85 protein-coding genes and 1 other RNA gene (2 of these 86 only partly in view) are annotated in these 52,957 nt (G+C 34.9%); 83 read left to right on the plus strand and 3 right to left on the minus strand.

The window, feature by feature from the left end:
* The 3 genes in view from PGU50_RS04980 to PGU50_RS04990 are tightly spaced (at most 4 nt apart) and all read right to left on the minus strand, a layout consistent with a single transcriptional unit that may run on beyond the window.
* A protein-coding gene (locus PGU50_RS04980) for an RNA dependent RNA polymerase (RefSeq protein ID WP_270246263.1) crosses the window boundary here: on the minus strand, window positions 1-635 show its start. The gene continues 2,185 nt to the left of window position 1, outside the view; only the first 635 of its 2,820 coding nucleotides appear in the window; its start codon is at window positions 633-635; its stop codon lies beyond the left edge, outside the window.
* On the minus strand, window positions 632-883 hold the full coding sequence (locus tag PGU50_RS04985) for a hypothetical protein (protein WP_118174551.1): 252 nt from the start codon (window positions 881-883) through the stop codon (window positions 632-634). Before PGU50_RS04985 ends, PGU50_RS04980 begins: the two co-directional genes overlap by 4 nt.
* A gap of 4 nt (window positions 884-887) precedes the next feature.
* Window positions 888-1,358 carry a hypothetical protein gene (locus tag PGU50_RS04990; RefSeq protein WP_270246264.1) on the minus strand — a complete coding sequence of 157 codons (471 nt, stop codon included), beginning with the start codon at window positions 1,356-1,358 and terminating at the stop codon, window positions 888-890.
* 1,405 nt (window positions 1,359-2,763) lie between these two features.
* Between PGU50_RS04990 and PGU50_RS04995 the strand changes: the two genes are divergently transcribed.
* The 83 genes from PGU50_RS04995 to PGU50_RS05405 form a co-directional block, all read left to right on the plus strand.
* A complete protein-coding gene (locus tag PGU50_RS04995; RefSeq protein WP_270246265.1) occupies window positions 2,764-3,090 on the plus strand; it encodes a hypothetical protein in 327 nt (108 codons plus the stop codon).
* A gap of 98 nt (window positions 3,091-3,188) precedes the next feature.
* The gene (locus PGU50_RS05000) at window positions 3,189-3,431 is read left to right on the plus strand and encodes a hypothetical protein (protein WP_270246266.1); all 243 of its coding nucleotides are present in this window, start codon (window positions 3,189-3,191) and stop codon (window positions 3,429-3,431) included.
* A gap of 169 nt (window positions 3,432-3,600) precedes the next feature.
* The gene (locus PGU50_RS05005; protein ID WP_270246267.1) at window positions 3,601-4,074 is read left to right on the plus strand and encodes a hypothetical protein; all 474 of its coding nucleotides are present in this window, start codon (window positions 3,601-3,603) and stop codon (window positions 4,072-4,074) included.
* 167 nt (window positions 4,075-4,241) lie between these two features.
* Window positions 4,242-4,595 (plus strand): hypothetical protein, encoded by a 354-nt coding sequence (locus PGU50_RS05010; RefSeq protein WP_270246268.1) that lies wholly within the window; start codon window positions 4,242-4,244, stop codon window positions 4,593-4,595.
* 169 nt (window positions 4,596-4,764) lie between these two features.
* On the plus strand, window positions 4,765-5,064 hold the full coding sequence (locus PGU50_RS05015) for a hypothetical protein (protein ID WP_270246269.1): 300 nt from the start codon (window positions 4,765-4,767) through the stop codon (window positions 5,062-5,064).
* A 100-nt stretch (window positions 5,065-5,164) separates the two neighbouring features.
* Window positions 5,165-5,551 (plus strand): hypothetical protein, encoded by a 387-nt coding sequence (locus PGU50_RS05020; protein ID WP_118174569.1) that lies wholly within the window; start codon window positions 5,165-5,167, stop codon window positions 5,549-5,551.
* A gap of 17 nt (window positions 5,552-5,568) precedes the next feature.
* Window positions 5,569-5,985: a hypothetical protein gene (locus tag PGU50_RS05025; protein WP_270246270.1), complete on the plus strand. Its 417-nt coding sequence runs from the start codon at window positions 5,569-5,571 to the stop codon at window positions 5,983-5,985.
* Between the two features lie 2 nt (window positions 5,986-5,987).
* Window positions 5,988-6,149, plus strand: coding sequence for a hypothetical protein (locus tag PGU50_RS05030; RefSeq protein WP_181988443.1), 162 nt, complete (start codon window positions 5,988-5,990; stop codon window positions 6,147-6,149).
* 13 nt (window positions 6,150-6,162) lie between these two features.
* The gene (locus PGU50_RS05035) at window positions 6,163-6,660 is read left to right on the plus strand and encodes a hypothetical protein (RefSeq protein ID WP_270246271.1); all 498 of its coding nucleotides are present in this window, start codon (window positions 6,163-6,165) and stop codon (window positions 6,658-6,660) included.
* A 151-nt stretch (window positions 6,661-6,811) separates the two neighbouring features.
* Window positions 6,812-7,060 (plus strand): hypothetical protein, encoded by a 249-nt coding sequence (locus tag PGU50_RS05040; protein ID WP_270246272.1) that lies wholly within the window; start codon window positions 6,812-6,814, stop codon window positions 7,058-7,060.
* Window positions 7,061-7,073: 13 nt separating this feature from the next.
* A complete protein-coding gene (locus PGU50_RS05045) occupies window positions 7,074-7,466 on the plus strand; it encodes a hypothetical protein (protein WP_270246273.1) in 393 nt (130 codons plus the stop codon).
* A 29-nt stretch (window positions 7,467-7,495) separates the two neighbouring features.
* Window positions 7,496-7,951 (plus strand): LPD11 domain-containing protein, encoded by a 456-nt coding sequence (locus tag PGU50_RS05050; RefSeq protein WP_270246274.1) that lies wholly within the window; start codon window positions 7,496-7,498, stop codon window positions 7,949-7,951.
* The gene (locus tag PGU50_RS05055; RefSeq protein WP_270246276.1) at window positions 7,929-8,381 is read left to right on the plus strand and encodes a hypothetical protein; all 453 of its coding nucleotides are present in this window, start codon (window positions 7,929-7,931) and stop codon (window positions 8,379-8,381) included. The genes PGU50_RS05050 and PGU50_RS05055 overlap by 23 nt, the downstream gene beginning before the upstream one ends.
* Before the next feature lie 12 nt (window positions 8,382-8,393).
* Entirely contained in the window at window positions 8,394-8,741 is a 348-nt protein-coding gene (locus tag PGU50_RS05060) for a hypothetical protein (protein ID WP_270246277.1), read from the plus strand.
* Between the two features lie 13 nt (window positions 8,742-8,754).
* Window positions 8,755-9,471: a hypothetical protein gene (locus tag PGU50_RS05065; protein WP_270246278.1), complete on the plus strand. Its 717-nt coding sequence runs from the start codon at window positions 8,755-8,757 to the stop codon at window positions 9,469-9,471.
* A 13-nt stretch (window positions 9,472-9,484) separates the two neighbouring features.
* Window positions 9,485-9,727: a hypothetical protein gene (locus PGU50_RS05070; protein WP_270246280.1), complete on the plus strand. Its 243-nt coding sequence runs from the start codon at window positions 9,485-9,487 to the stop codon at window positions 9,725-9,727.
* A gap of 1 nt (window position 9,728) precedes the next feature.
* The gene (locus PGU50_RS05075) at window positions 9,729-10,157 is read left to right on the plus strand and encodes a hypothetical protein (protein ID WP_118174587.1); all 429 of its coding nucleotides are present in this window, start codon (window positions 9,729-9,731) and stop codon (window positions 10,155-10,157) included.
* A gap of 81 nt (window positions 10,158-10,238) precedes the next feature.
* A complete protein-coding gene (locus tag PGU50_RS05080) occupies window positions 10,239-10,466 on the plus strand; it encodes a hypothetical protein (RefSeq protein WP_118174589.1) in 228 nt (75 codons plus the stop codon).
* Window positions 10,467-10,475: 9 nt separating this feature from the next.
* Window positions 10,476-10,778: a hypothetical protein gene (locus PGU50_RS05085; RefSeq protein ID WP_270246281.1), complete on the plus strand. Its 303-nt coding sequence runs from the start codon at window positions 10,476-10,478 to the stop codon at window positions 10,776-10,778.
* Window positions 10,779-10,788: 10 nt separating this feature from the next.
* Window positions 10,789-11,070, plus strand: a complete 282-nt coding sequence (locus PGU50_RS05090) for a hypothetical protein (protein ID WP_147343920.1) — start codon at window positions 10,789-10,791, stop codon at window positions 11,068-11,070.
* Between the two features lie 88 nt (window positions 11,071-11,158).
* Window positions 11,159-12,217, plus strand: a complete 1,059-nt coding sequence (locus PGU50_RS05095) for a hypothetical protein (RefSeq protein ID WP_270246282.1) — start codon at window positions 11,159-11,161, stop codon at window positions 12,215-12,217.
* 65 nt (window positions 12,218-12,282) lie between these two features.
* Complete coding sequence (locus PGU50_RS05100; RefSeq protein WP_270246283.1) at window positions 12,283-12,816, plus strand: hypothetical protein; 534 nt, start codon at window positions 12,283-12,285, stop codon at window positions 12,814-12,816.
* A 13-nt stretch (window positions 12,817-12,829) separates the two neighbouring features.
* Window positions 12,830-13,018 (plus strand): hypothetical protein, encoded by a 189-nt coding sequence (locus PGU50_RS05105; protein WP_118174599.1) that lies wholly within the window; start codon window positions 12,830-12,832, stop codon window positions 13,016-13,018.
* Window positions 13,019-13,027: 9 nt separating this feature from the next.
* The gene (locus PGU50_RS05110) at window positions 13,028-13,618 is read left to right on the plus strand and encodes a hypothetical protein (protein WP_270246286.1); all 591 of its coding nucleotides are present in this window, start codon (window positions 13,028-13,030) and stop codon (window positions 13,616-13,618) included.
* Between the two features lie 26 nt (window positions 13,619-13,644).
* Entirely contained in the window at window positions 13,645-13,809 is a 165-nt protein-coding gene (locus PGU50_RS05115; protein ID WP_270246288.1) for a hypothetical protein, read from the plus strand.
* A 66-nt stretch (window positions 13,810-13,875) separates the two neighbouring features.
* Complete coding sequence (locus PGU50_RS05120) at window positions 13,876-14,958, plus strand: hypothetical protein (RefSeq protein WP_270246289.1); 1,083 nt, start codon at window positions 13,876-13,878, stop codon at window positions 14,956-14,958.
* Window positions 14,959-14,977: 19 nt separating this feature from the next.
* On the plus strand, window positions 14,978-15,844 hold the full coding sequence (locus tag PGU50_RS05125) for a hypothetical protein (protein ID WP_270246290.1): 867 nt from the start codon (window positions 14,978-14,980) through the stop codon (window positions 15,842-15,844).
* 10 nt (window positions 15,845-15,854) lie between these two features.
* On the plus strand, window positions 15,855-16,061 hold the full coding sequence (locus tag PGU50_RS05130; RefSeq protein WP_270246291.1) for a hypothetical protein: 207 nt from the start codon (window positions 15,855-15,857) through the stop codon (window positions 16,059-16,061).
* Entirely contained in the window at window positions 16,051-19,014 is a 2,964-nt protein-coding gene (locus PGU50_RS05135) for an N-6 DNA methylase (RefSeq protein WP_270246292.1), read from the plus strand. The genes PGU50_RS05130 and PGU50_RS05135 overlap by 11 nt, the downstream gene beginning before the upstream one ends.
* On the plus strand, window positions 18,990-19,400 hold the full coding sequence (locus PGU50_RS05140) for an HNH endonuclease (RefSeq protein WP_270246293.1): 411 nt from the start codon (window positions 18,990-18,992) through the stop codon (window positions 19,398-19,400). The genes PGU50_RS05135 and PGU50_RS05140 overlap by 25 nt, the downstream gene beginning before the upstream one ends.
* Entirely contained in the window at window positions 19,397-19,813 is a 417-nt protein-coding gene (locus PGU50_RS05145) for a hypothetical protein (protein WP_270246295.1), read from the plus strand. Before PGU50_RS05140 ends, PGU50_RS05145 begins: the two co-directional genes overlap by 4 nt.
* Before the next feature lie 94 nt (window positions 19,814-19,907).
* Window positions 19,908-21,071, plus strand: coding sequence for a DUF262 domain-containing protein (locus tag PGU50_RS05150; RefSeq protein ID WP_270246296.1), 1,164 nt, complete (start codon window positions 19,908-19,910; stop codon window positions 21,069-21,071).
* Between the two features lie 85 nt (window positions 21,072-21,156).
* Window positions 21,157-21,921, plus strand: coding sequence for a DUF6273 domain-containing protein (locus PGU50_RS05155; RefSeq protein ID WP_270246297.1), 765 nt, complete (start codon window positions 21,157-21,159; stop codon window positions 21,919-21,921).
* A 273-nt stretch (window positions 21,922-22,194) separates the two neighbouring features.
* Complete coding sequence (locus PGU50_RS05160) at window positions 22,195-22,461, plus strand: hypothetical protein (RefSeq protein WP_118174617.1); 267 nt, start codon at window positions 22,195-22,197, stop codon at window positions 22,459-22,461.
* Window positions 22,462-22,475: 14 nt separating this feature from the next.
* Window positions 22,476-23,036, plus strand: a complete 561-nt coding sequence (locus tag PGU50_RS05165; protein ID WP_270246298.1) for a hypothetical protein — start codon at window positions 22,476-22,478, stop codon at window positions 23,034-23,036.
* 12 nt (window positions 23,037-23,048) lie between these two features.
* Window positions 23,049-24,365, plus strand: a complete 1,317-nt coding sequence (gene pncB / locus PGU50_RS05170) for a nicotinate phosphoribosyltransferase (RefSeq protein ID WP_270246299.1) — start codon at window positions 23,049-23,051, stop codon at window positions 24,363-24,365.
* 18 nt (window positions 24,366-24,383) lie between these two features.
* Window positions 24,384-25,127: an NAD(+) synthase gene (gene nadE, locus PGU50_RS05175; RefSeq protein WP_270246300.1), complete on the plus strand. Its 744-nt coding sequence runs from the start codon at window positions 24,384-24,386 to the stop codon at window positions 25,125-25,127.
* 3 nt (window positions 25,128-25,130) lie between these two features.
* Window positions 25,131-25,532 carry a hypothetical protein gene (locus PGU50_RS05180; protein ID WP_118174623.1) on the plus strand — a complete coding sequence of 134 codons (402 nt, stop codon included), beginning with the start codon at window positions 25,131-25,133 and terminating at the stop codon, window positions 25,530-25,532.
* Window positions 25,450-26,022: an NUDIX hydrolase gene (locus PGU50_RS05185; RefSeq protein WP_270246302.1), complete on the plus strand. Its 573-nt coding sequence runs from the start codon at window positions 25,450-25,452 to the stop codon at window positions 26,020-26,022. The genes PGU50_RS05180 and PGU50_RS05185 overlap by 83 nt, the downstream gene beginning before the upstream one ends.
* Before the next feature lie 9 nt (window positions 26,023-26,031).
* A complete protein-coding gene (locus PGU50_RS05190) occupies window positions 26,032-26,583 on the plus strand; it encodes a hypothetical protein (RefSeq protein WP_270246303.1) in 552 nt (183 codons plus the stop codon).
* A gap of 67 nt (window positions 26,584-26,650) precedes the next feature.
* Complete coding sequence (locus tag PGU50_RS05195; RefSeq protein WP_118174629.1) at window positions 26,651-26,902, plus strand: AP2 domain-containing protein; 252 nt, start codon at window positions 26,651-26,653, stop codon at window positions 26,900-26,902.
* A gap of 12 nt (window positions 26,903-26,914) precedes the next feature.
* Window positions 26,915-27,736, plus strand: a complete 822-nt coding sequence (locus tag PGU50_RS05200) for a hypothetical protein (RefSeq protein ID WP_270246304.1) — start codon at window positions 26,915-26,917, stop codon at window positions 27,734-27,736.
* 26 nt (window positions 27,737-27,762) lie between these two features.
* Complete coding sequence (locus PGU50_RS05205) at window positions 27,763-28,239, plus strand: macro domain-containing protein (RefSeq protein ID WP_270246305.1); 477 nt, start codon at window positions 27,763-27,765, stop codon at window positions 28,237-28,239.
* A complete protein-coding gene (locus PGU50_RS05210) occupies window positions 28,233-28,508 on the plus strand; it encodes an HU family DNA-binding protein (protein WP_270246306.1) in 276 nt (91 codons plus the stop codon). The genes PGU50_RS05205 and PGU50_RS05210 overlap by 7 nt, the downstream gene beginning before the upstream one ends.
* A gap of 34 nt (window positions 28,509-28,542) precedes the next feature.
* Window positions 28,543-29,646: a hypothetical protein gene (locus PGU50_RS05215; RefSeq protein WP_270246307.1), complete on the plus strand. Its 1,104-nt coding sequence runs from the start codon at window positions 28,543-28,545 to the stop codon at window positions 29,644-29,646.
* Window positions 29,647-30,028: a transfer-messenger RNA gene (gene ssrA / locus PGU50_RS05220) on the plus strand.
* Between the two features lie 188 nt (window positions 30,029-30,216).
* Window positions 30,217-30,477, plus strand: a complete 261-nt coding sequence (locus tag PGU50_RS05225) for a hypothetical protein (RefSeq protein ID WP_270246308.1) — start codon at window positions 30,217-30,219, stop codon at window positions 30,475-30,477.
* Between the two features lie 11 nt (window positions 30,478-30,488).
* On the plus strand, window positions 30,489-30,914 hold the full coding sequence (locus tag PGU50_RS05230) for a hypothetical protein (protein ID WP_270246309.1): 426 nt from the start codon (window positions 30,489-30,491) through the stop codon (window positions 30,912-30,914).
* A gap of 27 nt (window positions 30,915-30,941) precedes the next feature.
* Complete coding sequence (locus PGU50_RS05235; protein WP_270246311.1) at window positions 30,942-31,661, plus strand: tyrosine-type recombinase/integrase; 720 nt, start codon at window positions 30,942-30,944, stop codon at window positions 31,659-31,661.
* A gap of 29 nt (window positions 31,662-31,690) precedes the next feature.
* Window positions 31,691-32,665 carry a bifunctional 5,10-methylenetetrahydrofolate dehydrogenase/5,10-methenyltetrahydrofolate cyclohydrolase gene (locus PGU50_RS05240; protein ID WP_270246312.1) on the plus strand — a complete coding sequence of 325 codons (975 nt, stop codon included), beginning with the start codon at window positions 31,691-31,693 and terminating at the stop codon, window positions 32,663-32,665.
* Complete coding sequence (locus PGU50_RS05245) at window positions 32,658-32,930, plus strand: hypothetical protein (RefSeq protein ID WP_270246313.1); 273 nt, start codon at window positions 32,658-32,660, stop codon at window positions 32,928-32,930. Before PGU50_RS05240 ends, PGU50_RS05245 begins: the two co-directional genes overlap by 8 nt.
* 10 nt (window positions 32,931-32,940) lie before the next feature.
* On the plus strand, window positions 32,941-33,714 hold the full coding sequence (locus tag PGU50_RS05250; protein WP_270246314.1) for a hypothetical protein: 774 nt from the start codon (window positions 32,941-32,943) through the stop codon (window positions 33,712-33,714).
* On the plus strand, window positions 33,693-34,091 hold the full coding sequence (locus PGU50_RS05255) for a hypothetical protein (RefSeq protein WP_270246315.1): 399 nt from the start codon (window positions 33,693-33,695) through the stop codon (window positions 34,089-34,091). Before PGU50_RS05250 ends, PGU50_RS05255 begins: the two co-directional genes overlap by 22 nt.
* Before the next feature lie 22 nt (window positions 34,092-34,113).
* A complete protein-coding gene (locus PGU50_RS05260) occupies window positions 34,114-34,326 on the plus strand; it encodes a hypothetical protein (RefSeq protein ID WP_270246317.1) in 213 nt (70 codons plus the stop codon).
* 12 nt (window positions 34,327-34,338) lie between these two features.
* Window positions 34,339-34,602 carry a hypothetical protein gene (locus PGU50_RS05265; protein WP_270246318.1) on the plus strand — a complete coding sequence of 88 codons (264 nt, stop codon included), beginning with the start codon at window positions 34,339-34,341 and terminating at the stop codon, window positions 34,600-34,602.
* 8 nt (window positions 34,603-34,610) lie between these two features.
* On the plus strand, window positions 34,611-34,871 hold the full coding sequence (locus PGU50_RS05270; RefSeq protein WP_270246319.1) for a hypothetical protein: 261 nt from the start codon (window positions 34,611-34,613) through the stop codon (window positions 34,869-34,871).
* A gap of 11 nt (window positions 34,872-34,882) precedes the next feature.
* A complete protein-coding gene (locus PGU50_RS05275; protein WP_270246320.1) occupies window positions 34,883-35,338 on the plus strand; it encodes a DUF1653 domain-containing protein in 456 nt (151 codons plus the stop codon).
* 2 nt (window positions 35,339-35,340) lie between these two features.
* Window positions 35,341-35,691, plus strand: coding sequence for a hypothetical protein (locus PGU50_RS05280; RefSeq protein WP_270246321.1), 351 nt, complete (start codon window positions 35,341-35,343; stop codon window positions 35,689-35,691).
* 318 nt (window positions 35,692-36,009) lie between these two features.
* A complete protein-coding gene (locus PGU50_RS05285; protein ID WP_270246322.1) occupies window positions 36,010-36,456 on the plus strand; it encodes a GatB/YqeY domain-containing protein in 447 nt (148 codons plus the stop codon).
* A 5-nt stretch (window positions 36,457-36,461) separates the two neighbouring features.
* Window positions 36,462-36,932, plus strand: coding sequence for a hypothetical protein (locus tag PGU50_RS05290; protein WP_270246323.1), 471 nt, complete (start codon window positions 36,462-36,464; stop codon window positions 36,930-36,932).
* 7 nt (window positions 36,933-36,939) lie between these two features.
* A complete protein-coding gene (locus PGU50_RS05295) occupies window positions 36,940-37,479 on the plus strand; it encodes a hypothetical protein (RefSeq protein ID WP_270246324.1) in 540 nt (179 codons plus the stop codon).
* Window positions 37,476-38,234: a metallophosphoesterase family protein gene (locus PGU50_RS05300; RefSeq protein WP_270246325.1), complete on the plus strand. Its 759-nt coding sequence runs from the start codon at window positions 37,476-37,478 to the stop codon at window positions 38,232-38,234. The genes PGU50_RS05295 and PGU50_RS05300 overlap by 4 nt, the downstream gene beginning before the upstream one ends.
* A 90-nt stretch (window positions 38,235-38,324) precedes the next feature.
* Entirely contained in the window at window positions 38,325-38,609 is a 285-nt protein-coding gene (locus PGU50_RS05305) for a hypothetical protein (protein ID WP_270246326.1), read from the plus strand.
* A 27-nt stretch (window positions 38,610-38,636) separates the two neighbouring features.
* Window positions 38,637-41,270: a calcium-translocating P-type ATPase, PMCA-type gene (locus PGU50_RS05310; RefSeq protein WP_270246327.1), complete on the plus strand. Its 2,634-nt coding sequence runs from the start codon at window positions 38,637-38,639 to the stop codon at window positions 41,268-41,270.
* Between the two features lie 232 nt (window positions 41,271-41,502).
* Window positions 41,503-42,069 carry a TerD family protein gene (locus PGU50_RS05315; protein ID WP_330672454.1) on the plus strand — a complete coding sequence of 189 codons (567 nt, stop codon included), beginning with the start codon at window positions 41,503-41,505 and terminating at the stop codon, window positions 42,067-42,069.
* Between the two features lie 15 nt (window positions 42,070-42,084).
* Window positions 42,085-42,696: a TerD family protein gene (locus PGU50_RS05320; RefSeq protein WP_118174651.1), complete on the plus strand. Its 612-nt coding sequence runs from the start codon at window positions 42,085-42,087 to the stop codon at window positions 42,694-42,696.
* Between the two features lie 16 nt (window positions 42,697-42,712).
* Complete coding sequence (locus PGU50_RS05325) at window positions 42,713-43,291, plus strand: TerD family protein (RefSeq protein WP_270246328.1); 579 nt, start codon at window positions 42,713-42,715, stop codon at window positions 43,289-43,291.
* Window position 43,292: 1 nt separating this feature from the next.
* Window positions 43,293-44,060, plus strand: coding sequence for a PspA/IM30 family protein (locus PGU50_RS05330; protein WP_270246329.1), 768 nt, complete (start codon window positions 43,293-43,295; stop codon window positions 44,058-44,060).
* A gap of 145 nt (window positions 44,061-44,205) precedes the next feature.
* A complete protein-coding gene (locus tag PGU50_RS05335; protein WP_270246330.1) occupies window positions 44,206-44,685 on the plus strand; it encodes a hypothetical protein in 480 nt (159 codons plus the stop codon).
* Window positions 44,682-45,506, plus strand: a complete 825-nt coding sequence (locus tag PGU50_RS05340) for an SH3 domain-containing protein (protein WP_270246331.1) — start codon at window positions 44,682-44,684, stop codon at window positions 45,504-45,506. Before PGU50_RS05335 ends, PGU50_RS05340 begins: the two co-directional genes overlap by 4 nt.
* A 10-nt stretch (window positions 45,507-45,516) precedes the next feature.
* On the plus strand, window positions 45,517-45,885 hold the full coding sequence (locus PGU50_RS05345) for a hypothetical protein (protein WP_270246332.1): 369 nt from the start codon (window positions 45,517-45,519) through the stop codon (window positions 45,883-45,885).
* A 15-nt stretch (window positions 45,886-45,900) separates the two neighbouring features.
* Complete coding sequence (locus tag PGU50_RS05350) at window positions 45,901-47,064, plus strand: nucleotidyltransferase domain-containing protein (protein ID WP_270246333.1); 1,164 nt, start codon at window positions 45,901-45,903, stop codon at window positions 47,062-47,064.
* The gene (locus PGU50_RS05355) at window positions 47,045-47,452 is read left to right on the plus strand and encodes a hypothetical protein (protein ID WP_270246334.1); all 408 of its coding nucleotides are present in this window, start codon (window positions 47,045-47,047) and stop codon (window positions 47,450-47,452) included. Before PGU50_RS05350 ends, PGU50_RS05355 begins: the two co-directional genes overlap by 20 nt.
* 10 nt (window positions 47,453-47,462) lie before the next feature.
* On the plus strand, window positions 47,463-47,813 hold the full coding sequence (locus PGU50_RS05360) for a hypothetical protein (protein ID WP_118174668.1): 351 nt from the start codon (window positions 47,463-47,465) through the stop codon (window positions 47,811-47,813).
* Window positions 47,814-47,910: 97 nt separating this feature from the next.
* Entirely contained in the window at window positions 47,911-48,825 is a 915-nt protein-coding gene (locus PGU50_RS05365) for a hypothetical protein (RefSeq protein ID WP_270246335.1), read from the plus strand.
* A gap of 7 nt (window positions 48,826-48,832) precedes the next feature.
* Window positions 48,833-49,072 carry a hypothetical protein gene (locus PGU50_RS05370; protein ID WP_270246337.1) on the plus strand — a complete coding sequence of 80 codons (240 nt, stop codon included), beginning with the start codon at window positions 48,833-48,835 and terminating at the stop codon, window positions 49,070-49,072.
* Between the two features lie 16 nt (window positions 49,073-49,088).
* Complete coding sequence (locus PGU50_RS05375) at window positions 49,089-49,658, plus strand: adenylyltransferase/cytidyltransferase family protein (RefSeq protein WP_270246338.1); 570 nt, start codon at window positions 49,089-49,091, stop codon at window positions 49,656-49,658.
* Window positions 49,659-49,660: 2 nt separating this feature from the next.
* On the plus strand, window positions 49,661-50,068 hold the full coding sequence (locus PGU50_RS05380) for a hypothetical protein (RefSeq protein WP_270246339.1): 408 nt from the start codon (window positions 49,661-49,663) through the stop codon (window positions 50,066-50,068).
* Between the two features lie 29 nt (window positions 50,069-50,097).
* Window positions 50,098-50,469, plus strand: coding sequence for a hypothetical protein (locus PGU50_RS05385; RefSeq protein WP_270246341.1), 372 nt, complete (start codon window positions 50,098-50,100; stop codon window positions 50,467-50,469).
* A gap of 1 nt (window position 50,470) precedes the next feature.
* Window positions 50,471-50,650: a hypothetical protein gene (locus PGU50_RS05390; protein WP_270246342.1), complete on the plus strand. Its 180-nt coding sequence runs from the start codon at window positions 50,471-50,473 to the stop codon at window positions 50,648-50,650.
* A 12-nt stretch (window positions 50,651-50,662) separates the two neighbouring features.
* On the plus strand, window positions 50,663-51,898 hold the full coding sequence (locus PGU50_RS05395) for a CCA tRNA nucleotidyltransferase (RefSeq protein ID WP_270246343.1): 1,236 nt from the start codon (window positions 50,663-50,665) through the stop codon (window positions 51,896-51,898).
* Window positions 51,899-52,002: 104 nt separating this feature from the next.
* Entirely contained in the window at window positions 52,003-52,290 is a 288-nt protein-coding gene (locus PGU50_RS05400) for a hypothetical protein (protein WP_270246344.1), read from the plus strand.
* A gap of 110 nt (window positions 52,291-52,400) precedes the next feature.
* On the plus strand, window positions 52,401-52,957 hold the beginning of the coding sequence (locus PGU50_RS05405; RefSeq protein WP_270246345.1) for a hypothetical protein. 763 nt of this gene lie beyond the right edge of the window; 557 of the gene's 1,320 nt are visible here — the first part of the coding sequence; its start codon is at window positions 52,401-52,403; its stop codon lies beyond the right edge, outside the window.

The raw sequence follows: 52,957 nt of genomic DNA on the forward strand, positions 1-52,957 counted from the left end.
ATTTCGATTTCGCAGTCATCAATGAGATAAACATTCGGGTGTGGAATTGTGTAGGTTGCAGAAGATGAGAGAGCAAAGTAAGCATTGTATTTGTTTTTCGTTATTTTGACGCTTTTTGCCCCACAACGTAATCTTTTCTTTAACTCTGCATCAAAATCTTCACGAATTAAGATTACAGTATTTACTCTCGCTTGTCCGGCACTACACATGAGGCGAACATACTTAAATCCATTTATATATAATCCATCACGAATGATTTTTCTGTAATGAGAAATATCATCAATGACAACAGAAACATATTCTGGAATGAATAGCATTTCATCAATCTTACCGTTGATTATTGAGATTTGCCGTTTCGCATAATCATTAAATTGCTTTTTTAAATTTTTCTTTTGGGCGTATAGGTCACTTAATATAGCCGGATCATACCGCATTATATTAGGGTTACGCTCATACCGTATATTTCTAATAGTTCTCAATGCCTGGTTATCTGCCAGAGCAATCAATTCACCATTTTGCCGAATATCACGAATATGATATCCCGAATTACCAAGAATCCTCTTTAAGTGATATCCAAACTTATCTAATCTAGTGGAAGAGAATTTCATGATATAAAATTGTTGTAATTTTTTCATTTGTCCTCCCTGTCCAGTCTATCTTTTATCAGTCTTGCTTTCCATTTCTCCAATTCATATACAGATTTCACATCTGGAATATCGGATATGGTAGCAGTAATGCCAAAATCCTTCAGAACAGATATCGCTATCTTCAAATCTTTTTCGGTTGGTTTGGCTTTCACTTGATTTTCAATTCTACGAATTTTATCCCTTTCATAATCAAGGTTGTCGTAGAGTGTCTTGTCATATACTTTGTCCTGATTCATTTTCTTATTTCTCCTTGCTCACATAAAAAATCCCATTACTCTTTACAACATTCACATCTGGAACAAACTTAACAATTTCCGTAAGCTGCTCAATTGTAAATACATATCCTTTTGCACCGTTATACACTTCACGTAACGCATCATTCACAACATCCCGAAATCCAAGAGCATATTTTCTGGACTTCTTGAGATATTTCTGATTGGCAGGATATGGTGTTGTATTTCGTTTGAGTTTTGGCAAGGTGATATCATAAAAATATTCTTGACTACTTCTGGTATGTGGATCTGAATGATATTCTTCAATCGTGTTGGCATTTGCCCCAGATACACATGTGTTATAACAATTCTTCGGTAGCCAAAAATAATTTAAAACATCTGAATTTGCACTAACCATATTGCTGCGTTCTCCATTTATTATTGTTTGATTATAGAAAACGAAAATAATTGGATCAATCATTTTCTCCACAAAATCCAACTATATTCGTTCCTACACTGATTATACCACTAATTCAAATATTGTCAACATTTATTATGGTTTAATTATAAAAACCAACCAACAAAGAAAAACTTAAATTGTGGCGTTATTTATATTTATATATATTATATATATTTATATTATTATTATATTATATATAAATAATAAAGAGATATATAAATATTTATATAATTGGCTATACGTTAGTATAGACAATTATGGGACATATTTTGTTTTCAATTTTCGCCACAACATAACGAAGATTCAGTCTTCAGATTGCATTTTTTTGTAAGTTCGGTAAAGCATCGAGGTCGAAAAGAGCTGGAACGCCGATAAATAGCTTATTTTGGCATAATTTTCTTTTTGGTTGGTTCTTGAATTTATGGGGCAAAAATGATAGGTAAAATACATATTTTTAATCAGTTCGGAAGAAGCCTTGATTTATGGGGATTTTAAAGGATTACATCATTATTATAGGTTTAAAATTGGGTATTTTTATAATAGTGAAAAAGTCGGAAATCAGCAAAGGGAGCTAAAGTTGTCGAGGTCGGTTACGAGTTCGGAGAGGGTAAAAGAGGGGGTAGACTGAGATAGACCTCGAAGCGGATTGAAAACGCTGGGAATCGCTGCAAAAATGTAAATATACCCCCCCTGGTACGTTTTAAAATAAAAAAATCGCTTGTAAACGGCATTATTAGCGGTTTTCAGTGTACCCCGTTGAATATTACTTTTTGAGGTTAAGTAATATTCAGGCAGATCAGCACACAAAAGCCGGATTTTATCGCCAGAAATCGCCCCGAAAAATTGCCAGTAAAACCCGGAAAAATCGGAAGCCGGAAGAATTGCGGAGTTCGGAAGCAAAAGAAAAATTTTAGAAAAAGACTTGACTAATAAAATTCACATGGTTTTTTACTCTTTTCTGCTGCTTTTTTTCTTGAATATCACGGAAAAACAAATTCAGGTATAAAAATATTATGATCTGTATTTTGATTGATGGAGTGGGGCGAAACTTAGAATATAAAATACAGAGTTATATATTTATCTTGGATAGATTGAATAAATATTATATACATACACTTTATGATTTAACTATTTTATATTCTTTATATCTTTAATGTTATAGTTATATTATTATTATATTATATATATTATATATCTATTATCTATATTACTATACTATATATTGTATATATATATCTATATATCTTGTATACATATACTAGATATAGTATATAGATATAGTGTATATGTATACTGGTATAGTGGCGGTAAACTCTACACGCTACAACCTCGCACGATCCAGACCATACGAAAAACTTTTAAAAAACACTTGACACATTTATTTTTGCGTGATAATATACAATCACAACAAACAAACAAACACAACAAAACGGAGGAAGAAAAAATGTTAGCATATGTTGATGCAATCGTGAGAGAAAACACAATAACAGTTGATGGTTACACAACCAATAAAACAGAGCGTGGTATTATCAAAGATGCAGCGAGAGCCATTGAAAAATATGACAAGGAAGAAGCAAAAGCGTTATTGAGCTTTTTAGAATGGGGAATTGATGAATATAATACACCTTTTGTAAAAGCTACGAATAGTGACGGCGGTTATTTCTGTGAGTATGAGGAAGTGCCATGCGCCACAAAATACAACGAAGAGACAGACGAGGCAGAATATAAAGAAGGATATCACAACTATTTTTGTATTAGATTTGTACGATAATCAAACAAAAATAAATGATATCATTTGACAAAATATAAAACAGGTGTTATTATTCAATTACAAACAAACACAACTTAAAATACACGGAGGTATTAAAAATGATGCAGTGGAAAAATAATAAATGTTATACAGTGAGAGAGACAGAGAGATATATCAGAACTTATTTTGTTGATACTAAATACAATAGAATAATGCTGATAGAAGATAAAGAAGATCATGATATGGATAGAATAAAGATTGTTAGATTTGGAACTAAAGAAAAAGATGCTGATATCATAGTTGTTTATAGATATGATGATCCGGCTTTTGTGGAATCTGTTATAAATGGTTTTATGAAATAAAAAGCGTAAAGAGTCCAGGCAGTAAAAAGCCTGGATTTTTTTATTTTAAAACCACAATCAAACAAAAATAAAAAATATTTATAAAAAGACTTGACAACTTTATTATTGCGTGATAATATACAAGTACAAACAACAAACACAACTTAGAAAAATAAACGGAGGTAACGACATGAAATACTTTACAAATTGCAAATCATTAGAGGAACTGAGAAAAGAATATAAAAAACTTGTAAAAGAAAATCATCCAGATAACGGCGGTTCTGAGGATGCTATAAAAGTTATCAATGTAGAATATGAAACAACATTGAACAACTTAAAAAATGCAGATGAAAACGAAAACGCTTGGAAATATGACAAAGAAAAAGATGAGCTTTTCCGTGATGCATTAAACAAGATCATCAACTTAGAAGATGTTAAAATTGAAATTATAGGTTGCTGGATCTGGGTTACTGGCAATACATACAATGTAAAAGAACTTTTAAAGGCTGCCGGTTTCAAATATTGCGGAAAGAAAAAAGCGTGGAGCTGGCACGCTGGCGAAAGATATTATAAAAAAACTAAAAGGGCTTTAAGCATGGACGAATTGCGCAACCTTTACGGATCAGAAGAAATAGAAAAAAGACATGCTGACAGAATCGCATAAAAACATAAAGCCGGGAGCAATCCCGGCACACTATAAAATAGCTTGAAAGTTGGGAAAGAAAAATTTTTAAAAGAATTTTCAAAAAGGTATTGACAACAAGCAATAATAAATGTATAATGCAAACATAAACAAACAACACACAACTTTAAATCACGGAGGTAAATATCATGACAAATGCAAGATTAAAAAATGTATTCTCACTTAGCAGCAAGGTAACAGTTTATGTACCGGCAACAATTAACATTAACAAGGAAATCGACAATAAAGAATTTGTTGACAGAGCTGCAACACTTCTTTCTGATTGTTTCGGAGGTGCAACAAGTACAGATGCCCTGGGTTACTGGACAAGCCCAACAGCCGGACTTGTAAAAGAGAAAACAACAATGGTTTTCGCTTATGCAAGTGAAAAAGATTTAAGAAACAAACTGGATCAAGTTATTGATTTATGTGAAGATCTTAAAAAAGAAATGACGCAAGATGCTATAGCGTTAGAGATCAACGGCGAAATGTTTTTCATTTAGTAAAACAAACTATAATAAATGGGGCAAGCCATAAACGGCAAGCCCCTATAAATTGGAGGGCGTGCAATGTATCAGGAATTTAATGAAATCTATTTGAAATATAAAAAGTTTTTACCTCAGAAATTAGCTTTTAAAATGGCATATAAAGCCGTTCAAGGGAGGAAATGCAATGAATAAAATTATGGGATATAATACGGGAATCGTTGACGAATGGGGAAACGTTTTTGAATTGGCTATGATCGTGCCAGGTTTCGCATATTATGCAAATTATGAAGAATCAGACGAAAACGGTAATACAGTAGTTGTAAATGATAAAAACGAAATTTTATCGAATAACATTTTTGCAAATAATGATTTTATGCAAACATTGGAGCAAGTGAACGCCGGAAAGCTACAAGCGTTATATATTAGCGATAAAATGAAAGAAAATATTGATTTATTGCGTGAGTCTGGTTATTTTGATTCATAATCAATCAAAAATAAATGAAAAATACTATTGACAAACAATCGAAAATAATGTATTGTATTTATAACAACAAACACAACTTTAAATTATGGAGGTTTTAGAAATGGCAAAATTAACAAGAGATCAGTTAGAAAAATTCAACGGGAAATGTAAAAACGGCTTTTCTTTAGATTTGTTTTTCTTTTGCACTTGGGGCGAAAAGAGATGCAAGAAAATCGTGAAAATTGGCGATGATTCAATTATTTATGATGTGATTGTTGAATTTTACGATAAATATGAAAATTTCAAGAAAGCCGGAAGTGTGCCGACACTTATTATTAACAAGTGCGTACCGACTGGTACAGAGGGCGTTTATAGTGTGCATGAGATCCACCGGGAGGAAGTCGGGGAAATGGTAACAAGAAAGACCGTTAAAATCCTTCAGGAGCTTACAGAAGGATATACAGACGAAAAACTTGTTGATATGATTAAAATGCTGATTGCAGCATAAAAATGGAGGTTTTGACCATGAAAAAGAAGATTTTGACAATATTATCAGTATTTAGCATTGTTGCAAGTTTAACCGCTTGCAATAGTGCAACGGAAGCCGTAAAAGAGCCGGAAACAGCGAAAAACTGGGAAGTTAGCACATATTATATGAACGGGTATTATAATCCAGAAACAAAAGAACTAACAACCGTAGATGCTGCCGGAAATTGTGATATTTGGGATAATATCGAAATTTTGGATTTATACAAGGATGCAGACTATTGGAAGGATATAGACGAAAACAACGAGGTTTTTGTGTGGGCAAAAATCAGCACAAACGGCACAAAGTCAATAAATGACGATGAAGCGGTTGTTTTTCCTGGAAATTACAGTGTTTTCAAGGATCACGCAAAAATATTTGTATTAGATGGTGAAATCATTGTAAAGGAGAAATAAAAATGTTTGGTTTGCTGTTTACTTTAATTTTCGGGATCAGTGATGAAATCAAAATCAGAAAAGATATAAAAAATGAGCGTATAGAGTCAGCAAAACGATGTGCCGATTTTAAACGCAGGATGAACCAGTGGGAAGAACTAAAAAAGAAAGATTATAGAAGATAGGGAGGATCATATCATGAAGAAAATGAATAATATTGTTATTGTGGCGTTGTGTGTGGCTATTTTAGGCGTTTTATTGATGGGATGCGGTAAAATATCAAGCAATAATAATAAAGCCGTTAAAAATGAAAATACGGCGTTTTCTGAGGTATTAGAAGCGGAAGAACTGGAAGCAGAGCAGCCGGAAGCCGTAAAAGACGAAACAGTATTAAAATGCGAAGAAATAGAGAAAGAAATCATTGAAGAATACGGAGATTTTGAAATGTTTTCAACTTCTGAGTTGACCGGCGAAATGTTAGAAAATCGTATGAACGGCGATAAAGTTATCGTTGAGCGTACAAAAGGAATTGTATTAGATGACGAATTAAACGGATCAGCAGAAGATTACTATATCAGTTATAAAAGCGTAGAAGGGGCGCAGCCTGGGGACGAAGTTATAACATATTTAGTATATAACCCGGCAACAAGCTATATAGATGATATTATTGAACGTTATGACGTTATTGTTAAGTAAATGCAGAGAAAAGGAAGATCCGGCGTAAAAGTCGGATTTTCTTTTTATAAACAAGCAAAAATAAATGCAAAATACTATTGACAAACAAGCTAAAATAATGTATTATGATATTAACAACAAACAAACACAACTTTAAATTAGGAGGTACAACATGAAAGCAAATGATATTTCTTTATATGATTTAGTTGGTAAAAGATTTAATACACTGGATCGGTTAAAGATGGCTATTGAAAAGATAAGCAACATGAAAGTTGATATGATTGCTGAGAGTCAAACAGAAAGACCAGAAGATAGTGACGATATGATTGACTTTTGTTATCTTGAATTACAAGATATTCATACAATGTTTTATTTAAAAGATAACGCCGGAAGATATTATATCACAGAGGTTGAATTTTAAGGGGGAAGTGAAAATGGTAGAAAAATCAAAAGTAATCGGAATTATGTTGCAGCATTCAGATGGCGATAAAGAATATTATGAGCCGGAACTGTTAAAAGAAGATATTGAGGCAATTTTCAAGATTCTTGAAAAATACGGCGATGATAATGATTCTATTAGAGGCGATTTAAAAGTTATCGACCAGGAAGAAAACACAGAAGACATTGACAGCGATTTTGAGCATACATCAAAAGAAATGGCAGATAAACTAATGGAATTCAACCGAGACTTTTCGGATGATTCGGAAACTATCGCAGAAGAAGCGGAGTATTTAATAGGTGTATTTGATAAATTGAAAAAGTCGGAAGATTTTAATATTCTGGCACATCATTTAGATACAATGTTTATGGATGGTGTTTTTAAATAAACTATAATAAATATCGGAGGTATATAAAAATGAAAGTTAAATATATTGGTTTCGGTGGCTATATGGAAGTTCCTTGTTATCAGGACGAAAACGGTAAAATCTATTTTGATGAAAATAACGGGCGTAACGGTTTAAACCTTTATACTGGTGCTCATATGGATTGTGGCGAAATTTGCGGAGAACCTTGCAGCAGAGTAACAGAGCCGGTAGAGTGCGAAAATCCTTTTGTGAGAAGTCCCAAAGAAAGAGAATACATGCTATTAAACAGATTGCAACTTGATTGTAAATATTATATCAATTGTGCCGGTAAATGCAGATCATCAAGTCTCTGGTCTGATATTGATACCATTATAAAAGAAATGGAAAATATCATGGATTCATTTACAGAAGAAGAGAAGCCGGAATGGTTGACAGATGCGGATTTTGAAGCACTTAAAAACGAGATAAAGGAGATTCAGGAGTATGAAGCGGAAAACGTACAATAATGTATTGAAAGCCGGTAAATTGATTCAGGCAAAAGGATATAGTGAAAAAGAATCATTAGAAATCGCAGTACAGAAGTTTGACGAACTGGCAAGTCTTAAAAATGGTATGTCAGTAGAATGGTTGATTGACAGAATGGCAACCAAAACAGAAAGAGAGGGCGAAAGCATGAAGTTATCAGAATCAGACAAGAGCTATTTCAAAAAGTGCGGATATCTTGACCAGGATATCCCACAAATTGAAAAAGCTATTGAAGTGATGCAGTATGAAGACGAAAACGACAAGAAAGTATCAAGAAAATACGTTCTTGATAATATGGATCGTGAAACCTGGTTATCTGGTATCGGGCGTGCAGCTTTTCATTGGAGTGCAACGAGAGAGACAAAAGACGGTAAAACAATCTTTTTTGATGCAAGAAAACTGTTTAAATAGGGGGTAAAAATCATGTTGAAGTTTGAAAATACAACCACAAAAGAGAGTTTTGAAAAATCTGTTAAATGGAGCAAAAATAAAATTGAAGAAATGGAGAAACCATACGAAAATCAAAGATTGTGGAGAATTACAGATTGTTTCGGAAACATCTGGAATGTGCTATTTACTGGCAATGTTGACGAGTACCGTATTTCATATAAAGATGAATTTTCGGTTGATATCTTGATGCCTGGTAATATGGTAGAAATTCATAGAGCTATTAAAGACGGGCGAAATCTTAAAGCAGACAGAACTTTGAAACAGTTCATGCAGTTAGCTTTATTGATGAGTTGTTATAAAAAATTTGGATATTTAAAATAATGGAGGGTAGAACATGGGACAGCGTTCACAAATTTATGTAAGATACAATAAAAGCAATACACAAAAAGGGTTGATTGCAAATTATTATAGCTGGAATTACAGCGAACGAATGATAAGCAGGGCAAGATGGGGTATTGAATTTATCGAAGGGTATTTTAAATATATCACAGATTCAGAATACAGATGGATGAGTTCAAAATGGAATGTGATGCATGTATCAAGAATTTTTGACACAAATTTTGATATGCATGATGTTGCTATAAGCTCTGATATTATAAAAGAGTTGTTGGGGTTCTATAACATTTCTATAGATAGCGGGACTATAAAAGAAGATTTTCAGGTAGCACTTGTAAAAGAGGCAAAAGAGAACCAAACAGAGCATATAACGGCAAAACAAGCGTTTCTTGAATATGTGTTTACTAAACATGATAATAATGATGGCAAGTTATTGGTAGATATTCAGGATAATGGTATTAAATATTGTTTTCTTGATTCTGATGTAAATATGGATAATATTATGGATGCAACAGCTTATATGATATGGGACAACTTGACAAGTGTAGAGCCAGATTGGACAAAAAGCGAATATATAGAACCAGACCAAAAAGAGAGATGCAAGGATAATATTAAAGCTATTGAAAAAATGGCACAACTTATGACAAAAGAAGAAGTTGAGGACTTTATCAATTACGATTACTTAAATGATATGGATAGCGTGCCGTTTTCATAAAAAGAGGATAATAATGGACGAAAAGCATAGAGAACTTTATAGCACAATAACAGAATTTTCAAGTAAATATGGTTATCATAAGTTTAATGATGATGAAAACCATAGAGAGTATATGCAGCTTGTGGATATGTGTATAAATGCCGGATTGATTCCACAAGCGAATAGAAACGAGTTTTCTACACATGGAAGACTAGAAGCAGCAATTATATATGCAGATAATAGAATTAGATTTTGCATGGACATGGGAGGTAAATAAAATGTTAGTTTCATCAAAGAAAATCGAGAAAATGTTGCGTGATCGTGATAGACTTGAAAGAATGGCAAAAATTGAATACCAGGAAGCAAAGGATCTTTTTAGCGTTGGAAATATGGAATTCGCTATTGAATTGCAGCTTGCTAATCAGCATTTAGGAGCGTCAAGAGAAATTACAAGAACATTGAAAAATATTGGATATGAAGAATGTAAACGAATGTCAGAAAAAGAGAAACAGTTGCTTATTGCTGGCATTAAACAAAAATTGTGTGGTATTGGTGTTATTGGTGTAGGTGTAATTTTTATATCTTCCGGGATGCCGGTTGTATTTATTGCATTGTCAGCAATTGGAAGCACTTTATGTGTTTCAAAAGAAAATGTTGTAACTGTATGTAAAAATAGGCTTGCGTTACTAACAAACGTAAATAAATGATATTGACAATAATGGAAATAGTGGTATAATCGTTTTAAGGATGGATATACCACTTATTCTATATTCAGGAGGTAAAAAATTATGAAGTTATTAAATAGTAAAGTTATGTCATTTGAGGAAGATTGTGTTGAGTACGAAAACGAACAAGAATATTTAGAAGATCTTGACAGACGAAGAAAAGATGGCTGGACACAAGTGAAAACACCAGATTTTGAAAATGGAGTTATGAAACGTGTAAGTAAACAATTACCAAACGGTCATTTTACACAACGTTATAAACGGTACAATGGTATTAAATTAAATGTTTAGGAGATAGATATGGGATCTATATTTTCGTATACTGGCGAAGCAGCCAAAACAAAAGAAATGATTGAAGAGGGACGAAAAGATATTACTTTAAATACCCTCTACAAACATTCCAGAGGCTTTTATTGGAAAGTAAATAGCCGTGGTTATATTCATGTTGTATTGCCTGGTAAAGTGACTTTAAACGGCGAATTTAGCCATTATGAGGTGCAGGATCATTTACTGACTGGATATAATACATTAAGAGTAAAGAGTGCATACGGCAATTACAACACAAGAAAAGAATGTATAGAAGAGATTGAAAAAGAATTATAAGGAAGGAAAAATGGACGTAGTAGCATTAAAAGATGGAAGTATTGAAATAATTGGAAATCATAGAGATTTAGTTGATATTGTCCGGGATAAATGTGGAGATGATATTGCTAAAAGGGTGGAAGAGCTTGATCCAGTATGTTATGACGAATTATATACAGCAAATTCTACAATCTGGGAAATAGCTGATATTTTAGAGAATAAGGACGAAGACGGAACATTAACAGCGGATCAAGTTGATAGCATAGAAAACAAGTTTGAAGAATTACAACATTGTATTTCTTCATGTATTTAATAAAAATACTTGACAATCAATCAATAATAATGTATAGTATAAATATAAACAAACACAACTTATAAAGTACATTACGGAGGTATTGATCATGTCAAGTAATAATAATTATTATGAATTTAAGGATGCGAAAGTTGCAATTGCAATGGAGCTTGTAAAAAGAGGTTGGAAACTGTATGGTTTTCATGAAGATGAAAGTGACTGGATGACAGATTATTGGAGTCCGGCATGGTGGGAAGGAATTGCTACAAAAGATGGTTTTGTAGTAGTTGTTGATTGCCGTTGGAATGATAAAAGCGGTAAAGAAATCATTCAGCATATCTATAATAGTGAAGAAGTTATTCTTTCAGCGAAAACAAGAAGCCTGATTGAAAGACTTTCAGAAGTCAGACAGGATCGTGGAGCTTCCGCAGCGGAAGAACAGACAGCAAAAGCGAAAATTGAAAAGCTGAGAGCAAAAGCCAACAACCAGACAGAAAAGATAAAAGTAACAGACCATTACCCGGAATATCAGCCGAACCCACCTAGAATGTCATGGCATGTTGAAAAAGATGGTGTTATCATCGCAAAAGGTAATGGAGTCGCAAAGTTTTCTGATATGAAATACTTTGATAAAGAAGGTTATGAAAAAGACTTAAAGGAATGCGACAAAGACAGCTATAGATATGAAAGAGCTGAAAAACTTCTGAAACTGGCAAAACAGTTTGAAAAGTTCATGAATAAAATTGACTCTGTTGCCGGTTGCATGATCGGTGGAAATGGTAAAGCATATGTATATACTAATGTTGAGACAGTGGAATATAAAACGGAAAATAAAGCCGTTGAATGTCCTGGATCATTAAGAGCTAATCAGTGTTTTGTCGTAAAATCATGCTTTAATCATGGTATTAGCAAAGGTTATGTATATCAGTTAAACGAGCATGAAGGTGTGAACGGCGAAAAGTATTATATTGCATACCGACTTGACAAGAAACTGAAAAAGCAGTTGACGGGAAACGCTAATCCGGCGAACTGTTTCGGATATATTTCAGGATCTTACAAAGAAAGATTTTTGAAATGGATTGAAACTGGCGCACTTGCATGGTGTGAGATTCAGGAAGTTAAAACGCCGTATAAAGTGCAGAAATGTGTTAAAAAGAAAATTGGATAAAACAAACTATAATAAATGAAAGGAAGATAAAAGAGTGGGACAACACCCACTCTTTATATAGAGAGATGACAGCAAGAACAGCAAGGGTTTTATATGACACAACAAAAACAATTACTGTAGTAAGTGGCATTGTAGGCGGTATATTAACTTTTATCGCTGCTGGTATTTCAGACAATTATACATTAGTTGGGCAATCCGTTCCGGGAGATTATGATTTAAAGATAATGCATATAGCGTTTTTTATTATGGCTATTGCTATTTTAGGGATTTTTATAATGGATCACGCTTTATTTGATGCAATGTATGACTTGGAAAGAGTGCCGGTTAAATATAGTGAATATATTGGTTGTTGTTTAGAACGTAACCAGATATTTGATAGACAGATAAAACAAGCACTCGACAGGTACTATAATTTGGATTGGGGTATGGTAGACCGTTTGGACTCGAAAATAAATGATGATGCGGTAGAAAATGGTTATGATCGTGTCCGTGGGATTTATCAAACCATATTAGGAAAAATATTTATTGTTACAGATTCAGAAAGATATGCAACAACTATATATTCTGAAAAGGAATATCTGAAAGAAATAAATTACTAAAGGAGATTGAAAAATGGAAAAAGACAAGAGCATTCATAAAACAAGTACAGGAAAGTTATTCCAGTTGATAGATTTAGAAGGGAATCCGATTGACTATGTAAAGTGTAAGGGTATTTTTACACGGTCATATATGGCAGCATTAGAAGTTGGTCAGGCGTTAAGATCTTCCGATAACGGTATGATGTTAAAGCGTATTCAGTAGGAGGGTTTTATGTCAGCAAGAATTTTAGTTGCCGGTAGATCTGAAATATGCAGAGAATTATTTAATGATCCAGAAGCATATGGTTCACATATAGCCGATAGATTATCATGTATCAATAAGCCAGCCGGTTGTTTATGGGGTTCTACATTACTTCATAATGGAGGATATCCGTCTGATTGGTTAAGATGGGTAGCAAGTGAAGGGTTTATGCTTGATAAGTATAGCAGCATGGCGGTCAGCTTTAAATTGAGCAGAAAAGCCAAAATTTGCACGATTGACACCGTAGAAGATTATCATAGATTGATGCGAAAATATGCAAAACCTAAATATGAAAATAGTGAGTATAGCAGTTTGTTTAAAGAAAAAGTAATTGACTGGAAAAAGTTATCGAAAGATTACGATGCTTTTCATTTGACAGAACGGGCATTTTGGGAAATGCGATTACCACTATCTAATATATTGAAGTGTGAAGATGGTAGCGAGTTATGTGATTTCTATTCATACGATTGTGAAAGTTGGATTCTTTTCAATTTAGATTGTATTAACTGGGGATCGGTTATCAATCAAGATGTGAAAATAAAGTCTTTGTATGATGATTAAGGAAGGAACAAGGAGGGAAATAAGTTATGGAAAAATGTGCAATTTGGAAAGATCATAAAGTTGTTGGTTATATTGATTTAACCGAAGAACAGAAAAGGATCTTGAATGAAGTTCCTGGAATTGGCGTATATTTTGGATTTGACAGAACAACACGCCCAGAGAAGTATGCAGAAAGCTATAAACAAACATAAATAAAGATTGACATTACACAACTTATAATGTATAATAGGATTATAAGTTAAGGGAGGAACAAACACATGAAAAATCAGTTAGAAAACAATGGATCATATTTAGGTTTCACAGATAATAAGACAGCTTTACAGAAAGCAAAAATTGAGAGCTGCCTAGATAAAGTATTTAGATACAGTAATGGTATTATGGCAAGAAAAGATGCTATGCTTTATGGTCTGAGAAATGGCAAAAAGCCGGAAGTTGCCGATGAAGTAAGAGGAAACGGCACTGTTAAGAAATCATATCGCATGGCATGGGACAACCTTTATAATGACATCACGAAAACAGAATATGATTTTTGTATTTATCTGATAGAACATGATCTTGTTTCTGAGGAATCTGTAAATGCTTTTATTGAAGCAGAAAACAAGGAAAAAGAAAGAGCTGCAGAAGAACAGAGAAAAGTGGAAGAAGCAGCCAGAAAAGAAGAAGAGAGAGCCGAAGTTGAGAAAGAAGAATTTAAAATCTGGCTTGCAGAAACTTCTAAAATGTATAATGGTACAACTAGAGGAAATTTAGTTGAACGTATTTATCTTGATGTATACGGCGAATTTCGTTTCCCGTTACGAGCTTTTGAATTACTGGTTTGTATTGATAATATCGAAAAGGTATTATGCCGGGAAGAGTTACAAGCACGTTTACATACAGATAATAGAGCAAGTCGAAAAGTATTTCAGTGTGTAACAGGTTTGAAGCTGCCAAACACTAATAGAGATACAATGGCATTTTTGGATAGTGTACAGAAGAGCGACTATCAGGATGCAGTTGAATATAAAACACGTAAGAAGCCAGAAAAGCAGCCGGAAGCAGAGAAAGAAAAGTTCTATGTGCTTATGGGTGCAGAAAAAGGGAAAAGAGAATATGTACCAGCAATAGGCAGTAAAATTGAATATCATGGCATAGAAATGTTTATTCATGAAACGCCAGACGGTAAAATTGCTATTTCATCTATAAAATGTGGTTTACGGATGGCAACCGGCAAGAGCAAGACAGAAGCAATTAAGGAAATGAAAGAACTTTTTAAGAAAATGGATATTGATACCATAAACAGTAGAATTGATGAGATTACAAGTTATTATGGTGTTAGCCCATACTTAAAACAAGCATAAATAAATGGAGGAATACAAAATGGGAATTACAGATAAATTCGGAAACTTTCAAATTAAGAAATCTGACAGAATCAGCCAGGAAGATCAAGCCTGGTTGACTCACAGAGAAGAATTATATAAACGTGCGATTGCAGTTTACAAGTCTGTTTATGATATCTATAAGGCAGAAAATGAATCATATTCAGAAGAAGACCGCAAAAATTACAAGTATTCTTCTTTTTTAGTCGGGAATTTTGGTGTCCCAAAATCGCTTTCTGATGTTCAAAATAGTTATATAAGTGGTATTTTCAGTTACTTTTCAAATAAGTATAATGTGCAACTTGAAAACAATTTTGATAGATATGATCTGGATAGAGAATATTACAGATACAATGACTCAGATCCTATCAAAGAGCTTGTTGTTGACTTCATCGACTACCATGCAGTGCTTGACAAAATTTTTGACCAGTTAGGCGGTATGAGTTTTGAAGAAAAGGCTATCAAAGAAGTAAAAGATAAATTGAAAGAAAAATGTTACAACGGCTATCGTGATACATGGGAAATTAAAGTAAAAGGTAATAAATTCACATATACAGGCGGTTATTGTAGCAAAGATAAATATTTTGATTATTACAATTTCGGTAGTACAGAATGGTTACGTGCTTTTATTGATGCGTTGGCATTTAACACATATGGAGAAAAAACACAAGTTTATTCACTGAATCATCTATATAGTTCTTATTCTATAAGACTTAAAGAGGATGATTTTCAAAATGGATTTTCAGCACCAGAGGTCGGAGTCAAGCATGTCAAACTCTTCAAGAATGGAAGGATTGATGTTACTTTTACAGATGCAGAATTTTGCCGTAAATTTGCAAGAGAATGGTGTGGTTATACACTTATTTAGGAGGAATCATATGCACGACTATAAATGGCATAAGGTCAGTGAAATGCTGCCAGATAAATGTGGAATTTATGATGTTAAAATCAAGAATTGCTATGATGAAATTGTAGAAGTCAAAGCATTATATACATATACAATAAATGAAGGTTTTACATTTTGTCGGTATGGTAGCACGATAACAAATGTAATTGAATGGAGATATACAAGTCATGAAGTATAAATGTACAAATGAAGTAATCCCACAGGAAATGAGGGAAGATATCAACACAAAAATTGAATATATTGTGAATAATGATCTACCAGAAGCGGAAACAGGTATTTCAAAAGATGATATTTTCAATGCGTATACTGGATTAGGTGGGCTTCATGGTTTAGAGTTTGCTAACTATGATAGTTACTATGATTACCAGAGAGCGAAAGTCGACATTGAGCAAGGGCAGTTCTTTACGCCTTATAAGCTGGTTGAATGGATTTATAATTGCTTACATATTTCAAATACTGATTTGATAGCAGATCTTACTTGTGGACATGGTTCATTTATCAGTTGTGCGCCGGTTGAATCGAATTTCTACGGTTGCGAATTAGACGGGAAGCCGTACAGAGTGGCAAAATACCTTTATCCAGATGCAAAACTGGAAAATACAGATATTCGTTTTTATGAGCCGAAAATTACGTTTGATTATGTTCTGGGAAATCCACCGTATAATCTGAGATGGAGAAAAGATGACAGCAACTATTTGTCAGAATATTATTATTGTCTGAAAGCTGCGGAACTGTTAAAACCAGCCGGAATTATGGCTATTATCGTGCCTATGTCGTTTTGTGCCGATGATTTTTCTGATGGTGGCATGATTGACGGAATGAATGAGCATTTTAATTTTATCTGCCAGGTAGAACTTGACAAGAATACTTTTAAACATTTGGGTGTTGAGAACTACAAGACCAAAATAGTATTCTTTCAGAAAAAATCTGAATATACGAAAGAAGTTCCATATAGTACAGAGATACTTTCAGGCGTTACTTCCGATGAAGTATGGGAGCAGTATTTAAAGCCTATTACAGAAGAAAGAGAACAGATTAAAAACAAGATTTTTCTGGAAACTGTAAGAAATAGTAAAGACGATGAAGCGTGGAGCTTTAAGGTTGAGAAACTTCTGTATGATATCAAACGAAATCCGAAAACATGCAGCCAGTATGCAGAATGTTGTGAATATGTCAATAGATATAAGACACAGAAAAAGCCGGATCATATCAAATGGGACGAATGGGAACAACTTAAAATCAAGCCGAAAGACGTTATTAAGCATTTAAAAATGGTGTTACGTTCACAGAATTCAGGACTTGATAGAACTGGTAGAATTATTAAAAACAATTATACATTTGAGTATAATGGCGATTTTACATCTATAAATGATGTTGTGTTGCAAGGCTTTTCAATGGGGCATTTTCAGTCAAGATGGATTGATAAGATCGTGAATAAAAAGCGAAAGATGTATGATATCCAGAATATGCCATTTTCTGAAATGCAACCAAACAAAAAAATAGCAAAGTGGCTTGATGAGTTCACATTGATGGATGATGAAAGAACTGTAAAGCTGAATGATGCTCAGAAAGCAGATCTGAATCTATTTATTCAGAAACCGTATAGCTTCATACAGTGGGAACAAGGAAGTGGTAAAACATTCGCCGGAATTGCAATAGGTAAATATCGTTTGCAACACGATCATGTGAAAAATGTGTTTATTGTGAGTACGGCAATCTCAATCAAGAACAACTGGCAGGATGTATTGGATCAGTACGGTATTGATTTTGTTATGATTGAAAGCCTTGCAGATATTCAAAATATCAAAGAAGGTCAGTTTGTAATTATCACTTTAAATATGATGTGTAAATATCATAAATTCATCAAGCGATATGTAAAATCAATCTGCCAGAAAGCCGTTTTGATTTTTGACGAGTCGGATAATATGAGTAATCAGGACAGTAAACGGACAAAAGCCGTATTAAATGCTTTTCGCCGGTTGAAGTATAAAACACTGATGACGGGTACAAGCACAAGGAATAATATCACTGAAATTTATCCTCAGTTTGAATTATTGTACAACAATTCTATCAATATGTTGTCTGAATGTGAGTATATTATGGAACGTAACAAAGATGGAGAACTGGAAGACCAGATAAATGAATATTATTTACAGCCATATCCAGCATATCGTAAGGGTAGTAAGTTATTTGCAGCGAGTCATATTCCAGAGAAAATCACTGTATTTGGCGTATCTCAGTTCACACAAGATATTCTTAATGCAGACATTTTGAAACAGATGATTGATAAGACGATTATCACACGTACATTTGAAGAAATTACTGGCAAACAGCTTTATGAGATTAAACAGATCGCTTGTGAAATGGGAGAAGAAGAGAAACGTCTGTATAAGGTTGCATTGGACGAGTTCTATAAAATGGAATATCTGTTTGCGAAAACTGGGAACAGCCGGAAAGATGCAATGTTGAAAATTTTGAATCAGTTGCTTGCACTTTTGAAGATTTGCGCTGCGCCTCAGACGTTGAGAGAGTACAATCAGTCGATAATGCCGGAAAAATTCAAAACTGTATTATCACTTTTAGACGAATTTTCTGATGAAAGAGTTGCTATTGGTGTGCGTCATATTTCAGTAGTAAATGCATATGCAAAGGAAATCAGAAAAGCGTTTCCGGGCAGACCTATATTTGTGATTACTGGAAATGAAACTACATTGAAACAGAGAAAGAAAATTGTCAAAGAGTTAAAAGAAACAACAAACGGAATTCTGATAAGCACACAGCAGAGCTTATCTGCAAGTATGAATATTGATTTTGTGAATAAGTGTATTATTCCAGAATTGCACTGGAACAACTCTAGCATGAGTCAGTATTATTTCCGCTTTATTCGTTATACTTCAACGGAATTTAAGCAAGTGTATTTTGTAACTTATGAGAATAGTATTGAAAGCAATCTGTTAAAAATGATTCTTGTAAAAGACAAATTGAATCTGTTTATGAAGGATCAGGATTTGACAGACGATGAACTATATGAACGTTTTGGAGTGGATAGTAATATGCTGCAGAACCTCATGTACAAAGAAAAAACGGAAGAAGGTTATGTAATAAGATGGGGAAATCAAAAAGTATCGTAAAGAAACAACCATATATAAGGAAAGAAATATATTCCATTGATGAAGTGTATAACGCTGTAACAGATGGACTCTTTGAAGAGAAAAAGACATTTGTTGATATGGATGGAGATATGATTAAAGCAAATAGTCAGAGATATCAGACGTTTTTCACAAAAGGAATTAAGTGTTGCCGGTGTGGAATCGAAGGTAGATATTTTGCAAAAGAGAAAAATCCGAATGCAAGAAGATATCATTTGAATCTGTATGCGGTAGATCAAGATGGGGAAGAAGTGATGATGACAAAAGATCATATCATCCCCGTTTCCAAAGGTGGCAAGAATACGCTTGAAAATTACCAGACAATGTGCAGAAAATGCAACGTGCAAAAGGGGAATAAATTGGTTTGACATATGATAGAGAAAATATGCGATGGATAGAATACACAAAACTATCTAATGGACAATCGGCGGTAATCTGTTTTGATAAGAACTATAGACATGAAATAGGAAGTGGATATGATTATGCAGTTGCTTTTGCTATTGCTAATAAAAAGAAAGTTTTAAGGCAGTGGCTTAATAGTGACGGTTACGGCGATTTAGATATGACAACAACTGGGAAATGTGGTGTTGAGGGATTATTGTGGGCTTTTAAAATGGTTCGTGAATTTATAGGAACACATATGTATGAAAATGATAGAATCATTGTATATGGTTCAGATGCAAGAAGACAAAAGGTATATAGACATTTTCTCACTACTAGATTAGGGTTTGAAGAAATACTTGATCCATATTGGGGAAGATGCCTTGCAAAAAACTTATAAACAAACCAAAATAAATGTTGACACAATAATAAAAATGTGGTATCTTATATATAAAGAAAAACACAACTAATAAAAATTCACGGAGGTATTAAAAATGAAGAAATCAACAATCCCTTACACAGTTATGCAGTTAAAGAAAATGTATGAGAAATCTGGAATCCTGGATTTTGATTGCCCTATTCAGAGAAGATATGGAATGTGGGACGATTATAAAAAGAGTCTGTTACCACATTCAATGCTTATCGGGTTTGTCATTCCACCATTGTATTTTACAAAAGAAAACAAAGGCACAAGAGATAAAAAGAACAGACCAGTATCTAATTATTCTTGCATTGACGGTCAGCACAGACTTCGCAGCTTATTCAGTTTTATCAATGATGAGTATGCACTGCATCCAGAAACGCCGGAAGTTGAAATTGATGGAGAAACTTATGAAATCGCTGGATTGAAATTCTCAGAGCTGCCGGAAGAAATTCAGCAGATGATTAACGGATATGTTTTCACGAATTATAACTTAGAAGAATGCACAGATGAAGAAATCGAGGAAATGTTCTTTAGACTGAATAACGGATCTGGATTAAGTAAAACTCAGATTGCCAATGTAAAACTGGGTATGAATCTGGCAAAATTTGTTAAAGAGATTCTTGCCGGAAAGTTCTTTGAAGATGTTTGTCATTTTACACCAGCTCAGTATCGTAGAGCAGCAGACGAAAAGACACTTTTACAAGCTATGATGCTGTTAGATGTAAAAGACGGAGATTACGAACTTACTTCTATCTCAGAAGGTCAGGTAACAAAGTATGCGGAAAAACTGCATGATTCTTATACAGATGAAAAGCGTGAACGTCTTCTTAAAATTGTTAAGTATCTGGAAGACGGATTCGACCAGAAAGAAAAATTTATGAAGGTTGTAAATATTCCGATTTTCATGTACATGGCAGATGAGGCAATCAACAACGATATTAAAGCAGAAGATTTCTACAAATGGTTTGAGATCTTTGCAGACAAATATAACCCGGATTGTGCCTATGCACAGTATTGTTCTACTGGATCTGTCAAGAAAGAGAAGGTGGAGGGAAGAATTTCTGTTATGAGTAAAGATTTCAGAGATTATTTCAAACTTAATGATAACAATAATGAGGTAGAAGAAACAGAAATGGAAGAATCTGATGAATCCAGCGAACAGGTTACAGAGTCTAAAACTCCACTGACTGACGATTTCATGGATGATTTAGATAATGAACTTCCATTTTGCTAAAAAGATTTGAGCGGTGTATGGTAGGTAAATCCTGCCACGCCGTAAAAATAAATTAAAATCAAACGAAAATAAAGGAGAATACACAATGAAATTATTTAAAAACAAGAAAACAGGGAAAATGTATGTAACACTTTCAGAGGAAAAAGATTGCCTGGTGGGATTTGATGGAATTCCGTATACAGGATCTTCGGACGATGTTGAGGAAGTTTCGACAACAGCATCAGCACAGGATTTTCGCAGATTACATGAAGAGGCAAATGGTTTTTCTATTGGTTGTAGTGTAAATGTAGAAGATCCTACAAAAGTGACAATAGAAATTACGCATAGTGTAACAAATGAAAATAAAAGAAAATACAAAGTGGGGGATAAGTTTTCGTTTTCTTTAAAGAATGGAGAAAGTGTGACAGCACTTGCGGTTAAGGAAGAAACGGATGGAATGGTCTTCATCTTTGAAGACTGTTTAAGTAAAGCATACCCTATGAATGACAATCTGATGGATATGCTCAATAATGAGTTGTATAAATTATTTCCTGATAAGATTCGAGATGCTATGGTTTCTTTTGATGGCAATAGCATGATTAGAATTCCAACCGAAAAAGAAATTTTTGGTGTTAATAAATATGGCGAGAAAGAATCTGATGATGTAAAGCAGTTTGAGCCGATGAAAAATAGAAGAAACAGAATTGCATTTAGGAACAATGAATTTGAATGGTACTGGTTGAAAAACCGTGGTGTGAGGAGTGCGACTTCCTTCGCTTTTGTGGGCACCGGCGGTAGTGCGCACGACTCCAACGCCTCTAATTCTTATGGTGTTCGCCCGCTTTTCAAAATCAGATTTGTAGAAATCTGAAATCTTTAATCTTACCGCCATTTATGGCGGTATGTTAAAGGCTGTAATTAAGAGAATAGGAGCGTAAAAGGAAATGAAGAAAATTCGTAAAATGATTTGCATTATTATTGTATCTGGATATAAATTTGGAATAACACCATTGTATAACGCCGATGGTACATTACAGGTATATGAAGAATAAATAAAATCAGTTTTTTATCTTAAAATAAATACAATATATAGTATTTTAATGTTAATGGAATGCAATATATAGAGTGCGAGGTGTACACAAATATGCAACCTTTTAAAAAATGGAAAGAGGCATCAGATAATAAGTATAAAAGAAGAATGTTCGGTGTAATCAATAGCTCTAGTGATGAGAAACTGATAGAACTTAACAAAGAATTCTATAATGGAATTGAGTTTGATAGAAGATTAGGAAAAAAGGTTTCTAAAGTGACTATCGAAATTGACGGGCTAATAAATGAAGAGATGCGTAAAAGAGGGCTTAAAACATGTGACGATATCGAGGAAGATATTTGGTTTAGTCAGCATAGATAATAAAGGAGAAAATTATGATAGCAATTAAGTGGTCTGATTATCAGAAATATGGTTGCCCGAAATGTGGTTGTAATTCCGCAAGGAGTGGAAACGTAAGCGGTAGAGGAACGGCATTTGGTACTTGTAGAGAGTGTAAAGAAAATTTTGTGGTATTAAGCGATGAGATAACAAGATCTGCATTTGGGTATTGTACTGGTAAAAAGGATTCTCAGGGAAAAGATATTTTTGAATATCCAGAAGTACAAGAGCATCCGAGAAATGGAATTTCGTGTCATCAATGGGTACAACCAGATCCAAAACCAGAATACGGAGAGTATTGGAATTCAAGAGGAATTGGCTATGATTTGAGTGGATTCGTGAAATCTAAGAAAGCCGGAGAAAGACTTCTGAAAATGGTAAAAGAAGTTTTAGGTAAGGATAAGCCGGAGTCGTGGCTTGATTGGAGAGAGTATGAGCCTGAATGGATTCAGTTTAAATTCCAGGGAAGTGAGTTCGATTTGGAACGATTGGATAAATTAGCAACTGAAAATTCAAATATTTTGACAAAAGAAATTTTAACAGAATGTAAAATCTAAAAGGAGAAAATTATGAAGTTAGGAAGAATCGTAACAAGTTTATTAGAGAATGATCTGTATAAATTCAGTATGGGACAGGCGATTTATCATCAGTTCTCAGACTACAAGACAACATGGAGTTTCAAATGCCGGAACAAAGACGTACATTTCACAAAAGAAATGGTGGAAGAAATCAGAGAGCAGATTAAAGCATATTGTGAGCTGCGGTTTACAGAAGACGAACTGAGTTATCTGGACGGTATCAAGTGGATCAAAGGATCTTACATTGATTTCCTAAGACTCTGGAAACCACGATATGAAGATTTCACAATCACAGATGATGCAGAATGTGGACTTATCATTGAAACTGCCGGTACATGGTTAAATACTTCTATGTACGAAATCCCGACACTTGCTATTGTAAATGAAGTGTATTTCAGAATGCAGTACGATTATGACGAGCTGTTAAGTAGTTTCAAGAAAAGACTGGATAACAAGTATGCAAATCTTCGCAATGGTCATTGGTATTGTGGCACATTTTCAGAGTTTGGACTTCGCCGGAGATTATCTGCAGAAGCACAGGAACTTGTTGTTGAGAAGTTCTCACACCTGAATGATACGGCGCATTGTGCATCAAGATTTATTGGCACTTCAAACGTATTTCTTGCGAAAAAATACGGAGTTACACCAGTTGGCACAATGGCACATGAATGGATTATGTGTGTAGGACAGGGAAATCACAAGCACAATCCGGCATATTCTAATTGGTATGCACTTGACGCATGGGTTAAGGAATATGGAGTTTTGAACGGTACAGCACTGACAGATACAATTACAACCGACTGTTTCTTGGAAGATTTCCAGCTTACATTCGCAACATTGTTTTCTGGCGTTCGTCATGATTCGGGTGATCCGATGGTGTGGGGCGAAAAGATGATTAAGCACTATGAAAAACTGGGGATTGATACGAAAACAAAAACATTGCTTTTCTCTGATTCACTGGATTTTGAGAGAGCAGATAAGATTTGCCGACATTTTTCAAAGAAAGCAAAAGTCGCATTCGGAATCGGCACATATTTGTCAAATGATACTTGCGTAAGTCCACTCAATATCGTTATGAAGACTACAAAATGCAATGGTCAGGATGTGGCTAAAATTTCCGATGTTGAAGGAAAGGGAATGTGTAAGAATCCAGAGTATGTGGATTATTTGAGAAGATCAATTGGTTGGAGAATGGAGTCCTCAAAGAAAGCAGAAATGGACGAAAAACTGACTTCATATTTTAAAAGCAGTTTTACAGGAGAAAAGACACCTGTTTTAATGCATGGTAGTGGGAAAAGTAGAATGTAAAGAAAGGCGGTATCTGAAATGAGTTTTAATGCAAAAGAAGTAAAAGATAAGTGCGTAGAGTGGATCAGAGAATGGTTCAAAGAAAATGGGAATCAGTGCAAAGCTGTAATTGGAATCAGTGGAGGTGTTGACTCTTCTGTAGTAGCTGCATTATGTGTGGAAGCATTAGGGAAAGAAAGAGTATACGGTGTGTTGATGCCACAGAACAGCCAGGATGACATTGATTATTCTTATGAGTTATGTGAACATCTGGGAATTGAACATTGTGTTATTGATATTGGTAATACTGTAGAGGATATGTTGACTCTTATGTACATTAAAAGTGGGATTAAAGTTTCTAATCAGACAGAAATAAATATTCCGGCTAGAGTGAGAATGGTAATGCTGTATGCAATTTCTCAGTCGATTGACGGGCGTGTTGCAAATACATGTAATTTGTCTGAGAACTATGTTGGTTACAGTACAAAATATGGAGATGCAGCAGGGGACTTTTCGCCACTGGAATCACTGACAAAAACAGAAGTAAAAGCGATTGGTAAAGAACTTGGACTGCCGGAACGTCTGGTTGTAAAAGTTCCAACTGACGGTTTATGTGGAAAGACAGACGAAGAAAAACTGGGATTTTCATATGATGTACTGGATAAGTATATCAGAACTGGCGAAATTGAAGACATGCCAAAGAAACGTTCGATTGACACATTGCATATGTTGAATGATTTTAAAATGAAACCTATGGCACATTTTGAGTATACAGGAGAATAGCATATGAGTAAAAACCACGCAAAAGAACTTTTTGGAAAATTTAATGAGAACACAGATGATTATGACAAGTACATAGACACTGTAAAATATTGCGAATCTATAGAGGATGAAATTAGATCGGAAGAAAATGTAAAATTTCATGCTAAACTTCGCAGATTAGAAGGTTTGTTAAGTTGTCCTAATTGGAGAGAAAGAAAAAATGATATGTTATCACTTATTCATAAGGTACAGGCAGAGATAGAGCTTAAATATGGGGATTGCATAGCAAAAGAAAGTAAAACAATGTGTTCACAAGTCGGAAAGCATATTAAAGGAGAAGATAATGGGAAAAATAATATACGCAGAGAAAATAACTTGTCAGAAGTTTATAAATCTGTTCAAACTTCACGCAAAAACGAAAGATGAAAAAGATATTGAATATATGGTTGCTTCAAGAGCCAAAGAAGTTGATGAACTAAAAGCGATCAATCCAAGTAAACAAGTTGATGCTGTTGCAATTCGTGCAACAACAGAAGAAGGAAAACTGGCACTTATCAGACAGTACAGATATGCAATCGGTGGTTATATCTATGAACTTCCTGCTGGACTTGTTGACGATGGAGAAAGTGTTTGTGATGCAGCAATAAGAGAAATGCATGAGGAAACAGGGTTGACACTTGAAATCACAGATTTGCCGATTGGAAATAAGGGTGGTTATTCAAGTGCCGGAATGACTGACGAAACTTGCACACTTGTAGTAGGCAAGGTAACTGGCGAAATTTCCGATAAATATAAAGAAGCGTCAGAAGAAATTGAAGTATTGCTTGTAGATAAAAAAGAAGCAGCACGTATCTTAAAAGAAGAAAACGTATGTATCAGATTAGCTCTTGTGCTTATGATGTTTATACATGAGTAGGAGGGCGTTATGACAATACATAAGAAAGGAAAAGAGTGTGACTATGAGAAGAAACGCACGATTGCCCACATAATTGTTATTTTGGTTGCTTTGGTGTTACTTGCTATTATTTCAGTAGTGGCAGCGAAAAAGTCCAGCCAAATAGAAAAGAGTGTTACAAAATCAGATCCAGAGCCACTTGTCATTGAAAAATCAATCCCAAAAGATAACGATTCATCATTTGAGTCGGATTCTGAGAGCGTGAAGAAATTTCAAGACAAATATTCTATGGACTGGGGTTTTGTAGATGCTCAGTATCTATTAAAAATAGCAGAATATCATGGTGGAACAAAAGAAGAACGTGCATATACAATTCTTGTAACACTAAATAAAGTATTTGAAGAACGTAGATCCATACAAGATATAGTTCTTGAAGAGCTGTATGATAATGATGGACTGGAATCAGATGACTTTGAAAAAATTGTTGCATCAGATGTAACAAAGGAAGCATTAAAGATGATAGTGTATGATCGGTTCGATAATAGTGCTGGTTCTACAGAATACAAAGAATTTTATAATTAAACTATAATAAATGGTTGACAAATTAAGAAAACATGATATACTATAATCAGAAACGAGGTGATATGAAATGTCAGGCACAAACTTGAATCGGATTAAAAACAAGCGTATGCAGAAAAATAACACTTCTGGTGTTACCGGCGTTTCTTTTCATTCAGGAATGGGACAATGGTATGCAAGAATCTCTTTTAAAGGGAAAACGTATAGCTTGGGTTATTTTGATGAACTTGATGATGCGGTTAAAGCCAGGAGAGATGCGGAAAAGAAGTTGCATGATGGTTTCATATCTCAAATAAGCCATAATAAAGTTATAGAAGTGTAAAGGAGAAGAAAGATGATTAAACAGTTAATCCAGACAGAAACAAAAGTATTAAGCTCAAATACCGTTATTGATTGTGGCAACGGCGATGTTGCTATCGGTATGGCAGATGTAAAGGGCACGCCAAATGTACTTATTACATTTTCTAATATTCCACAGCAGGAAGTTGGATCAAGTGTAAAAAATAAAGATGTTATCAATACGCCGGTTGTAGTATCTTTTGATTCTGTCGAGAGTATCAAGGTTTTGAATAAGACTGTACAGGCTGCAATGAATAAGCTGAAAAAGAAAGAAGAGACAGCAAAGAGAGCAGCTTTACCGCATTTTATTGTAAAGACTGAAAGTATTATGATTCCGAGTTCTTTCAAATGTACAAATCCGAATGCAGAGAAGATCATGAGTTGCCAGCAGTATTTCAATGAAAATGGAAAGCTGGACGAAGCCATTGATGTAACAAGCACCCTTACACTTACAGATGGATATGTGAGATATCTGGTTGCGAAATACAACAAACTGGAAAAGGTAGAAGTTGTTGCAGCAAATGGTATTGATATCAAGGTTGGAAACCAGGTTATTAAATTTACGTCAGACGATATCAGACTTTCTTATGGTCTGGGAAAAGACGATGAAACAGGCGAAAAGAAGTTCTACTTATCCATTGTAAATGGTGGTAAGAGATATGAAGTTCCGGCAGAGGATAATGTAGAAGCTGCCACAATGGTTAAGAAGATTACAAATGTATTCGATGCAAAGATCGGGATTGCAGCAGTTAGCACATTGAACTTTGGACTGAAAGAAAGACTTGAAGAAGCTGGTATTACTGTTGCATATGCATAACAAGCAAAAATAAAGGACAAAACATTATGATTTACAATATAGTTGGAGATTTATTAAAACAGGATAAAGTAGATATAATTTGTCATCAGACAAACTGTAAAGGTGTGATGGGTGCAGGAATTGCATTTCAGATTAAAAGAGCTTATCCAGAAGTATTCAAAAAGTACAAAGAGTTTTGTGATGAATATGAAAATATTTTACTTGGAAGAACATTATTCGTAAATTGTAATGACGGAAAAGTTGTTGCAAATCTGTTTGGTCAAGATGGCTATGGTAGAGGATTCTGCCAGACAGATTATGTGGCACTTGAAAAGGCAATTGCTACGGTGGCAAAAACCGCAGCCAAATATAAAAAGAGTGTCGGATTTCCGTACAAAATTGGTTGCGATTTAGCCGGTGGTGATTGGTCAATAGTAAGCAAAATCATAGAAAAATATTTTATGGATTCTGAGGTGGATTGCTACATCTGTTCGCTAACACAGGAACAGGAGCATGAATGTTAAATAAGAAAGAATTTATAAATGTGGTCAGTGGTACTACTGGAAAATCTAAAAAAGAGGTTGAAAGTGCCGTTGACCTGGTACTTGAAGGTATCAAGTATGCCTACAAGTATTATGATGGCGTAAAATTCGTTGGTTTTGGTACTTTTAAGAAAAAGACAACGAAATCACGAATGGGCACAGATCCAAACACACTTGAACGAATTAAAATCGAGTCAAATGTGTTACCAAAATTCATTCCGGGAGCAGAACTGAGAGGAATCTTTGCTTAGTTCCCGGAAATTCAAAAGAAAGTGCAGATAAATTATGAGAGCATTCAGGAGTGGGGAAAGAGACTTTGTAAAAGACGAGATAGTATTTGTTGTTGATAAGCTGGACAATTTTATGAATATATTGATTGGCAAAATCAATACATACGCTGGTTATGGAAAATACTATGTTGATTTATATACGGTTACGGAGAAAAAAGAAGATATTGATCCGAACCTTAATATCAGAATTGGAGATGATGCTGGTATTAGAGAGTGGATTAACAGAGGGTATTTAGTATTACGGTCAACCGTTGAACATTACCATAAAAAGCATCCAGATTCTCCATTATATATTGTTGAGCGAAAAGATAATATTTTTCATTCTTGGAAAGTTTCGGTGGATGAATTTAACCGAAGGAAAGAAGAGAAGAAAGTCGAAGAAGAACGGCGCAGCAATATGACAGAATATCAGCTTTGCAGAGAAGACAATGCTGTATATTTGAAAAAGTGTGGTCTTTCCGATGAGGAAATTTCTGAATGTCTCAATTTGATTGATGAAAATGACTCACTACCAGATATGGAAGATATTGATATCAGACGTTTTGGGAATGAGGTTCAGTGGAAATATCGTAGTAAATGGGAAAAGTTAATTGAACTTAACCGACCAGAGGAAGAAAAGCATAGCGAAAAATACTATGCAAATATATACCATGTGTGGGATATGGATCAAGAACCTGTTTTTAGAGGGTATACAAATGAATCGCCGGAGTCTTTGTTTGAGAAATATAGTGATTATACAGAGTATTATTTTCACGTTGCCAACAAAGAGTGGAGCATCGAAAAAGGTCTTGAAATTCCAGTGGGATATGGTAGTTGTGTTGCAGCAGATGAAAATGGAGAGTTAAAACCGGCACTTGTTATAGAGTATTTGACAGAACATGGTTCTTTCGAGCTGGTTGGTGGGAAACTTAGACATTTTGACATTTCCATTGATTATAAACATAGCGTAAATACTTTTTGGATTTCTGTGCTTTCAAAAACCAAACTGAGCAACCAGGAAATCCGTGAATGGTTCTTAAAGAGAATCGGAAAAGTAACGGGGAAATATGAGGATCTTTTCAAAGAGAAAATCAATGAGCTGGACATCAGAAAAGCATAAGGGGATGAAATTGGATTCGATTGGGCATGGAACGGATATAATTCGCAGGAGCGACTACCTAATAGTCAAACTTAAAATAAACGCTGAAGAATTAAGAATGGTAGCGTAAGCTATATCAGTCTGTGAGATTGGGATATTGGTAACAGGCTGTATTAAGAGCTAATATCCAAAAGGAGAATGTTTTCTCTGTAAGTTGACTCTTCAAAAAACAACAGAGTGGTGGACGTTGTAAGAAACCTTTACAAACCCAAAAACGGAGTAGTTACCTGATTCACTGGGGCAACCGTTTTCAAACAAAATGCCCGAATGAATGGTATTGCGTAAAAGATTATATAATTAGTACGTGTTTAAGACGGGGGTTCGACTCCCCCCATCTCCACTGTAATAGCTGGTTATTGTTGTTACGGCTATTACTAAAAACCTTTCTATCTAAACGGGGCGATGTAAAAATCGTCCCAAATAAAAAAATCACACAACTTTAAACAAACAATAATAAAGAAAATGCTTGCAAAAGGCATAAAAGTATGATAGTATATATATTGTAAAGAAGAGATAAGAAAGGAATTCAACATGTCAAAGAAAAGCAAAGAAAAAGGATTGTCATTTGTATATGACAGAAATGGTGAGAAAATGCATTGTGGTGTAACATCTATTTCTGAATTTAGAAAATTAGGAAATTCAAATAATCCTTTTGCTCCACAGATGAGCGAAGCAGTAAAGGGTGTCTTTATTTTTGGTGTGGAATTTCCGCAGTATGATGGATATACTGTAAAAGAACTTATCAAAGTTTTAGAAGAAATTGATTTTACATCAAAATTAACAAGAGAATAGGAGAGTGAAAAATGTATTCAATTAACAGACAGGAAACAATTAACCCAGACTTTGATATGATTAACAGAATTGTGGACAAGCTCAATTCAAAGTTTGATCCAAACGATGCATACCATCACAGTAATGCAGAATCAGAAATGTTTGAGTTCCAGATGAAGATAGACGATAAACGCCGGGAAGCATGGCAGATCGTATTCATGGGGCATCATACAGTAGCAAGTGGTAGCTTTTTTGGATTTGATTATTCAGATTGCCAGGAAGAAGAGTATATTACACTGGAAGGAAAAAATGAAAGAAAAATTTATATGCTTGCAGTGTCAAATACGGTTAATGTAATCACAAAATTCATTGAATTTATTTCAATGTCTGACACCTCTTATCAGAACAAAAAGAAATGGATTGACACATTAAAGAAAGGTCTTGAAGACGAAGAGTAAGCCATAATAGCAGAAAGGAGCAGCATTATGGAAGGATATATTATTGATGGAACATCTGCAAGAATCATCAATTTTCCGACAGTAGAGAAGACTTTAGAAGTAGTTGAAAAACCAGAAAAGAAGGGTAACTACAAGAAAAATTATAAAGTTGGCGAAAAACAGGAAGTATATCCGTTCCGTACTCAGGAGGATCTGGAACTGATGTATAACCATTTCGTAGAGAAAAAACAGTATCGCAATGCTTTAATGTTCGTTATTGGAATCAATGTAGGGCTTAGAGCAAGTGATTTGTTGGAATTGAAATGGAGTCAGATTTTCGATGAAGATGGTAGTATTGCGAATGGAATTACAGTCAAAGAAGATAAGACTGAGAAGTTCCGTACATTTTATCTTAATGAATCATGTAAAACTGCCATTATTGAATATTATAACGGTTTAAAGAAAAAACCGGCAAAAAACGAATATGTTTTCAGTAGTCGAAAAGGAGATGGACATATAGAAGTTCGTCCGGCTGGTCTTATTCTGAAAAATGCTGCAAAAGCCGTAGGTATCAAGTATAATGTTGGTACTCATTCAATGAGAAAGACTTTTGGTTATTGGCAGTTAAAAGCTCATAAAGATGATGCTTTGTTTTTATGCCATTTACAAGAAATGTTCAATCATTCAAGTCCGCAGATTACATTAAGGTATTGTGGTTTGGCAGAAGAGGAAATGGAACAGTATTATAATGATGTGAATTTGTTATAATATAAACAGACATAAATAAAGGAGAAACAATGGTTACATGTAAAGATTACGCTCAGTTTGTAAAGAATAAACTGAAAACGAAGATTAAGGGAATGGAGAAAAAGCCAGTTTTGGCGATTATTCAAGTCGGTGACAATCAGGCTTCTAATTCTTACGTGAAAGGCAAGATTAAAGATTGTGAAGAAGTTGGGATTAGATGCATTGTAAGCAAACTTGATAAAGCCATTGAAGAACATGAGTTACTTTATCACATTGAATTGACCACATGTGTAGCAGACGGTATTATCGTTCAGTTGCCATTACCAAAACATATCAATGTTGAGCATGTGAAAAATGCCATTCCAAAAGAGAAAGATGTTGATGGTTTTCGTCAGGACAGTAAATTTGATTGCTGCACGCCAAAAGGAATCATTGATTGGCTTTATTTCAATGGCTATGACGTATGCGGTAAAAATGTTGTTGTTCTTGGCAGAAGTGAAATTGTGGGAAAACCACTTGTAAACATGCTTATTGATCGTGGTGCAACGGTTACATGTTGCAATAGTCATACAGATTATGGATATGAAACGCAGATAACAAATAATGATGCAGATGTGATTGTATCAGCTATAGGAAAAGCAAAGTTCCTTGATTGGGCAGATATTGGTTCGGATTGTGAGATTGTCATTGATGTTGGAATCAACAGAGATGATGCCGGGAAATTGTGTGGAGATGTAAATAGGGAGTCAGTTGAAAAACTTCGCCCAGATACATATGTTACTCCTGTTCCTGGTGGCGTAGGATTACTTACAAGAGTATCGCTTTTGAAGAACGTAGTTGAAGCTCATGAAAATGGATATACTGAAAATGCAGTAGAAGATGCAATTTCACTTTTACGGAAAAATGATTATTTCGTGAGAAAGATTCCGAAGAATTTATGCGAAACTGCAAAGGGATGCAGTGAAACAGGATGTGGAGAATGCTTAGACTGTAGTTGCTTTGCATGTATGATTGGCAATGAGTAACAGATATACGAGACTTGAAGAAAAATGCCCATTACTGGGAGAATATTGTAATCAGGAAGAAAAGGATTGCGATAAATGCATCAATCAAGAAAAAGCATGGCAAGATATACAGTGCTACATTGAATGTCACGATTATGGCATATCTTGTGGTTTTCTTGAAAAGTATTACAAGATGTTCTATTTGCCGGGATTGTATGTGAATCCTATAATCCTTGATATTATTGAGAATAACAAGGAAGCGTGCAAATTATTATTTGAAGATTAGAGGTAAGAAAATGGTCGGGTATAATTACGACAAAGAAAATAAGCAAAGAGATTACACCTATATGGCAAGAGAAAAGAGGTCAAGAGATCTTGTTTGTGGGTATGTCGCAATTCATAAACCGTGGTATGAACCAGAAAGTAACTGGACGTATTATATGTTTTATGACAGCTATCGTCCTGGTGGTTTCTGTGGTGGTGCTATAAATGAAGGACTTAAAAAGGTTGAAATTGATCCGAATACAATCGTGCCATATACTCAGGTTGCGGAGATTATAAGCGTTCTGCAGTCTGGCGATATCGTACATATAGAAGGTAAAGATTTGCCGGAAATGATGACTACAGCAATGATTACAAGTGTTGATGATATGTACAGATATTACAACCGTGAAGACGTTGATTATGTGGTCGAAAGATTTGGAGAGCCAGCCAAAGAGAAAGAATTTATAAATGTGAAAAAGACGGGGCATTTTCAGGATTTCGTTGACGGAATAATCGAAAAGCAGAAAACTCAAAAGAGAAGCGAATTGCTTGCAGCTATAACAGATTTTTGGAATGCGTGGAAATCTATTTACAGTGAAGTTATCATTGGCACTGGTGGAGAATATGACTATGAGTATATCGAAGAAGAAAATGGTAAGTTTACCAGTTCTATGTTAGATGGAGAATATGACAGTTTTGATGAAATTGTCAAAGATTTCTGCAAAGTTGTTGATCCAGATGATGTTGCCGGGTTTAATTATGGCAAGAGAAGGGTAAAAGAGCAATGCGAGAAGCAAAAGTGCTAAATAAGTATAATTTAACATTAAAAACCGCCAGAAAACTTGAAGTTGGCGATGAATCAAAAATCTGTGAACCTCTGTTTTGGCGAAACAATGTAATCAATGCATGGTGTATCAGCCGGAGCATTGGAACAGATGCAGACAGAAAGTTTTGTAACGACAATGAGATATGGATAGGAATTTATGATGAACCATATTATCACAGGAGAGTTCATATTCATGTAAATTGTTGGGGCGGTATGGGAAAATACGAATTTTGCGATTTCTACAATTATAAGGAAATTGAGAATGAAAGAGATTTGCAGACTCAGGAAAAACTTCTGGAAGTTCTCAATATGCTTATAGATGAAGAAATCTTAAAAATTCCAATAAACAAACCATAATAAATGCAAGGAAGTGATAAAAATGAATAGTGAAGAGTTCATACAGACATGTAGTTCAATGGGATATTCGTCAAAGAAACTGGCGAAGAAATACGTTGAGGAGAACCAGAAAGATGCTTATGACATGGACGATATTATAAACGTACATAGAAAAAGCGGTAATTTCAAGGGTAATCATACATGTGGATTAAGCAATATTCCAAATGGGAAAACGACAGCATTTCAGAACGCTTAATAGGAGATTAAAATGAAAATAGATTATTTATACCGGCACAAGGAATTCAAGAAAGTTTTAGAGAAAGAGCTTGATAGACTAATCGAAGGGAAAATCAACCAAATAAGAATCAAAAATATTCCGTCTGATATATTTTGTGAAGCAACGGGATGCGAAGCCAATGATTTTAACGGCTGGCAGTGTGATTGGTGGGGACATTTCCAGTATAAAGGATATAAGTTCGGCGTTTGCGGTTGTGCTTGGGATGGAACGGTTAGCGTGAATTTAGAAAGGTAGGTGTATGTATGTCAGCATTTGAAGAGATGTTCGGAGATTATCTCAATGCATATAAAAATACATCTCAGTATAAAGATGATAGTATGTTGGATATTGCACTCAGAAAACTAGAGTTTGAGAAAAACTTAGATGAAATGTGGGCGATTTATTCAAGAGGATGTACGCAGCAGATTATTGAGTATAACAAAGGTGTCGAGCAGATTAAGAGTGCCGGATTTAAGGTATATAGAAATTCTGCTGGAAAACACAAGATTGTAATACCTAAGTGATGGAGGCAGAAATGAGAATTCATATAGGCGATATCGTAAAGCATTTTAAAAGAGAGATTATTACAGCAGAGCAGTTGGAGTTTGATGAAAATTTATATCTGTACAGAGTTTTGAATTTTGCAAAACATACGGAAACTGGCGAAACATTTGTGATTTATGAATCACTGTATAACGGTAAAGTAATCGGCTGTGATGTTCATTGCGGAGATGTATTTGCACGACCAATGGATATGTTTATGAGTGAGGTCGATCACGAAAAATATCCTGGCATTGAGTGTGAATATAGATTTGAAACAGTGGAAGAAGATCACCAGTGTTTGTGGTGTGGTAGTGATGAAGTGAAGCATTTGAATGAAATGGATCTTAGAAACTGTGAAACTCATAGGCTCAAAAGCCGGGTTGTAATATGCGATACATGTCTTGGAAATATGTTGCATGAAATTTGCGAAAAAACAATAAAGGAGTAATCATGGAAAAAGTAATGACAGATACTACAGAATATCAACAAAGAGTATTGGAATGTATTGGCTCAGAAGAAGTTGATAAATTTTTTGGAGCAACCATGTTTGCGAATCTTCCAGAAAGTAGCATATGTAAACAAGCTATGATTCACGGAATGGCTATTGCAAGTATGATGACAAGCCAGTGCAATCCAGTTATTGTTGAAGAAAGACCTGTAGGGCATTGGGAATTATTAGATGAATGCTCAAATGAAGGTGTATATTGTTCTGTATGTAATAAGAAGGTGTACAAGAAATATTATGCAAAACAGAAAGTGAAATCAAGATTTTGCCCGAATTGTGGAGCAATGATGAAATAAATTAAATAAGAATATTGACAAGAAAACAAATGTTCTGTATATTACTATACAGAACACTTGTTCTAGCCCGTGAGGTATCGCACACCTCGCCCACCCATTCTTCCGTGTTGAGAAGTAAAATTGTGTATGTAACGGACTCTCTGATTATATAATGGTTGGGAATATTTGGCAAGAATTAAGTGTTCTTTTTGTCGCAAAAAAGAGAGGAGAGTCCGTGGAATGGATAATTATATTGTAACAATTTGTACGGTTATTTCTACTATTGTTGCCGTACTTGGCTATATGAAAAACAATAAATAAATATTATCGGAGGTTAATGTGAATAAACAGGAATTAGTAAGAAACGAAATGGTAAAAGCCATGAAAGAAAAAGATAAGTCTAAAAAAGAAACACTTTCTCTTTTGTTGGCAGCATTGAAGAATGCGGAAATTGACAAAATGGGAATTTTATCTGAATCTGAAGAAGATGCAGTAGTCCAGAAGGAAATTAAACAGACGAAAGAAACTCTGAATCTTGCACCGGCAGACAGAACAGATATCATCCAGGAGTGTAAATATCGTATTGAAGTGTTGAGTCAGTTCGCACCGAAGATGATGACAGAAGAAGAGATTGAGGCTACAATCGCTGGTGTGCTGAGTGATTTAGGTATCGAGAATCCGACCAAAAAAGAAAAGGGTAAAATCATGAAGACGCTTATGCCGATGGTCAAGGGTAAAGCTGACGGGAAAATGGTAAATCAGATTTTGGAAAAGAAACTGGCGTAATCGTTATGTATATTGGAAGTTATGTTTTTATCAAAGAACGTTGTATATCAGAACTTAATCAGTTGGAGGAAATATCTGAAAAGGAGTTGCAATTAGTTAATTCCATTTCAGGTAATTGGAAGAAAATGAGTTCAGTGCAGAGTTACTATGTGATTGCCGGAATGGATTTATCTGCATTTAAAACAGATAAATATAAAGGATGGCAATGGTCTGAGGCGTGGGAGAACTATACATGTAATCAGTCAAGAGAAAAAATTCAGTTGTTCGATGATCCAACGTATTTATATATTGGATATATTCTAGCAGCAGGAGATGAATACGGTTTTAATACCACTATGATAAAGCCGGAAGAAGTCGAAGAACATCAACAGCAAGTAATCGAGGAAATAAAACGACTGGTAAAAATTGGGGTTATATCTGAAAAAGTATTAGACTCTATTGATTACGGTCTGATTGTTTTTGCAGATTATAGATAGGAGTATTATGAAGATAGTAAATAATTGCATTGATTGTGTATGTGATTTTCAAATGAGAGAATCATATAGGGATAAACTTGTACATGCAATGCCAACAGATTTAATAGCAAGAATGGCTTCTGTTTTGGTTATCAAACCATATGGGGATAAATTTTATGTTGTAAAATCAAGATACGGTAGGGAACTTCTTTACAACATATTACTTAAAGAAGATTTTAAGGTAATTTCCAATTCGGATTTTGAAGGCTGTAAGGATTGGATTGAATTTGCGAAAAGAGTAAGGGAGCTAATCAATCCGGGAGAGTGTATCATATATAAGATGAACAACAAGAAGTTCGATGAAAATTATGAGCTGGTGCGGAATACAAATTACAGTACAAACATTTATTCGCTGTATAAGATGGTTATGAAACGTGATCCGAGAGCCATTGATGAAATCGAATCTCTTGAAGAAGCAAAAGAAATTATAGGTATGATGCTTGGAAATCACTATGTGCATAATACGGCATACGAAATGCTTAAAATTTTTGGAGGGAAACAACGATGATTTATATTACAGGAGATATTCACGGTAGCCCAGAACGCTTGGGTGTGCATTCCTTTTATGAACAGAAGGGAATGACAAGAGATGATATCGTGATTATTTGCGGAGATTTTGGTATGGTCTGGGAAGAAAATGGAGAATCTGCATCTGAGAGGTACTGGCTGAAATGGCTAGAAGATAAGCCGTTTACAACCGTGTTCGTGTGCGGAAACCATGAAAATTTTGACAGACTATATCAGTACCCAGTGAAAAAGTGGCATGGTGGTAAAGTCCATGAAATTCGCCCACATGTATTACATTTAATGCGTGGAGAAGTCTTTGATATTGAAGGATTGAAATTTTTCGCATTTGGTGGGGCAAGCAGCCATGATATCAGAGATGGTATTATTGATCCGGCAGAAGATGAAAACTGGCGTGAGACAGCTAAAAAATGGTATAAAGCCGGGAAGATGTATCGAATCAAAGGGATTTCATGGTGGGAACAGGAGCTTCCGACACAAAAGGAAATGGATAATGGTATCAAAAATCTTGAACGTGTTGGCAATAAAGTGGATTACATTATCACACATTCACCATCTGCAAGTGTGATTGCACTGTTAGGGCATGGATTGTATGAACAAGATGTACTTACAAGATACTTGGAAGATATTCGATCTAAGGTAGAGTATAAGAAACATTTCTGCGGTCATATGCATGTAGATAAGGCAGTTAATGAAAAAGACATTATTCTGTATGAGCAAATCATCCGGCTTGCTTGACAAATTTGTAATCTATGCTATAATATTAACATGCAAAAATAAAGGTTGACAGTCAACAAATAATATGATATCTTATAGGAGAAGCAAATAGTGAATATAGTATTGATTATTATTTTGTTCGGCTTTATATATGGAAGCAGCTATTTCAGATTTCATGAACCATACGGATTGAATAATACATACAATGCTTTAGGTTATTATATGTTATCAGTAAAATGGTGGAATATTGAATTCAACTGGTGTACATACAAAAACAAATGGCAAGTTGATATTAAGCTGAGATTTATAAGAAAATGGAAGCCGAGAAGATATAAAGAAATATATGTGATATTTAACGGTGCAGGAGTAAGAACCTACACTTTAAATATATATTAAACAAACAATAATAAAGGAGAAAGACAAATGAGAACAGGATTAACAAGTTCTCAGGTAACAAAGAACAGAGAAAAATATGGTTCAAATCAGTTACCTGAAAAGAAACTAAAAACAGGATTTCAGTTCTTCATGGAAACATTTGAAGACAGACTGAACCAGATTCTTTTAGCAATGATGATTGTGTTTACGGTTTTAGCCGTATTCGGGCAAGGATCATATTCAGAGCCGATTGGTGTTGCGGTAGTATTACTTGCAATTGCATTTATTGGAATGAATACAGGATTGAAAAGTCAGAAAAGCGCAAAAGAATTAAAAGACAGAACATCGGTTCATTATTGTAATGTGATTCGTGATGGAAAGGTTGAGCATATCAACTCAAATGATTTGGTTGTTGGCGATCTTGTAATTATCCAATCCGGCGAAGCAATTTATGCAGATGGATATTTAGTAGAAGGAAATGTAAAAGTTGACAACTCTGTTTTAAATGGAGAATCAGATCCTTGTAAAAAGACACCGTGGAAAAACGAAGATTCATCCCCAATTATTGTAGGTGGGAAACGACATGCAAATTCAAATGATTATGTAGATTCATATTCATTATTTGCTGGCACAACAGTAACAGACGGAGAAGGAAAGATGATCGTTACAAACGTAGGTGTTAATACTGTAAACGGTCAGACAATTTCCACGATTGATGAAATCGAAGAAACAAAGACATCACTGGAAATTCAGTTAGATGATCTTGCCGGGCAGATTAGTAAATTCGGATATATTGGAGCAGCTATCATCGTTGTTGCACTGATTGTAACAAATATCATTCAGCTTGGTGGTATTGCTGAATACCTCAATATCGGGTGGATTGGTATTTTGAAAAATGTCCTTACAGTAGCAGTTACGGCACTTACAATTATTGTTGCAGCAGTTCCAGAAGGACTTCCATTGATTATTAACCTTATTACAGCACAGAATGCGAAAGTAATGATTAAACATAACGTGCTTGCGAAACATACAAATAAGATCCCGGAAGCAGGAAACATTCAGTTGCTTTGCACAGATAAGACAGGAACTCTTACGGTAGGTAAACTTGTACCAGTTGAAAATGTGATGGGCGATAAAAATGAAGTACCGAAAGATTCAGTAATTGAAAATATGTTTAAGTTAAACGTAGCGTTAAATAGTAGTGCTATGTATGATGAAAATAAAAATATTGTTGGTGGTAACGCTACAGAACGTGCATTACTTACAATGATTTCAGATAGAGAGTATAAAGACTTTACGGATTCTGTAGAAGTCACAAACAGAAAAATTTTCAATAGTGCAAATAAGTTTAGTGCTATTGAAACGAGTGGAAAAGATGGAAAGATTACCTATTATAAAGGTGCGCCTGAAAAATTGATTGATGCAGCAGTTTCTTATGAAACAACAGATGGAATCAAACCAATTGAAAAGGAAAAATTAAAAGAAATCGTTAAATCATATGCTACAAAAGCTATGAGGGTAATCGCAACTGGATATAGTAAATCCGTATTACCAGAGGAAGGATTCCCGGATGATTTAGTTCTTGTTTCTTTGGTTGCTATTCGTGATGATGTTCGTCCAGAAGTACCGGAAGCAGTTGCAAAAATGCATGAAGCCGGTGTACAGGTAATGATGGTAACAGGAGATGTCATTGATACTGCTAAAGCTATTGCTAAAGATGCAGGACTTATTACAAGTGATTCTGATATCGCAATGTCAGCTATTGATTTTGATGCCTTATCAGACGAAGAAGCAAAAGAGAAACTTCCGTATATCAAAGTAATTGCAAGAGCTACGCCAAATACGAAACTGAGAATTGTAAGACTTGCACAGGAGATTGGTCTTTGCGTTGGAATGACAGGAGATGGAACAAATGATGCACCAGCTTTAAAGGCTGCAGATGTAGGATTTTCAATGGGATCTGGTACGGATGTTTGCAAAGAAGCAGGAGATATCATTATTACAGATGATAACTTTGTATCTATTACAGATGCCGTTCTATTAGGAAGAACATTCATGCACAATGTTATGAAGTTCCTGAAATTTCAGCTACCTATCAATGTAGGGTTAGTAATTTTGAGTATTTTATATCCGATTATTATGGCAGTAGAAGCTGTGGCAGCAGTACAGATTCTTGTAATCAATATTGTAATGGATTCTCTTAATTCTCTTTCGTTTGGTGGAGAACCAGCAAAAGATGAGTATATGAAAGAAAAGCCTATTCCAAAAGGATCGAAACTTCTTTCAAGAGATACTATTGGACAGATTGCAGTATCAGTTGTAGCATTTATCGGAATTTTTGGAATTACATTACTGCCACCAATTCAGAAAGTATTTGGAAGTGATGAAACAGTTTATGCAACAGTAAGGTTTGCGCTTCTTGTTATGATGGCAACATTTAATGGATTTAACATCAGAACCGATGGATTCAATTTATTTAAAGGAATTGGAAAGAATAAGCTCTTTGTTGAGATTGCGGTAGCAATTTTTGTACTGACATTTGTTCTTGCTCAGTTTGGTGGAGCAATTATGGGATGCACAGCACTGACAGCTACACAGTGGGGCATTACAGTTGGGCTTGCATTCATGATTATCCCAATTGATCTGGTAAGAAAAGCCGTTATCAGAGTAAAAAGAAAGTAGGTAATAATATGGTCATGAGAGATAGAGAATATAAAACGGTTGAAAATATTGTATTGATTTGTTATACAGTTGGATTAGTCCTTACATGCGTAACAAAATTTATACCATTTATATTTTTAACGGTTGCAGCACATCCTATTTCACTTGCTATATTAAACAATAATAAATGTGGGAACAGAACAAAAAACTGTTCCCAGAAAACAAAAAAGTTCAATAAGAAGGAGAGAACATTATGGTAAGTTTGGTGAAAGGACAGAAAGTTGATCTTACAAAAGGAAACGCAGGGTTAAAGAAAATTCTTGTCGGTTTAGGATGGGACACAAATAAGTACGATGGAGATGATTTCGATTTAGACGCATCTGCATTTCTGCTTGATAAAAATGGAAAAGTGACAACTGATAAAGACTTTGTATTCTTCAACAATCTGGTACATCCGAGTGGAGCAGTAAAACATATGGGAGATAACCTTACTGGATCTGGCGATGGAGATGATGAACAGATTATTGTTGACCTGGCAAAAATCCCGGAAAATATCGAAAAGATTGCATTTACAGTAACAATTTATGAAGCAGACAGTAGAATGCAGAATTTCGGTATGGTGTCTAATGCGTATATTCGTATGTCAAACGAGGAAACAGGCGAAGAAATGATTAGATACGATCTTGGAGAAGATTATTCTACAGAAACATCTATGGTTCTTGGAGAGTTATATCGTCATAATGGCGAGTGGAAATTCAATGCGATTGGTGCTGGTTATGCTGGCGGTTTAACTGCACTTTGCAATGGATATGGATTATAAAAGGAGGAAACGAAAATGGCAGTTAGTTTAACAAAAGGTGAAAAGGTAAATCTTTCAAAAGTGGTGGAGAAACTGGCGAATGTAACCGTTGGTCTTGGTTGGGATGCAGCGGAATACGGAGATAGTATTGATTGTGATTCTTCTGTATTTGTACTTAAAAATGTGGTTGGAAAGTCTGGAATGTTCGGCTTATTTAAGAAAGAAGAGAAAGCAAGATTAGTAAATGATGAGGATATCATTTACTATGGTCACAAAAAACATTCAAATGGTTGTATCAAACATCATGGAGATAATTTGGTTGGTGGCAGTGTAGGTGATGATGAGCAGATTTCAATAAATTTGAAGGAAATGCCGGAAGATGTTACTAGACTGGCTGTTGTAATCAATATCTATAATTGTAGAAATAGAGGGCAACATTTTGGCATGATTAAAAACTGTTTTGCACGTATTGTAGATGATGCGACCAAAGAAGAAATCTGCCGATATAATTTATCAAATGACTATAACGGTTGTACAGCACTGATTGTGGCTGAGTTCTACAGAGAAGATGGAGAATGGCATTTTGAAGCTGTTGGAAAAGGCACACATGATGGCAGCATTTCAGAACTTGCAAGAAGATACAAATAGAGTGGAGGAAAAGTAGATGTCAGTAAGTTTGAATAAAGGCGATAGAGTCGAGCTTTCAAAGGATAGCAGAGTGAATGCAGTTTCCGTGTGTTTAGGTTGGGACACAGCTAAATACGATGATGATGGAGATTTTGATTTGGATGCGTCTGCATTTGTTATCGGTAGAAATGGCATGACAAGAAGAGATGAGGATTTCATTTTTTACAATAATCTGCAGCATCCTAGTGGTGGTATTACTCACAGTGGAGATAACCTTACCGGCGGTGGAGATGGGGATGATGAAGTAATCAAAGTCGTTCTTAATAAACTTCCAAAATATGCCGAAAAGGTTGTGTTCTGTGTAACAATTCACGAAGCAGAGAGAAGAATGCAGAACTTTGGAATGGTCGAAAACTCTTTCATTAGGGTGGTTGATGACAATACTGGTAGTGAGATTACACGTTACGACTTAAAAGAGAAATTCGGAGATTCTACTGCAATTATCGCAGGTGAAATCTACAGAGATGGATCTGGTTGGAAATTCCACGCTGTAGGAGATGGATTCAATGGTGGACTTTTCGACTTATGTGAAAAATTTGGAATTGAGGTAAAGTAAAATGACAGTAGGTACAAGTAATTTAGTGATATTCGTTATTGCTATTATCCTGGTTGTTGGAATTATTGCACTGATTTTGAATAAGACATTTTTCAAACAGCTTGTGATTAAATATAGAGGAAGAACAGAAGAGATTGCAAGACAGGATGCAGCGACACCACAAGGTGCAACGGATTATTTCAATAATGCAATCAGAGAAAAAGAAACTTTATATGGGGATGCAGAACGTTCATATGTTGAGATTGCTGGAAAATTAGACGAGTCCGAAAAGGAACAGTATCATTTGAAGAAAGAACTCATGAAGATTGATAAATCTATCAATGATTGTCTGGACGCAAATGACGAAAACGGTGCTAGACAGTATGCAATGAAGAAAATCACAGTTCAGCAGAAAATTGATACTCTAAAAGATACAATCGAAGAGTTTAAGAAAGCGAAAGATCAGCAGGATGAAATCAGAAAAGCGGTGAAACAGGAACTTGACGAACTCAAAGAAGAGAAAGAAAGAACCGTTTATCAGATGGAAGCGGATCAGCAGATTATTCAGCTTCATGAAGGTATGAATGCAAGTGCAAGTTCAAGTGAAAGCGATCACATGTTGGAAAGAGTGCGTGAAGGTGCTAAAAAGACCAGAGAACGTGCAGCCGGAGCGCAAATTGCCTATGATACAAGTGCAAAAGCACAGGATCGTAGACTGGAAGCTCAGGCAAGAAACAGAGAGGCTGATGAACTTCTGGCAGAAATGAAAAGAAAAAGAGGTAACAACTAATGATTGTACTTAATATTGGAGTTTTCTGCTTGTGTATAGTTGTTCCGTTTGTAACTGGCTACTGCGTGGGACGCAAGAAAAGAAAGTAGTATGAAGTAGTAGTTGGTGAAATATCCAACTACTATTTTTAAAATGAGGTAAATAAATGAGAGTAATTGATCCGAATTTGGACGGAATCACTCATATCAATGTGTATAGTGGCAGTAGGACAGAACTTGGTAGAATGCTGAGTAATTTCTGTCGGGAAGAGATATACACAAAAGATGGGCGGTTTATGTCAGTTGAAGCGTATTGGTTTTGGCTAGGTATTTCACCGGATTGTAAAGAAAGAGAATGTATGCGTGATTTATTCGGTTATCAGGCAAAGGCAAAAGGTACATATTTGAGAGAAGTATATCCAGGAGAACAGATAGAAGATTTCCAGGATAGAATCATTCGGGCAATATGGTACAAAGCCAAAAGACATACAGACTTATTTTTGCCGGAATATGAAAATCTGCCACTGAAACATTATTATGTCAACAGAAACGGATCGGTGAGAGATGTGTATGGCAAATACTGGTGGATGATGGAAGCCGAAGAGAAAATGAAGAAATACATTTATGAGGTTAAGGAACAGCTATGAAGAAATTGAAAGTAGTTGCGTTATTTGTAGTTATGATGTGTGGATTAGTCGGTTGTAAGGAAGACGTAGAAGTACATACAGAATATGTCAAAGCACAGCCATTACAATTACATATAGAGGAAACCGTACAAGAAACTGTGGAACAGGCAAAAGTAAGTGCTGAGATTGCTATGGAAGAAGCGAAGAAGGAATTTTCGCCGTATTATGTTGTGGTTAGTTCTTTGAATATCAGGCAAGCACCAGATACAAATTCTTCACTGGTTGGTAGCTTGGTATTTGGCGATTGTGTAAATGCGTATGTAGATGGAGAATGGGCAGAACTTGATAACGGTACATATATAAGTGCAGAGTATTTGACAAGTGAATTGCTATATACAGCTTATGCAGCACCATATACAAGTGGAATGAAAAGCTATATGCCATATAGTGTTGGAGATAAAAGTATTTTCACACAATCAAGTAATCAGTACAAATTACAAGAATTATGCAATACTGGGAATCACGGCATCCGGCAATATAAGGGCAGATATTGTGTGGCAATTGGTAGTTATTTTGGAACTGCAATCGGACAGTATTTTGACTTGATTTTAGAAAATGGCGTTTCAATACCTTGTATCATGGCAGATCAGAAAGCAGATTGCCATACAGATGATAGTAATATTATTACGGTTGCCAATGGTTGCATGACAGAATTTGTAGTTGATTTTGATAATCTTAATAGTGATGCAAAAAGAATGGGGGATATATCCTACTGTTCCGAAGATTGGAAATCAAGAGTCGTAGAAGTAAGAGTGTATGATATGAATGCACTTTCTGAATAGGAGAATTGAAGTGGACAAAGAAGATATTAAGAAATTATGTGAAGAACGTGGAATTATATATAAAGCGGATTTCATGGATGGATTAAGCGAAAAGCAGTTTGATGAGGGATGTATCAAGCTCTATATACCGGCAGATGGAAACGGTGGTTGTGGAGAAGGAATCTGGGGTTGGATTACGCCGGAAGATAAAGAGAAGTATATGGACGATAATTTCTACGGAGAGATTAAAGCTGTACTTTGCAATGATCCAATTAACTATTTTGGAATCCTGTTTTGGGGTTGTGAAATCCCGATTATTTGCCAGGGAGAAGATAGACCAATACTTTCGGAAGACTACATTAAAAATGTGTTACTTCCAATCGTAAACAAACAAAAATAATGAATGGAGAACATGATGAGTGAATTAGATATGAACTGGGAACTTTTAGCGAATAAGGATTATGCGTTTTTGACGGAAAGCCCCCTCTTAGGTAATAATATTCTTCTTTTGACTTTGGGCGGTTCTCATGCATATGGAACGAATGTTGAAACGTCAGATATTGATGTTAGAGGAATTACTTATAATCCAGTTGATTCTCTGCTTGGGAACAGAGTTTTTGAGCAGTACGAAGACGAAGCAACAGATACCGTTGTATATGGATTAAATAAAATGTTCAAGTTGTTATTGGAGTGTAACCCAAACACTATCGAGCAGCTTGGTTCTAAGCCAGAGCATTATATTATTCTCAATGATGACGGTAAAAAGCTGATTGAAAACAGGAAAATCTTTCTTTCTAAAAGAGCGATTTATACTTTCGGTGGTTACGCAAATTCACAGTTACGCCGGTTGCAAAATGCACTGGCAAGAGACAGTTATCCACAGGCAGAGAAAGAAAAACATATTCTTGGATCAATCAGAAGTGCAATGAACAGTATTATTGAGAAATTCCATACAGTTAATGGAAAATTGATTGAATATAATTTTGCCAATGACAATGGAAAAATGGTTCATGCATATAAGGAATACAACCAAAAAATGCAAGAGATGGAACAGTTTAAGGACTTTGAGTATGGATCACTCAACCTTTACCCAGATAAATCCGATAGAGAGGGGATGGACGTTGAAATCTATATGGACGCTTGCTTACATCATTATCCACTGAGAGATTACAAGGGTATCTGGAACGGTATGAATACTATCGTAAAGGATTACGAAAAACTTGGTAAGCGAAATACGAAGAAAGATGACATGCATCTTAATAAGCACGCCATGCACCTTGTAAGACTGTATCTTATGTGTATTGATATTCTCACAAAGGAAGAAATCATTACATATCGTGCCGATGAACATGATTTGCTTATGAGCATTAGAAATGGAGAGTTCCAGAAGCCGGAAGGTGGTTATCGTCCAGAATTCTTTGAATTGGTTGATGATTTGGAAAAGAAAATGAAAGATGCAGCAGAAAACACAAGTCTGCCGGATTGCCCAGATACAGAAGCAGCTTATGAAATGCTTGTGGAAATGAACAAAAATCATATTCTGAAGATGGAGGATTATTATGACGGAAGCACATATTAAAGAAGCAACAAAAATGTTAGGTTGGTTCTTCGATAGATGCGGTAAAGTTCCGCACTATAAGGGAATGATGTACGTGAAAAACGCCGGTAACTTAAAGGTATTACTTGATTCTGTTGTTGGTCGGATTGAGAAAGAAAACTCACAGCAGATTGAGAAAATCTATAATGAAGAAAATTCATATACGGTACATTTCAAGAACGGAAGTCATTTCTCTTTTGTGGTTGTTGATACAGTGGTAGTAGTTGGAGAACATTGCCATGTACTGTTTGTGGACAGTAAAATCAGAGAACTTGAATTGAGAAGCCTTGCGCCGGTAATTGATCCGTGTACAATGCCGGAAGGAAATGTAATGCTTAATCCGAAACCACTTTATTTGAGTATGGATTAAGGAGAAAGCAATGCAGATAGATAGAATTAAATATACAATGAAACATAGAAAAGCGTTCCGGGCAGTTGAAAAACAATTGCTCGGACACAATACAATTCGTGGTTACTTGCACGACCTGGATAAAGTGTTTCTGTATATGATTATGGACTATAAGCGTGCCCATAAGATACATAGAAGCCATTCCAGACACCACACTTTGAAAGCAAGGACACATGCGGATTATGTACAAATGGTTATAGACTGGGAATGTGCCAGACTTACAAAGCCGGACAAGCAGATGAATGCCAGAGAAACACTGGATAAGCTATATCCTGAGTTAAAAGATAAGGTTTTGCCGGTAATTGAAGAACTTGGATTATAACCAGATAAAAAGTAAATTTTATTTAGAAATAAGTGCTATATATTGTATTTTGAGATAGTTATTATACCATATATAGTATATATGTGGAGGAATGATTATGGTATTACCGATTGTGGTAAATACAGATAGGAAAATTGCCATTGATAAATCAGAATATAATCATGGTATGGAAAATGGGTTATTTCTGACAGAAGATGGTTCGCTTGGCATAAAAAGAAAAAATGGTGAGTGTTTTGATTTGTACGGAAAAGAACTGAATGTATCTGGGAAGATGGGATATAAATGTTATGTAGAAGGTGGAACTAAAGGTATTGGTATTGAAGGTCAAACTAGAGAAAGTTGGTGTGGCGATAAAATGTCAACACATTCTGGATATGGAGTAATGACTATAACACGCCAACAAGTAAATCCACCTACAGTATTGTTCGGTAGTTCAATTAAGCATGGAAATGTTATCAATGTTACTGTTTCTCATGCAGATTTAAAACGTGGAATAAATCACGACTGGTATCATGCCAATGGAAGAATATGTGAAATTGAATTATCTTTATCTCAATTTGCAGATATGATTACATCTATTGGAAATGGCGATGGTGTTCCTTGTACTATCCATTTTACAGAACGTGACGGATATATTCCACAAATTGATTATGAAAGCAAGATTGAACAGCATCGTGGTGAATTCAAGGATCAGTTGTCAGATGTTAAAAGTTCGATTAAAAATGCGTATGATATAGCTGAAGAATTATTTTCATCGAAGAAAACATTGAATAAAGCAGATAAGCAGAAAATTTTAGATGTATTGGCAAAAGCAAATAGAGATATTGGTTGCAATGCCGAATATGCTCTTGATTGTTTCAATGAACAGATGGAAAAATCAGTAACAGAAGCTAGAGGCGAAATCGAAGCATTTATGCAGAATCAGATTCAAAATATAGCAATGAAAGCTATTGGAACGAATGTTGATGAAAACGGATTGCCGGATTTTAATAAGATGATTGCAATAGAATAGGAGAAATATGAGTGTAATAATTGGAAATAGAAATTATATAAGAAATGCAGTCATTGGAGATAATGGAGAATCTATACAAAATATTGAAAATGACGGAATTATTATTGATGGGAAAAAGATTCCACCATGCCCAACGCCGATGAACAACTGTACGATTATTGATAACCATATATTCATAGATGGATATGAATGGAAAAATAGTAAATGGAAGAAAACTCTCAGAGCTTTATATCATAAATATTTTTAACATGATGGAGGAAGATATGAATAAACCATATGATGTAGGATTTATTTGCGGACGTTTCCAAACGTTCCACAAAGGACATGAAAAATTAGTTGAAACTGGGTTAATGCTTTGTGACAGACTTTTAATTTTTATTGGAAGTTCTCAGGAAGACGGAACAGAAAGAAATCCGTTCAACATTACAACCAGAGAAAAAATGTTAAAAGAGATATACGGTGGGCGTGGTGATATCATGATTTACGGCTTACCAGACTTAACCACGGAAAATGATATTACTCCGGCGTGGGGAAGTTATCTACTGGATAAGGTAGACAGATATATTTATAAGAAGCCGGATATTATGATTTATGGAAATGATGAGAGTAGATCTGCCTGGTTCTCTAAAGAAGACCTTAAAGGAATGACTGAGCTTATTATCAATCGTTCAGATTTGCCGATTTCTGCCACAATGGTAAGAGATTATATGGTTCACGATCAGAGAAAAGAATGGATGCAGCTTGTAAATCCAAAACTTCATAAGATGTATGATGAATTGCGTATGCAGCTCATGTCCGTTGAATATTACAAAAATAAAGTAGCGGAGGTATAAAATTGAAAATTTGTCAAAAATTTCATTTAAAACAGATGCATCATGAGATATCATTTTATGCTTATGACATAGAGAAGATTGAGAAAATAACACCATATAACTTATCAAGAATATATGTGCCGGAATGTACTGACAGAGACACCTATAAGGGGTGTGACCTTCAAGGAACAAAAGAAATTTGTTGCCAGTGCTATACCCCACATCATCAAGAGCTACTTTTAGATGGTTGGTATGTAGGGGATAAAAATGGATTTTTGACAGATGATTCATATTATGCTCTGTTACAGACAGGAATTAGAGTTCCCGTAAATAAAGAAATATATAGGGAATGGAAAAAAGGTTGGTCTTCCAAACCATCAACACAAGATGATAAAGTGTATGAGTTAGGAGTAGATTATGAAAAGAAATAGCCAGTTTTGGCATTTGAAAGAGGTAGAATATGAGGACGAATGATATTTTATTGGATGGATTTAATGATATCCGCACACTTCAAAGATATCTTTATATGTCAGATGAACATTATATTGAGATAGAAAATGCCATTGGAGTGAAACTGAGAATTAGAATGGGAGAAAACTTACATTATTATTGCAAAAACATGAATTTCCCAGATTTGCCAGATGCATGTTTTTCGGAGTCAATGACGAATAAAACTATGTTGGGTATTATTGACCAGTTGAAAGAGAATCCGGCAACTGAATACCCAAACAGTTTTAAGAATAGATGGGATGAGATAGTATCAATAACATCCGCAAACGTAGCTCAGAACGAATATAAATGGACGAATGGAAGATACAGAGGAAGTGTGTAAAATGCAATTTGAATACAGAGGCTATATAGGTGTTATTGGATATAGGAATTATTATATAAGAGATATGAATGGGAAAACACATGTGCAAGCGTTGTGTTGTGAAAAGCCAACGGAAGAAAACGTTAAAAAAGCTATAGATAGATTTATTAAGGGGAAAGAAGAAGGAAGAACATATTCATAGGAGTTATAAGATATGGTAAAAGATATTAAAATGCCAGAAAATGTAAAAATGATCCTCGACAAATTATCAAGTGAAGGGCATGAAGCAGTTATAATTGGTGGGTGCGTGCGTGATTCTATCATGGGGATTGAACCGCATGATTGGGATATTGCCACATCTGCCCAACCAGAAGAAATAATGGAATGTTTCAAACACTACAATCTGATGAAAGCTGGATTAAAACATGGGACAGTAACCGTTATTATTGACCATGAACCATATGAGATTACTACATATAGAATTGATGGGGAGTATTCAGATCATCGAAGACCTGATTCTGTCGATTTTACATGCGACTTAGCAGAGGACATTATGCGCCGAGATTTCACAATCAATGCTATTGCGTATGACGGAGAAAATATTATTGACTTGCATGATGGCATTGGAGATCTGCAGAAAGGAATTATCCGTTGTGTTGGTAATGCAAATGCAAGATTCAGAGAAGATCCGCTTAGGATTCTCCGGGCGATTCGATTTGCTGCAAGATTTGGCTTTGAGATTGAGGAATCAACTAAAAAAGCAATGTTTGACAATTGTGATATGTTGCGACTCATTGCAACAGAGAGAAGACAGAGTGAATTTACAAAAACACTTTGCAGTGAGCATGTCAGTATCATCAAGGATTATGCTAAAATACTGAAATATGGTTTACCATGTATTGACAGCATTAAGGATTTTGATAAGGCAGTACGTGCAATAGAAATGTGCCAGGATATCAGTGAAAAATTGGCAATTTTGATTGACGGATTATCATTATCAGAGTATAATAAAGCTGTTAAAGCAATTTTGACAGGAATGAGATATCCGAATAAAGTAATTGTATCTGTTCAAAATATTTTTGCTGCAAAGAAAATGGTAATTACTAACTCAGATGCGTGTATCAAAAATATGTTGTACAAGTTTTCACTGGAAGATGTGAAACATATTTTAAGATATAAACACGCTAAAATAAATGCAAGTGATAATATAAATAAAGAAACACTTGAAAAAGTAGAGGATATGATTGAACGTGCAGAAGAATTGGCTGAATCAGATGAATGCTACAACTTAAAAGGTCTTGCAATTAACGGAAATGATTTAAAACGCCTGGGAGTGAAAGATCTTGACATTAAGTGGATGTTAGATGGACTGTTAAAATTAGTAACCACAAATCAAGTAGAAAATTCGAGGGACGTATTGATCGAGGTGGCAAAAATTTCCATGTTATAATTTGGTTTATTATTATTGACTTTAGTAAGGTTGATATGTATAATAAGAACATACGTTCTAAGTGGAACTTTCGCTACCTGGATGTCGGAAAGGGGAAAAAGATAATGTTTTTTATTTACGAAAAGAATGAGTACCATGTAAATGTGAAAGATGAATTTGCAAAAGCTACGTCTGGTGATTATATAGACATGCTTGATGCATTTGGCATTGTGTTACATAGTTTATCTGACAATCCAGAATTCGGCAATTCTACTGTTATGTTAATGATGTATAATAATGGAAGAATTACCATTGAAATTGTTGATGCAAAGGAAGATGATTGTGAAATCATTGATCCAACATACACACAGGAGGAATATAGAGAAATAGAAGAATATTTAAAACTCGAATAATTGAATATCTACTATCAGATAAAAATAAAGTATTACCGGAAAAACTTGACATCTCTGTTTTCTGGTGGTATTATTAAAGTACAAACAAAATATGGAAAGGGGACGCACATATGAAAGCATCTGATAGTAGAGAGCATCTAATTACTAAAATTGAGAATTTAGTTTTAAACTCAAGTCCAGATAAAATAAACAAAATTGAAGAAGAAGTTAGACATGACGGTAAAATCTCATTAGGCAGTTTTCTTAGAATAGTATCAGGGAGAGCCGATTTAGATGAACTGAGTGATGCCGAATTATATTGGCTGACTTTTGCCATATCTAAAGTATCAAAAAATTTTGGTGTGCCGGAAGATTATTTTGAAGACGTAGAAATTCAGAATTATAAATATTATGATCCACAAACAGATAATAATAAAAAAATTGGTTATCCGTTAGTTTTTAGAAATGTTTCAAAATTGGCAGATAATCAGTATATGTTTCCATTAAGTGTCAGAGAAATTAAAGAATTAAAGAGTGCAAATCTTTTGCAAATTATTCCAGAGCTGCAGCGTAACCACAAAAAGGATAAATATGGAGATTTAAAAACAAAGGTTAATCGCCAAACAGCGCAACAGATTTCTAACCTTATCAATGAGGGAAGTTTTTTCTATAACGGAATTCGTTTCAA

The organism is Coprococcus sp. AM11-30B, assembly GCF_027674365.1.
Lineage (GTDB): Bacteria > Bacillota > Clostridia > Lachnospirales > Lachnospiraceae > Allocoprococcus > Allocoprococcus comes.

What these genes read in the sequence shown, in the direction of transcription:
- PGU50_RS04985 (WP_118174551.1), bottom strand. Translation starts at nt 883, where the DNA reads ATGAATCAGGACAAAGTATATGACAAGACACTCTACGACAACCTTGAT.
- PGU50_RS04995 (WP_270246265.1), top strand. Translation starts at nt 2,764, where the DNA reads ATGTTAGCATATGTTGATGCAATCGTGAGAGAAAACACAATAACAGTT.
- PGU50_RS05000 (WP_270246266.1), top strand. Translation starts at nt 3,189, where the DNA reads ATGATGCAGTGGAAAAATAATAAATGTTATACAGTGAGAGAGACAGAG.
- PGU50_RS05005 (WP_270246267.1), top strand. Translation starts at nt 3,601, where the DNA reads ATGAAATACTTTACAAATTGCAAATCATTAGAGGAACTGAGAAAAGAA.
- PGU50_RS05010 (WP_270246268.1), top strand. Translation starts at nt 4,242, where the DNA reads ATGACAAATGCAAGATTAAAAAATGTATTCTCACTTAGCAGCAAGGTA.
- PGU50_RS05015 (WP_270246269.1), top strand. Translation starts at nt 4,765, where the DNA reads ATGAATAAAATTATGGGATATAATACGGGAATCGTTGACGAATGGGGA.
- PGU50_RS05020 (WP_118174569.1), top strand. Translation starts at nt 5,165, where the DNA reads ATGGCAAAATTAACAAGAGATCAGTTAGAAAAATTCAACGGGAAATGT.
- PGU50_RS05025 (WP_270246270.1), top strand. Translation starts at nt 5,569, where the DNA reads ATGAAAAAGAAGATTTTGACAATATTATCAGTATTTAGCATTGTTGCA.
- PGU50_RS05030 (WP_181988443.1), top strand. Translation starts at nt 5,988, where the DNA reads ATGTTTGGTTTGCTGTTTACTTTAATTTTCGGGATCAGTGATGAAATC.
- PGU50_RS05035 (WP_270246271.1), top strand. Translation starts at nt 6,163, where the DNA reads ATGAAGAAAATGAATAATATTGTTATTGTGGCGTTGTGTGTGGCTATT.
- PGU50_RS05040 (WP_270246272.1), top strand. Translation starts at nt 6,812, where the DNA reads ATGAAAGCAAATGATATTTCTTTATATGATTTAGTTGGTAAAAGATTT.
- PGU50_RS05045 (WP_270246273.1), top strand. Translation starts at nt 7,074, where the DNA reads ATGGTAGAAAAATCAAAAGTAATCGGAATTATGTTGCAGCATTCAGAT.
- PGU50_RS05050 (WP_270246274.1), top strand. Translation starts at nt 7,496, where the DNA reads ATGAAAGTTAAATATATTGGTTTCGGTGGCTATATGGAAGTTCCTTGT.
- PGU50_RS05055 (WP_270246276.1), top strand. Translation starts at nt 7,929, where the DNA reads ATGAAGCGGAAAACGTACAATAATGTATTGAAAGCCGGTAAATTGATT.
- PGU50_RS05060 (WP_270246277.1), top strand. Translation starts at nt 8,394, where the DNA reads ATGTTGAAGTTTGAAAATACAACCACAAAAGAGAGTTTTGAAAAATCT.
- PGU50_RS05065 (WP_270246278.1), top strand. Translation starts at nt 8,755, where the DNA reads ATGGGACAGCGTTCACAAATTTATGTAAGATACAATAAAAGCAATACA.
- PGU50_RS05070 (WP_270246280.1), top strand. Translation starts at nt 9,485, where the DNA reads ATGGACGAAAAGCATAGAGAACTTTATAGCACAATAACAGAATTTTCA.
- PGU50_RS05075 (WP_118174587.1), top strand. Translation starts at nt 9,729, where the DNA reads ATGTTAGTTTCATCAAAGAAAATCGAGAAAATGTTGCGTGATCGTGAT.
- PGU50_RS05080 (WP_118174589.1), top strand. Translation starts at nt 10,239, where the DNA reads ATGAAGTTATTAAATAGTAAAGTTATGTCATTTGAGGAAGATTGTGTT.
- PGU50_RS05085 (WP_270246281.1), top strand. Translation starts at nt 10,476, where the DNA reads ATGGGATCTATATTTTCGTATACTGGCGAAGCAGCCAAAACAAAAGAA.
- PGU50_RS05090 (WP_147343920.1), top strand. Translation starts at nt 10,789, where the DNA reads ATGGACGTAGTAGCATTAAAAGATGGAAGTATTGAAATAATTGGAAAT.
- PGU50_RS05095 (WP_270246282.1), top strand. Translation starts at nt 11,159, where the DNA reads ATGTCAAGTAATAATAATTATTATGAATTTAAGGATGCGAAAGTTGCA.
- PGU50_RS05100 (WP_270246283.1), top strand. Translation starts at nt 12,283, where the DNA reads ATGACAGCAAGAACAGCAAGGGTTTTATATGACACAACAAAAACAATT.
- PGU50_RS05105 (WP_118174599.1), top strand. Translation starts at nt 12,830, where the DNA reads ATGGAAAAAGACAAGAGCATTCATAAAACAAGTACAGGAAAGTTATTC.
- PGU50_RS05110 (WP_270246286.1), top strand. Translation starts at nt 13,028, where the DNA reads ATGTCAGCAAGAATTTTAGTTGCCGGTAGATCTGAAATATGCAGAGAA.
- PGU50_RS05115 (WP_270246288.1), top strand. Translation starts at nt 13,645, where the DNA reads ATGGAAAAATGTGCAATTTGGAAAGATCATAAAGTTGTTGGTTATATT.
- PGU50_RS05120 (WP_270246289.1), top strand. Translation starts at nt 13,876, where the DNA reads ATGAAAAATCAGTTAGAAAACAATGGATCATATTTAGGTTTCACAGAT.
- PGU50_RS05125 (WP_270246290.1), top strand. Translation starts at nt 14,978, where the DNA reads ATGGGAATTACAGATAAATTCGGAAACTTTCAAATTAAGAAATCTGAC.
- PGU50_RS05130 (WP_270246291.1), top strand. Translation starts at nt 15,855, where the DNA reads ATGCACGACTATAAATGGCATAAGGTCAGTGAAATGCTGCCAGATAAA.
- PGU50_RS05135 (WP_270246292.1), top strand. Translation starts at nt 16,051, where the DNA reads ATGAAGTATAAATGTACAAATGAAGTAATCCCACAGGAAATGAGGGAA.
- PGU50_RS05140 (WP_270246293.1), top strand. Translation starts at nt 18,990, where the DNA reads ATGGGGAAATCAAAAAGTATCGTAAAGAAACAACCATATATAAGGAAA.
- PGU50_RS05150 (WP_270246296.1), top strand. Translation starts at nt 19,908, where the DNA reads ATGAAGAAATCAACAATCCCTTACACAGTTATGCAGTTAAAGAAAATG.
- PGU50_RS05155 (WP_270246297.1), top strand. Translation starts at nt 21,157, where the DNA reads ATGAAATTATTTAAAAACAAGAAAACAGGGAAAATGTATGTAACACTT.
- PGU50_RS05160 (WP_118174617.1), top strand. Translation starts at nt 22,195, where the DNA reads ATGCAACCTTTTAAAAAATGGAAAGAGGCATCAGATAATAAGTATAAA.
- PGU50_RS05165 (WP_270246298.1), top strand. Translation starts at nt 22,476, where the DNA reads ATGATAGCAATTAAGTGGTCTGATTATCAGAAATATGGTTGCCCGAAA.
- pncB (WP_270246299.1), top strand. Translation starts at nt 23,049, where the DNA reads ATGAAGTTAGGAAGAATCGTAACAAGTTTATTAGAGAATGATCTGTAT.
- nadE (WP_270246300.1), top strand. Translation starts at nt 24,384, where the DNA reads ATGAGTTTTAATGCAAAAGAAGTAAAAGATAAGTGCGTAGAGTGGATC.
- PGU50_RS05180 (WP_118174623.1), top strand. Translation starts at nt 25,131, where the DNA reads ATGAGTAAAAACCACGCAAAAGAACTTTTTGGAAAATTTAATGAGAAC.
- PGU50_RS05185 (WP_270246302.1), top strand. Translation starts at nt 25,450, where the DNA reads ATGGGAAAAATAATATACGCAGAGAAAATAACTTGTCAGAAGTTTATA.
- PGU50_RS05190 (WP_270246303.1), top strand. Translation starts at nt 26,032, where the DNA reads ATGACAATACATAAGAAAGGAAAAGAGTGTGACTATGAGAAGAAACGC.
- PGU50_RS05195 (WP_118174629.1), top strand. Translation starts at nt 26,651, where the DNA reads ATGTCAGGCACAAACTTGAATCGGATTAAAAACAAGCGTATGCAGAAA.
- PGU50_RS05200 (WP_270246304.1), top strand. Translation starts at nt 26,915, where the DNA reads ATGATTAAACAGTTAATCCAGACAGAAACAAAAGTATTAAGCTCAAAT.
- PGU50_RS05205 (WP_270246305.1), top strand. Translation starts at nt 27,763, where the DNA reads ATGATTTACAATATAGTTGGAGATTTATTAAAACAGGATAAAGTAGAT.
- PGU50_RS05210 (WP_270246306.1), top strand. Translation starts at nt 28,233, where the DNA reads ATGTTAAATAAGAAAGAATTTATAAATGTGGTCAGTGGTACTACTGGA.
- PGU50_RS05215 (WP_270246307.1), top strand. Translation starts at nt 28,543, where the DNA reads ATGAGAGCATTCAGGAGTGGGGAAAGAGACTTTGTAAAAGACGAGATA.
- PGU50_RS05225 (WP_270246308.1), top strand. Translation starts at nt 30,217, where the DNA reads ATGTCAAAGAAAAGCAAAGAAAAAGGATTGTCATTTGTATATGACAGA.
- PGU50_RS05230 (WP_270246309.1), top strand. Translation starts at nt 30,489, where the DNA reads ATGTATTCAATTAACAGACAGGAAACAATTAACCCAGACTTTGATATG.
- PGU50_RS05235 (WP_270246311.1), top strand. Translation starts at nt 30,942, where the DNA reads ATGGAAGGATATATTATTGATGGAACATCTGCAAGAATCATCAATTTT.
- PGU50_RS05240 (WP_270246312.1), top strand. Translation starts at nt 31,691, where the DNA reads ATGGTTACATGTAAAGATTACGCTCAGTTTGTAAAGAATAAACTGAAA.
- PGU50_RS05245 (WP_270246313.1), top strand. Translation starts at nt 32,658, where the DNA reads ATGAGTAACAGATATACGAGACTTGAAGAAAAATGCCCATTACTGGGA.
- PGU50_RS05250 (WP_270246314.1), top strand. Translation starts at nt 32,941, where the DNA reads ATGGTCGGGTATAATTACGACAAAGAAAATAAGCAAAGAGATTACACC.
- PGU50_RS05255 (WP_270246315.1), top strand. Translation starts at nt 33,693, where the DNA reads ATGCGAGAAGCAAAAGTGCTAAATAAGTATAATTTAACATTAAAAACC.
- PGU50_RS05260 (WP_270246317.1), top strand. Translation starts at nt 34,114, where the DNA reads ATGAATAGTGAAGAGTTCATACAGACATGTAGTTCAATGGGATATTCG.
- PGU50_RS05265 (WP_270246318.1), top strand. Translation starts at nt 34,339, where the DNA reads ATGAAAATAGATTATTTATACCGGCACAAGGAATTCAAGAAAGTTTTA.
- PGU50_RS05270 (WP_270246319.1), top strand. Translation starts at nt 34,611, where the DNA reads ATGTCAGCATTTGAAGAGATGTTCGGAGATTATCTCAATGCATATAAA.
- PGU50_RS05275 (WP_270246320.1), top strand. Translation starts at nt 34,883, where the DNA reads ATGAGAATTCATATAGGCGATATCGTAAAGCATTTTAAAAGAGAGATT.
- PGU50_RS05280 (WP_270246321.1), top strand. Translation starts at nt 35,341, where the DNA reads ATGGAAAAAGTAATGACAGATACTACAGAATATCAACAAAGAGTATTG.
- PGU50_RS05290 (WP_270246323.1), top strand. Translation starts at nt 36,462, where the DNA reads ATGTATATTGGAAGTTATGTTTTTATCAAAGAACGTTGTATATCAGAA.
- PGU50_RS05295 (WP_270246324.1), top strand. Translation starts at nt 36,940, where the DNA reads ATGAAGATAGTAAATAATTGCATTGATTGTGTATGTGATTTTCAAATG.
- PGU50_RS05300 (WP_270246325.1), top strand. Translation starts at nt 37,476, where the DNA reads ATGATTTATATTACAGGAGATATTCACGGTAGCCCAGAACGCTTGGGT.
- PGU50_RS05310 (WP_270246327.1), top strand. Translation starts at nt 38,637, where the DNA reads ATGAGAACAGGATTAACAAGTTCTCAGGTAACAAAGAACAGAGAAAAA.
- PGU50_RS05315 (WP_330672454.1), top strand. Translation starts at nt 41,503, where the DNA reads ATGGTAAGTTTGGTGAAAGGACAGAAAGTTGATCTTACAAAAGGAAAC.
- PGU50_RS05320 (WP_118174651.1), top strand. Translation starts at nt 42,085, where the DNA reads ATGGCAGTTAGTTTAACAAAAGGTGAAAAGGTAAATCTTTCAAAAGTG.
- PGU50_RS05325 (WP_270246328.1), top strand. Translation starts at nt 42,713, where the DNA reads ATGTCAGTAAGTTTGAATAAAGGCGATAGAGTCGAGCTTTCAAAGGAT.
- PGU50_RS05330 (WP_270246329.1), top strand. Translation starts at nt 43,293, where the DNA reads ATGACAGTAGGTACAAGTAATTTAGTGATATTCGTTATTGCTATTATC.
- PGU50_RS05335 (WP_270246330.1), top strand. Translation starts at nt 44,206, where the DNA reads ATGAGAGTAATTGATCCGAATTTGGACGGAATCACTCATATCAATGTG.
- PGU50_RS05340 (WP_270246331.1), top strand. Translation starts at nt 44,682, where the DNA reads ATGAAGAAATTGAAAGTAGTTGCGTTATTTGTAGTTATGATGTGTGGA.
- PGU50_RS05350 (WP_270246333.1), top strand. Translation starts at nt 45,901, where the DNA reads ATGAGTGAATTAGATATGAACTGGGAACTTTTAGCGAATAAGGATTAT.
- PGU50_RS05355 (WP_270246334.1), top strand. Translation starts at nt 47,045, where the DNA reads ATGACGGAAGCACATATTAAAGAAGCAACAAAAATGTTAGGTTGGTTC.
- PGU50_RS05360 (WP_118174668.1), top strand. Translation starts at nt 47,463, where the DNA reads ATGCAGATAGATAGAATTAAATATACAATGAAACATAGAAAAGCGTTC.
- PGU50_RS05365 (WP_270246335.1), top strand. Translation starts at nt 47,911, where the DNA reads ATGGTATTACCGATTGTGGTAAATACAGATAGGAAAATTGCCATTGAT.
- PGU50_RS05370 (WP_270246337.1), top strand. Translation starts at nt 48,833, where the DNA reads ATGAGTGTAATAATTGGAAATAGAAATTATATAAGAAATGCAGTCATT.
- PGU50_RS05375 (WP_270246338.1), top strand. Translation starts at nt 49,089, where the DNA reads ATGAATAAACCATATGATGTAGGATTTATTTGCGGACGTTTCCAAACG.
- PGU50_RS05385 (WP_270246341.1), top strand. Translation starts at nt 50,098, where the DNA reads ATGAGGACGAATGATATTTTATTGGATGGATTTAATGATATCCGCACA.
- PGU50_RS05390 (WP_270246342.1), top strand. Translation starts at nt 50,471, where the DNA reads ATGCAATTTGAATACAGAGGCTATATAGGTGTTATTGGATATAGGAAT.
- PGU50_RS05395 (WP_270246343.1), top strand. Translation starts at nt 50,663, where the DNA reads ATGGTAAAAGATATTAAAATGCCAGAAAATGTAAAAATGATCCTCGAC.
- PGU50_RS05400 (WP_270246344.1), top strand. Translation starts at nt 52,003, where the DNA reads ATGTTTTTTATTTACGAAAAGAATGAGTACCATGTAAATGTGAAAGAT.